The sequence below is a fragment of the Pseudomonas baetica genome, from assembly GCF_051216495.1.
In the GTDB taxonomy this organism is placed as follows: domain Bacteria; phylum Pseudomonadota; class Gammaproteobacteria; order Pseudomonadales; family Pseudomonadaceae; genus Aquipseudomonas; species Aquipseudomonas baetica_B.
This window is the reverse complement of record NZ_JBPKAM010000021.1, coordinates 1-57,671: the sequence shown is the minus strand read 5'-3', so window position 1 is coordinate 57,671 and position 57,671 is coordinate 1. Positions and strand designations below refer to the sequence as shown.

49 protein-coding genes, 1 tRNA gene and 1 pseudogene (1 of these 51 running past the window's edge) are annotated in these 57,671 nt (G+C 59.0%); 27 read left to right on the top strand and 24 right to left on the bottom strand.

The genetic code is table 11. The features are described from left to right. Positions 1–564 carry the 3' portion of a cAMP-activated global transcriptional regulator CRP gene (gene crp, locus ACSFE6_RS10585; RefSeq protein ID WP_435427546.1) on the top strand. The gene continues 81 nt to the left of window position 1, outside the view, so the window shows 564 of its 645 coding nt (coding positions 82–645); its start codon lies off the left edge, out of view; it ends in the stop codon at positions 562–564. A 10-nt stretch (positions 565–574) separates the two neighbouring features. Here the strand turns inward: crp and ACSFE6_RS10580 are convergent, their stop codons facing one another. From ACSFE6_RS10580 to ACSFE6_RS10515, 14 genes are all read right to left on the bottom strand, one after another. After that, complete coding sequence (locus ACSFE6_RS10580; RefSeq protein WP_435427545.1) at positions 575–1,276, bottom strand: lipoate--protein ligase family protein; 702 nt, start codon at positions 1,274–1,276, stop codon at positions 575–577. A 131-nt stretch (positions 1,277–1,407) separates the two neighbouring features. Beyond that, complete coding sequence (trpC, locus tag ACSFE6_RS10575) at positions 1,408–2,244, bottom strand: indole-3-glycerol phosphate synthase TrpC (protein WP_435427544.1); 837 nt, start codon at positions 2,242–2,244, stop codon at positions 1,408–1,410. Then, the gene (gene trpD, locus ACSFE6_RS10570) at positions 2,241–3,290 is read right to left on the bottom strand and encodes an anthranilate phosphoribosyltransferase (protein WP_435427543.1); all 1,050 of its coding nucleotides are present in this window, start codon (positions 3,288–3,290) and stop codon (positions 2,241–2,243) included. Before trpD ends, trpC begins: the two co-directional genes overlap by 4 nt. A 9-nt stretch (positions 3,291–3,299) precedes the next feature. Beyond that, positions 3,300–3,893 carry an aminodeoxychorismate/anthranilate synthase component II gene (locus ACSFE6_RS10565; protein WP_435427542.1) on the bottom strand — a complete coding sequence of 198 codons (594 nt, stop codon included), beginning with the start codon at positions 3,891–3,893 and terminating at the stop codon, positions 3,300–3,302. Between the two features lie 113 nt (positions 3,894–4,006). Beyond that, on the bottom strand, positions 4,007–5,488 hold the full coding sequence (gene trpE / locus ACSFE6_RS10560) for an anthranilate synthase component I (protein ID WP_435427541.1): 1,482 nt from the start codon (positions 5,486–5,488) through the stop codon (positions 4,007–4,009). A 70-nt stretch (positions 5,489–5,558) separates the two neighbouring features. Beyond that, positions 5,559–6,377 (bottom strand): phosphoglycolate phosphatase, encoded by an 819-nt coding sequence (locus tag ACSFE6_RS10555; protein ID WP_435427540.1) that lies wholly within the window; start codon positions 6,375–6,377, stop codon positions 5,559–5,561. Next, complete coding sequence (gene rpe / locus ACSFE6_RS10550; protein ID WP_435427539.1) at positions 6,374–7,048, bottom strand: ribulose-phosphate 3-epimerase; 675 nt, start codon at positions 7,046–7,048, stop codon at positions 6,374–6,376. Before rpe ends, ACSFE6_RS10555 begins: the two co-directional genes overlap by 4 nt. Before the next feature lie 91 nt (positions 7,049–7,139). Beyond that, entirely contained in the window at positions 7,140–8,288 is a 1,149-nt protein-coding gene (locus tag ACSFE6_RS10545; RefSeq protein WP_435427538.1) for an iron-containing alcohol dehydrogenase, read from the bottom strand. 222 nt (positions 8,289–8,510) lie between these two features. Next, complete coding sequence (locus ACSFE6_RS10540; RefSeq protein WP_435427537.1) at positions 8,511–9,335, bottom strand: ABC transporter permease; 825 nt, start codon at positions 9,333–9,335, stop codon at positions 8,511–8,513. A gap of 12 nt (positions 9,336–9,347) precedes the next feature. Next, positions 9,348–10,595, bottom strand: coding sequence for an ABC transporter permease (locus ACSFE6_RS10535; RefSeq protein ID WP_435427536.1), 1,248 nt, complete (start codon positions 10,593–10,595; stop codon positions 9,348–9,350). Between the two features lie 193 nt (positions 10,596–10,788). Further along, positions 10,789–11,832 (bottom strand): ABC transporter substrate-binding protein, encoded by a 1,044-nt coding sequence (locus tag ACSFE6_RS10530; RefSeq protein WP_008061579.1) that lies wholly within the window; start codon positions 11,830–11,832, stop codon positions 10,789–10,791. Between the two features lie 48 nt (positions 11,833–11,880). Further along, positions 11,881–13,005: an ABC transporter ATP-binding protein gene (locus ACSFE6_RS10525; RefSeq protein ID WP_435427535.1), complete on the bottom strand. Its 1,125-nt coding sequence runs from the start codon at positions 13,003–13,005 to the stop codon at positions 11,881–11,883. A gap of 346 nt (positions 13,006–13,351) precedes the next feature. Next, positions 13,352–13,981, bottom strand: coding sequence for a response regulator (locus ACSFE6_RS10520; protein ID WP_435427534.1), 630 nt, complete (start codon positions 13,979–13,981; stop codon positions 13,352–13,354). 140 nt (positions 13,982–14,121) lie between these two features. Next, positions 14,122–16,515, bottom strand: a complete 2,394-nt coding sequence (locus tag ACSFE6_RS10515; protein WP_435427533.1) for a PAS domain-containing sensor histidine kinase — start codon at positions 16,513–16,515, stop codon at positions 14,122–14,124. 73 nt (positions 16,516–16,588) lie between these two features. Between ACSFE6_RS10515 and ACSFE6_RS10510 the strand changes: the two genes are divergently transcribed. Further along, positions 16,589–17,593, top strand: coding sequence for an alpha/beta hydrolase family protein (locus ACSFE6_RS10510; protein ID WP_435427532.1), 1,005 nt, complete (start codon positions 16,589–16,591; stop codon positions 17,591–17,593). A 123-nt stretch (positions 17,594–17,716) separates the two neighbouring features. Here ACSFE6_RS10510 and ACSFE6_RS10505 read toward each other — a convergent pair whose 3' ends face one another. Genes ACSFE6_RS10505 through ACSFE6_RS10495 form a run of 3 tightly spaced genes read right to left on the bottom strand, consistent with a single transcriptional unit; the run spans position 17,717 to position 20,173 of the window. Beyond that, a complete protein-coding gene (locus ACSFE6_RS10505; RefSeq protein ID WP_435427531.1) occupies positions 17,717–18,484 on the bottom strand; it encodes a TerB family tellurite resistance protein in 768 nt (255 codons plus the stop codon). Between the two features lies 1 nt (position 18,485). Next, complete coding sequence (gene murU / locus ACSFE6_RS10500; RefSeq protein WP_435427530.1) at positions 18,486–19,157, bottom strand: N-acetylmuramate alpha-1-phosphate uridylyltransferase MurU; 672 nt, start codon at positions 19,155–19,157, stop codon at positions 18,486–18,488. Next, complete coding sequence (locus tag ACSFE6_RS10495) at positions 19,154–20,173, bottom strand: aminoglycoside phosphotransferase family protein (protein WP_435427529.1); 1,020 nt, start codon at positions 20,171–20,173, stop codon at positions 19,154–19,156. Before ACSFE6_RS10495 ends, murU begins: the two co-directional genes overlap by 4 nt. A gap of 130 nt (positions 20,174–20,303) precedes the next feature. Here ACSFE6_RS10495 and ACSFE6_RS10490 point away from each other — a divergent pair, with 130 nt between their 5' ends. The 11 genes from ACSFE6_RS10490 (at position 20,304) to ACSFE6_RS10440 (ending at position 34,428) form a co-directional block, all read left to right on the top strand. After that, positions 20,304–23,102, top strand: a complete 2,799-nt coding sequence (locus ACSFE6_RS10490; protein WP_435427528.1) for an LPS-assembly protein LptD — start codon at positions 20,304–20,306, stop codon at positions 23,100–23,102. Next, on the top strand, positions 23,083–24,399 hold the full coding sequence (surA, locus tag ACSFE6_RS10485) for a peptidylprolyl isomerase SurA (protein ID WP_435427527.1): 1,317 nt from the start codon (positions 23,083–23,085) through the stop codon (positions 24,397–24,399). Before ACSFE6_RS10490 ends, surA begins: the two co-directional genes overlap by 20 nt. Then, positions 24,396–25,385: a 4-hydroxythreonine-4-phosphate dehydrogenase PdxA gene (gene pdxA / locus ACSFE6_RS10480; protein ID WP_435427526.1), complete on the top strand. Its 990-nt coding sequence runs from the start codon at positions 24,396–24,398 to the stop codon at positions 25,383–25,385. Before surA ends, pdxA begins: the two co-directional genes overlap by 4 nt. After that, the gene (rsmA, locus tag ACSFE6_RS10475; protein ID WP_435427525.1) at positions 25,382–26,200 is read left to right on the top strand and encodes a 16S rRNA (adenine(1518)-N(6)/adenine(1519)-N(6))-dimethyltransferase RsmA; all 819 of its coding nucleotides are present in this window, start codon (positions 25,382–25,384) and stop codon (positions 26,198–26,200) included. The genes pdxA and rsmA overlap by 4 nt, the downstream gene beginning before the upstream one ends. A gap of 121 nt (positions 26,201–26,321) precedes the next feature. Next, positions 26,322–26,702, top strand: a complete 381-nt coding sequence (apaG, locus tag ACSFE6_RS10470; protein WP_435427524.1) for a Co2+/Mg2+ efflux protein ApaG — start codon at positions 26,322–26,324, stop codon at positions 26,700–26,702. Then, positions 26,702–27,586 carry a symmetrical bis(5'-nucleosyl)-tetraphosphatase gene (locus ACSFE6_RS10465; protein WP_435427523.1) on the top strand — a complete coding sequence of 295 codons (885 nt, stop codon included), beginning with the start codon at positions 26,702–26,704 and terminating at the stop codon, positions 27,584–27,586. The genes apaG and ACSFE6_RS10465 overlap by 1 nt, the downstream gene beginning before the upstream one ends. Positions 27,587–27,619: 33 nt before the next feature. Continuing rightward, positions 27,620–27,949, top strand: a complete 330-nt coding sequence (glpE, locus tag ACSFE6_RS10460; RefSeq protein ID WP_435427522.1) for a thiosulfate sulfurtransferase GlpE — start codon at positions 27,620–27,622, stop codon at positions 27,947–27,949. Between the two features lie 296 nt (positions 27,950–28,245). Next, positions 28,246–30,168 (top strand): PrkA family serine protein kinase, encoded by a 1,923-nt coding sequence (locus tag ACSFE6_RS10455; protein WP_435427521.1) that lies wholly within the window; start codon positions 28,246–28,248, stop codon positions 30,166–30,168. Positions 30,169–30,305: 137 nt separating this feature from the next. Next, positions 30,306–31,577 carry a YeaH/YhbH family protein gene (locus ACSFE6_RS10450; protein ID WP_435427520.1) on the top strand — a complete coding sequence of 424 codons (1,272 nt, stop codon included), beginning with the start codon at positions 30,306–30,308 and terminating at the stop codon, positions 31,575–31,577. Further along, a complete protein-coding gene (locus tag ACSFE6_RS10445) occupies positions 31,574–33,136 on the top strand; it encodes a SpoVR family protein (protein WP_435427519.1) in 1,563 nt (520 codons plus the stop codon). The genes ACSFE6_RS10450 and ACSFE6_RS10445 overlap by 4 nt, the downstream gene beginning before the upstream one ends. A gap of 62 nt (positions 33,137–33,198) precedes the next feature. Next, positions 33,199–34,428, top strand: a complete 1,230-nt coding sequence (locus tag ACSFE6_RS10440) for a multifunctional CCA addition/repair protein (protein WP_435427518.1) — start codon at positions 33,199–33,201, stop codon at positions 34,426–34,428. Positions 34,429–34,502: 74 nt separating this feature from the next. Here ACSFE6_RS10440 and folK read toward each other — a convergent pair whose 3' ends face one another. Further along, positions 34,503–35,021 (bottom strand): 2-amino-4-hydroxy-6-hydroxymethyldihydropteridine diphosphokinase, encoded by a 519-nt coding sequence (gene folK, locus ACSFE6_RS10435; protein WP_435427517.1) that lies wholly within the window; start codon positions 35,019–35,021, stop codon positions 34,503–34,505. Continuing rightward, positions 35,012–35,368 (bottom strand): dihydroneopterin aldolase, encoded by a 357-nt coding sequence (gene folB, locus ACSFE6_RS10430; protein ID WP_056726637.1) that lies wholly within the window; start codon positions 35,366–35,368, stop codon positions 35,012–35,014. Before folB ends, folK begins: the two co-directional genes overlap by 10 nt. Positions 35,369–35,442: 74 nt before the next feature. Here folB and plsY point away from each other — a divergent pair, with 74 nt between their 5' ends. Next, the gene (gene plsY / locus ACSFE6_RS10425) at positions 35,443–36,012 is read left to right on the top strand and encodes a glycerol-3-phosphate 1-O-acyltransferase PlsY (protein WP_435427516.1); all 570 of its coding nucleotides are present in this window, start codon (positions 35,443–35,445) and stop codon (positions 36,010–36,012) included. Between the two features lie 23 nt (positions 36,013–36,035). Here the strand turns inward: plsY and tsaD are convergent, their stop codons facing one another. Then, positions 36,036–37,061 (bottom strand): tRNA (adenosine(37)-N6)-threonylcarbamoyltransferase complex transferase subunit TsaD, encoded by a 1,026-nt coding sequence (gene tsaD / locus ACSFE6_RS10420; protein WP_435427515.1) that lies wholly within the window; start codon positions 37,059–37,061, stop codon positions 36,036–36,038. 199 nt (positions 37,062–37,260) lie between these two features. Here tsaD and rpsU point away from each other — a divergent pair, with 199 nt between their 5' ends. From rpsU to ACSFE6_RS10395, 5 genes are all read left to right on the top strand, one after another. Next, entirely contained in the window at positions 37,261–37,476 is a 216-nt protein-coding gene (rpsU, locus tag ACSFE6_RS10415) for a 30S ribosomal protein S21 (protein WP_002551877.1), read from the top strand. A 484-nt stretch (positions 37,477–37,960) separates the two neighbouring features. Beyond that, the gene (dnaG, locus tag ACSFE6_RS10410; RefSeq protein ID WP_435427514.1) at positions 37,961–39,931 is read left to right on the top strand and encodes a DNA primase; all 1,971 of its coding nucleotides are present in this window, start codon (positions 37,961–37,963) and stop codon (positions 39,929–39,931) included. Between the two features lie 67 nt (positions 39,932–39,998). Further along, complete coding sequence (gene rpoD / locus ACSFE6_RS10405; RefSeq protein ID WP_435427513.1) at positions 39,999–41,846, top strand: RNA polymerase sigma factor RpoD; 1,848 nt, start codon at positions 39,999–40,001, stop codon at positions 41,844–41,846. Between the two features lie 120 nt (positions 41,847–41,966). After that, entirely contained in the window at positions 41,967–45,713 is a 3,747-nt protein-coding gene (locus ACSFE6_RS10400) for a bifunctional diguanylate cyclase/phosphodiesterase (RefSeq protein WP_435427512.1), read from the top strand. A gap of 14 nt (positions 45,714–45,727) precedes the next feature. Beyond that, positions 45,728–45,804, top strand: a tRNA-Ile gene (locus tag ACSFE6_RS10395). Between the two features lie 44 nt (positions 45,805–45,848). Here ACSFE6_RS10395 and ACSFE6_RS10390 read toward each other — a convergent pair. Next, positions 45,849–46,154, bottom strand: a complete 306-nt coding sequence (locus tag ACSFE6_RS10390) for an XRE family transcriptional regulator (RefSeq protein ID WP_435427557.1) — start codon at positions 46,152–46,154, stop codon at positions 45,849–45,851. Then, complete coding sequence (locus tag ACSFE6_RS10385; protein ID WP_435427511.1) at positions 46,147–46,512, bottom strand: type II toxin-antitoxin system RelE/ParE family toxin; 366 nt, start codon at positions 46,510–46,512, stop codon at positions 46,147–46,149. Before ACSFE6_RS10385 ends, ACSFE6_RS10390 begins: the two co-directional genes overlap by 8 nt. A gap of 202 nt (positions 46,513–46,714) precedes the next feature. Between ACSFE6_RS10385 and ACSFE6_RS10380 the strand changes: the two are divergent. After that, positions 46,715–46,804 (top strand): annotated as a pseudogene (locus ACSFE6_RS10380) (DUF3077 domain-containing protein); the annotation flags it as partial. Positions 46,805–46,904: 100 nt separating this feature from the next. On the opposite strand, the gene ACSFE6_RS10375 reads toward ACSFE6_RS10380, so the two are convergent. Then, positions 46,905–47,525, bottom strand: coding sequence for a peptidase M41 (locus ACSFE6_RS10375; RefSeq protein ID WP_435427556.1), 621 nt, complete (start codon positions 47,523–47,525; stop codon positions 46,905–46,907). A 106-nt stretch (positions 47,526–47,631) separates the two neighbouring features. Then, complete coding sequence (locus ACSFE6_RS10370; RefSeq protein ID WP_435427510.1) at positions 47,632–49,986, bottom strand: glucose/quinate/shikimate family membrane-bound PQQ-dependent dehydrogenase; 2,355 nt, start codon at positions 49,984–49,986, stop codon at positions 47,632–47,634. A gap of 176 nt (positions 49,987–50,162) precedes the next feature. On the opposite strand from ACSFE6_RS10370, the gene ACSFE6_RS10365 reads away from it, so the two are divergent. The 7 genes from ACSFE6_RS10365 to pqqC all read left to right on the top strand — a co-directional run. After that, positions 50,163–50,624 carry an Lrp/AsnC family transcriptional regulator gene (locus ACSFE6_RS10365; protein WP_053162983.1) on the top strand — a complete coding sequence of 154 codons (462 nt, stop codon included), beginning with the start codon at positions 50,163–50,165 and terminating at the stop codon, positions 50,622–50,624. A gap of 267 nt (positions 50,625–50,891) precedes the next feature. Beyond that, complete coding sequence (locus ACSFE6_RS10360) at positions 50,892–52,574, top strand: flavin monoamine oxidase family protein (RefSeq protein WP_433737454.1); 1,683 nt, start codon at positions 50,892–50,894, stop codon at positions 52,572–52,574. A gap of 12 nt (positions 52,575–52,586) precedes the next feature. Then, positions 52,587–53,381, top strand: coding sequence for a carbon-nitrogen hydrolase family protein (locus tag ACSFE6_RS10355; RefSeq protein WP_435427509.1), 795 nt, complete (start codon positions 52,587–52,589; stop codon positions 53,379–53,381). Positions 53,382–53,419: 38 nt separating this feature from the next. Further along, entirely contained in the window at positions 53,420–55,840 is a 2,421-nt protein-coding gene (gene pqqF / locus ACSFE6_RS10350) for a pyrroloquinoline quinone biosynthesis protein PqqF (RefSeq protein WP_435427508.1), read from the top strand. A gap of 155 nt (positions 55,841–55,995) precedes the next feature. After that, on the top strand, positions 55,996–56,070 hold the full coding sequence (gene pqqA, locus ACSFE6_RS10345) for a pyrroloquinoline quinone precursor peptide PqqA (protein ID WP_003444522.1): 75 nt from the start codon (positions 55,996–55,998) through the stop codon (positions 56,068–56,070). A gap of 99 nt (positions 56,071–56,169) precedes the next feature. After that, entirely contained in the window at positions 56,170–57,081 is a 912-nt protein-coding gene (gene pqqB, locus ACSFE6_RS10340; protein ID WP_435427507.1) for a pyrroloquinoline quinone biosynthesis protein PqqB, read from the top strand. 112 nt (positions 57,082–57,193) lie between these two features. After that, positions 57,194–57,671 (top strand): pyrroloquinoline-quinone synthase PqqC (gene pqqC / locus ACSFE6_RS10335; protein ID WP_435427506.1); only part of this gene is annotated, 478 nt, incomplete at its 3' end.

The window sequence follows — 57,671 nt, the reverse complement described above, 5'->3', positions numbered from 1 at the left end:
AAGAGCAACATTATTTGCGCCGGCGATCGTTCGGAAACGCTGTTCTTCATCATCAAAGGTTCGGTCACCATCCTCATCGAAGATGATGACGGCCGGGAAATGATCATCGCCTACCTGAACGCCGGGGACTTTTTCGGTGAACTGGGTCTGTTTGAACAGGCAGGCCTTGAGCAGGAGCGCAGCGCCTGGGTGCGCGCCAAGGCCGAATGCGAAGTCGCGGAAATCAGCTACGCAAAATTCCGTGAACTGTCGCAGCAGGATCCAGACATCCTTTACGTGTTAAGCGGACAAATCGCACAACGCCTGCGCAATACCACCCGCAAGGTCGGCGACCTGGCATTCTTTGATGTGACCGGTCGCGTCGCCCGCTGCCAGCTGGAACTGTGCAAGCAGCCCGACGCAATGACTCATCCTGACGGCATGCAGATCAAGGTGACCCGCCAGGAAATCGGGCGGATTGTCGGGTGCTCGCGGGAGATGGTCGGTCGCGTGCTCAAGGACCTGGAGGAACGCAACCTGGTGGACGTCAAAGGCAAGACCATGGTGGTCTTCGGTACACGCTAACCTTGAAAATTCAAGCGTCGAACATCTGCGCCAGCATTTGCCTGTAGAGTTCCTCAAGACGCACCAGCGCATTGGGTGCCGTGAACTTCTCATGCAGGGCGATGTGGCTTTCGGCTCGCACTCGCTGCTCCAAACCACACGCTTCGTTAAAACGATTGACCGCAGCGACCATCGATTCGCGCTCGTTATCCAACAGCATTGCACCGTGCACCAGCCCTACCGGACGCTGACCGCCCTGACTCTGGCGCCAGCGCTGGGCGGTGCCGACCATCTTGCGCCCATCCAGATTGACGTTGAAGCGGCCATCGCAGAACGCACCTTCGATTTCGCCAAGCGACGAAGTGCCCCCCAACTCGTCCAGCAACTGACAGATCGGATCGCACAGACGCCGATATCCGGACTCGATGCGGTTCAGATCACCTTCGCTGCGCGGTGGGGCGTAAACCAGAGCGATATTGATCGTCGAGGCGGATTGCGGCACCGGCTCTCCACCGGTTTCGCGCAACAGCACGGGCCAACCGGCTGCCGCGGAGACCTCACAGGCGTGCTCGAATTCGGGAAGTCGATTCAAACGCCTTGGCATGACCAGCGCCCGATCGCTCGGTTGCCAAAACAGCAGACCGAACTCAGCGGGGCCGGCACAGACCGAGGCCAACAAGTCCTGTTCGGCTTGCAGACCGGCTTCGATGGTCAAGGAGAGAAGTGAGGTCATAAGCTATTCCGTAGGACTTGAAGTCTGTGGTGCATCTTATGCTGTCTTCGCGAGCAGGCTCGCTCTCACAGTAGTGCGTGTATCGCCGATCTAATGTGGGAGCGAGCCTGCTCGCGAAGGGATCGACTCAATCAGTCGAGCGTAGAACCACTCACTGGAACACCACGCTCTGGAAAGAACAGACGCTGCAACTCGGTACCCGGGCTTTCGGCACGCATGAAAGCCTCACCGACCAGGAACGCGTAGACCTCGCTGATTTCCATCAATTCAACATCGGCACGATTGAGAATGCCGCTCTCGGTAATCACCAGACGATCGCGCGGGATACGCGGCAACAGGTCCAGGGTAGTTTCCAGACTGACATCGAACGTATGCAGGTTACGGTTGTTGATACCTACCAATGGCGTGTCGAGGGTTTTCAAGGCCCGCTCCAGCTCGTCGCCATCATGGACTTCCACCAACACATCGAGACCGACGCCTTTGGCTACCGATGCCAGCTCGGCCATTTTCACGTCATCCAGGGCGGAGACGATCAACAGCACGCAGTCGGCGCCCAAGGCACGGGCTTCGACGATCTGGTACGGATCAATCATGAAGTCCTTGCGGATCACCGGCAGTTTGCAAGCCGCGCGGGCCTGTTGCAGATACGCGTCGCCCCCCTGGAAGTAATCGATGTCGGTCAGTACCGACAGGCAGGTCGCGCCACCCTTCTCGTAGCTTTTGGCGATGTCGGCAGGCACGAAGTTCTCGCGGATCACGCCTTTGCTCGGCGATGCTTTCTTGATCTCGGCAATGACTGCCGGTTGTTTCAGTTTGGCCTGAGCCAGCAATGCCTGTGCAAATCCACGGGGTGTATCGGCCGCCTTGGCCAGGTTTTCCTGCTCCGCAAGGCTTACACGAGCGCTACGCTCGGCAACTTCCTCAACCTTGCGCGCCAGAATCTTTTCCAGAACCGTCGGTACACTCATCCCTCATTCTCCACTTTGAATACCGCGGTAAACGCACCCAGTTCTTCGAGCTTTTCCCGAGCGAGACCGGTGTGCAGGGCATCGTGCGCAAGCTCTACGCCCTGTTTCAAACTGCTGGCCAGGTCAGCGGCATACAGCGCTGCCCCGGCGTTGAGCACAATCATTTCAGCCGCTTTCTGGCCGTTCTCGGTTTTACGCTTGCCCAGCGCATCACGGATCAGCGCCAGCGAAGCATCCGGGCCTTCGACCGACAGGCCATGCAGGCTCTGGCTCTTCATGCCCAGATCTTCTGGTTCGACCCAGTACTCGGTGATCTGGTCATTTTTGAGTTCAGCAACAAAGGTAGGCGCCGCCAGGCTGAATTCGTCCAGACCGTCCTTCGAATGCACCACCAGCACATGCTTGCTGCCCAGACGCTGTAATACTTCGGCCAATGGCCGGCATAACGCATGGGTGAACACGCCCACCACCTGGTGTTTCACACCGGCCGGATTCGTAAGCGGGCCGAGCATGTTGAACAAGGTGCGCAAGCCAAGATCCTTGCGCGGGCCGGCGGCATACTTCATGGCTTTGTGATGGGTTTGGGCAAACATAAAGCCGATGCCGACGTTATCGATGCAGCGCGCCACTTGAACCGGCGTCAGGTTCAGATAGATGCCGGCCGCTTCGAGTAAATCGGCACTGCCGCTCTTGCCCGACACCGCACGGTTGCCATGCTTGGCTACGGTGCAACCGGCCGCAGCCACGACAAAAGCGGAAGCAGTCGACACGTTGAAAATATTGGCTCCGTCACCGCCGGTGCCGACCACATCGACCACGCCGTCGAGGGTCTTGAGCTCGACCTGGTCCGCCAACTCACGCATGACCGACACGGCGCCGACGATTTCATCGATGCTTTCGCTCTTCATCCGCATGGCCATCATGAACGCGCCAATCTGCGCATCCGTGCATTGCCCGGTCATGATTTCACGCATCACATCGCGCATTTCTTCGGTGCTGAGGTCGAGATGATCGACGATACGGCTCAGGGCTGTCTTGATATTCATGATTAGTCCTTAGCGCGTGCCGCCGGTTTGTTTGAGGAAGTTGGCGAACAGTTCGTGGCCCTGCTCGGTCAGGATCGACTCAGGGTGGAACTGCACGCCCTCGATGTTCAGGGTTTTGTGGCGCAGGCCCATGATCTCATCGACCGAACCGTCTTCGAACTGGGTCCAGGCGGTCAGCTCCAGGCAGTCGGGCAGAGTTTCGCGCTTTACGATCAATGAATGATAGCGGGTAACTGTCAGCGGATTATTCAGGCCGGCGAAGACACCCTTGTGTTCATGGAACACCGGGCTGGTCTTGCCGTGCATGACTTGCCGGGCACGGACGACATCACCGCCAAAGGCCTGGCCGATGGACTGATGGCCCAGGCACACACCGAGAATCGGCAGTTTGCCGCCGAAGTGTTTGATCACGTCAATCGAAACACCGGCCTCGGTCGGGGTGCAAGGACCAGGGGAAACGACGATGCGCTCAGGGTTGAGAGCTTCGATTTCGGCAACGGTCAATTCATCGTTGCGCACGACTTTGACCTGGGAGCCCAGCTCACCAAGGTATTGCACAACGTTGTAGGTAAAAGAGTCGTAGTTATCGATCATCAGCAACATGGCGTTAAGAACCTCTTGAATTCACTGACTTCTAATGCAGCCTTCGAATGAATACCCCGTTGCGGCCTGCGCTTGATCGGTCAAGGCGGCCGGCAGACGGGTCAGTTCATGGCTCAGCCTTGTGGAGTTTGTTCAGCCAGGGCAACGGCGCGGAACATCGCGCGGCGCTTGTTCAGGGTTTCTTCCCATTCCAGCGCCGGGACCGAATCGGCGACGATGCCGCCACCGGCCTGCACATGCAGCTCGCCGTTCTTGATCACCGCCGTGCGGATCGCAATGGCGGTGTCCATGTTGCCGTTCCAGGCGAAGTAGCCGACGGCGCCGCCGTAGACACCGCGCTTGACCGGCTCCAGTTCATCGATGATTTCCATCGCACGAATTTTCGGCGCGCCGGACAGGGTCCCCGCCGGCAGAATCGCCCGCAGCGCATCCATCGCCGTCAAGCCGGCCTTCAATTGGCCAGTGACGTTGGACACGATGTGCATCACATTGGAATAACGCTCGATGACCATTTTTTCGGTGAGTTTCACCGAACCGACTTCCGACACTCGACCGGTGTCGTTGCGGCCCAGGTCAATCAGCATCAAATGCTCGGCGATTTCCTTGTCGTCCGAGAGCAGATCTTTTTCCAGCGCCAGGTCAGCCTCTTCGTTGGCCCCGCGCGGGCGAGTGCCGGCAATCGGGCGCACGGTGATCAGGTTGTCTTCGACCCGCACCAGCACTTCCGGTGAACTGCCGACGACATGGAAATCGCCGAAGTTGAAGAAGTACATGTACGGCGTCGGGTTGAAGCAACGCAGCGCGCGGTACAGATCGATCGGTGCCGCCTTGAAGTCGATCGACATGCGCTGGGACGGCACAACCTGCATGCAGTCACCGGCCAGGATGTACTCCTTGATGGTGTCGACGGCTTTTTCGTAATCGTCCTGGGTAAAACTGGAGCGGAACACCGGATCGGCCGCTTGCTGCTTGCTGAAATCCAGGCCACGGCGCGGCGTGATCGGCTGACGGAGCTTTTCCAGCAGCTCTTCCAGGCGCGCGCGGCCTTGCTCGAAGGCGTCTTCCTGGGCCGGGTCAGCCAGGACGATCGCGTGCATCTTGCCGGCCAGGTTGTCGAACACCACTACGGCGTCGGAGACCATCAGCAGAATGTCCGGCACGCCCAGCGGATCCGGGTTCGGGCACTTGCCCAGGCGCTTCTCCACGTAACGCACGCAGTCGTAACCGAAGTAGCCCACCAGGCCACCGTTGAAGCGCGGCAGGCCGGCGATGGTCGGCACGTTATAGCGGGCCTTGAAGGCTTCAACGAAGGCCAGCGGATCTTCGACGTCATGGCTTTCGGTTTCGACGCCATCAACGGTCACGCTGACGTGATGATCATGGACACGCAGCACGGTGCGGCACGGCAGGCCGATGATCGAATAGCGACCCCATTTTTCGCCGCCCTGCACCGACTCCAGCAGGTAGGAGTTGGGCTCGTCGGCCAGTTTCAGGTAGATCGACAGCGGTGTGTCGAAGTCGGCCAGGGTTTCGCAGGCAAGCGGGATGCGGTTGTAGCCGGCAGCGGCCAAACGCAGGAATTCTTCGCGGATCATGATGTGCCTCGTGGCTTGAGGGTCTAACAGTCAGGTATGCAAACGCGCCGGATGACCGGCCAGGAAAAAGTCAGGCGCGCCAACGCCAGCGGGCCAGGGCCTTGATGACTTTCATCCAGAGTTTGCGAGTGACCACCACGATGGAATTTCCAGGAGGGGATTGAGGAGCGTCGGGCAACGTTATCTCAGCGGCCTGATCCAGGCAACCGGGAATTAGCTTGCGCAGATCGTCGATCACCAGCGATGGCGACTCCTCGGCGATTGGACGGCCATGGTTATAGCCATAGCTCAGGGCCACGCACTTGACTCCTGCCGCTTTCGCCGCCAGCACATCGCTACGCGAATCGCCAACGAACAAGGATTGCGACGCCGGAATGTTGGTCATTTTCATCACGAAAAACAGCGCGGCCGGGTCCGGTTTTTTCTGTGGCAAGGTGTCACCGCCGATGATCAGGCGGAAATAACGGCCGATTTTCATCTGATCCAGCAGCGGCGCGACGAAGCGCTCCGGCTTGTTGGTGATCAGTGCCATCTCGACGCCCTGCTTCTGCAGCCATTTCAGGGTGTCGCGCACGCCGGGGTAGACCACGGTCAGCTCATGGCTTTCGCCGTAAGCCTGCATGAAAATCTCCAGTGCACTTTCGGCCTCGGCGTCATCGACCGCCGAATGGTCGAGACCACCGGCCAGCGCACGACGGACCAGCACCGGCGCACCATTGCCAACCCACTCGCGAACCGCCGCGATACCGGCCGGGGCACGCCCGAGTTTGAGCAGCATGTTATCCACAGCCGCCGCAAGGTCCGGAACCGAGTCGATCAACGTGCCATCCAGATCGAACATCACCAACCTTGGCAGACGTCCCGGGAACAACTGCTCGAAACCACTCATGAGCGAGCCAGTGCCAGTTCGGAACGCATTTTCTCGATCACTTCCTGGTAGTCCGGGGCATTGAAAATTGCCGAGCCGGCGACAAAGGTGTCGGCGCCCGCAGCGGCGATTTCACGAATGTTGTTCGCATTCACGCCGCCGTCGATCTCCAGGCGAATGTCGCGACCGGAAGCGTCGATCAAGGCTCGCGCTTCGCGCAGCTTGTCGAGGGTGCCGGGAATGAACTTCTGCCCGCCGAAGCCCGGGTTGACGCTCATCAGCAGAATCATGTCGACCTTGTCCATCACGTACTTGAGCACATCCAACGGAGTCGCCGGGTTGAACACCAGGCCCGACTTGCAACCACCTTCGCGGATCAATTGCAGGGAGCGGTCGATGTGTTGGGTGGCTTCCGGGTGGAAGGTGATGTAGGTCGCGCCGGCTTCGATGAAGTCACCCACGATGCGGTCCACCGGGCTGACCATCAGGTGCGCATCGATCGGCGCTGTCACGCCGTACTTGCGCAGCGCCGAACACACCATCGGGCCGATGGTCAGGTTTGGCACGTAGTGGTTGTCCATGACATCGAAGTGCACGAAGTCGGCGCCAGCGGCCAGGACGTTGTCCACTTCCTCACCCAGGCGGGCGAAGTCTGCGGAGAGAATTGACGGAGCAATTACGAAGGGCTGCATGACGGACCTTTTCTGAGCTAAATCACGATGGCGCGCATTGTATACCTCATGCTTTGAAGCGCGCACCGTGACCGCGATGATTGGGCTGTGCCTAGTAAGCCGCGCGATAGATTTTCTCGATATCGACAGCACTGAGTTTGCGCGGATTATTGCGCATCAGACGCTCGATCCCCGCGGCTTCCGTGGCCATGGCCGGAATGGCGTCCTCGGGAACCCCGAAACTGCGCAACCCTGATGGGATCTCCACCGCGGCGCACAGCGCGCTCATGGCCTCCACGCCTTTGTCGGCCGCCTCATTGGCACTTAGATGAGCGGTCTTCACTCCCATGGCCTCGGCAATATCCTGCATGCGTTCGACACACGCCATCTTGTTCCAGGTCATGACATAGGGCAGCAACAAGGCATTGCTCACGCCATGGGCGATGTTGAAGCGTCCGCCCAATGGATACGCCAGCGCATGCACCGCACCGACGCCAGCATTGCCAAACGCCATGCCGGCCATCAGGCTGGCAGTGGCCATGTCTTCGCGGGCCTGCAGGTTAGACGGATTGGCGTAGGCTTTGGGCAAGGCCTTGGCGATCAGCTTGATCGCTCCGATGGCCAGCGCGTCGGTAATCGGCGACGCATTGACCGACAGATAGGATTCGATGGCATGCACCAGCGCATCGACGCCACTGGCGGCGGTGACACTGCGCGGGCAGGTCAGGGTCATTTGTGGGCTGACCAGCGCAACATCCGGCAACAGGTAGTCGCTGACGATCCCCTTCTTCAATAGCGCGACCTTGTCGGAGAGGATCGCCACGTTGGTCACTTCGGAACCGGTGCCGGCAGTGGTTGGAATCGCGATCAGCGGCGGGCCTTTGCGCGGCACTTGTTCCACGCCGAACAAGTCCTCCAGTGCGCCGTGGTATCCGGCATAGGCGGCTACGCTCTTGGCGATATCGATGGCACTGCCGCCACCCAGACCGATCAACCCATCGTGACCACCCTCGCGGTAAACCCGCATGCAATCTTCGACGATGGCAATTTCCGGGTCAGGCTGTACTCGATCGAAGATTTCAAAAGGTCGGTCCCCCAACTGTGCCAGCGCCAGCTCTACCGTTCCGGACTTGACCAGGGCGGCATCGGTGACGATCAGCGGGTTGTCGATGTCAAGCCGCGTCATTTCCGCCGACAGTTGCTCGATGGCCCCTGCGCCGGTGATCAGTTTGTGAGCGATTTTGAAAGAGGAAAGACCCATGTGCGCAGCCTCTTATAGATGTGGGAGCTGGGCACAATAGTAGCTGGGGATTTCGGGTTGGTTGGTATTCAGGTCGTGAATGATCACGGTTTACGGGAATACCAAAAAACACTGTAGGAGCGAGCTTGCTCGCGATGAACCAGAGAGCGACGCGGGCATTCAGAAGGCACGCGTTATCGTTGGCGACCATCGCGAGCAAGCTCGCTCCTACAGGGGATCGTGTCAAACTTGAGCGGTACGCAGTTTTTCGCTACGCCCGCGCAGCCACTCCAGGGTCAGCAGCAGGATCACAGAGAACGCGATCAGTAGCGTCGCGGCGGCGGCGATGGTCGGGCTGAGGTTTTCGCGGATACCGCTGAACATCTGCCGTGGCAGCGTCGCTTGCTCAGGACCGGCGAGGAACAGTGTCACTACCACTTCGTCGAACGAGGTGGCGAAAGCGAACAGTGCACCGGAAATCACACCGGGTGCGATCAACGGTAATGTCACACGACGGAACGCCACCAGTGGCGAGGCACCCAGGCTCGCAGCGGCACGCACCAGATTCTGGTTAAAGCCCTGCAAGGTCGCCGACACCGTGATGATCACGAACGGCACACCCAACACAGCGTGCACCACGATCAGCGAGAAGAAACTGTTGCCCAGGCCCAGCGGCGCGAAGAACAGATAACTGGCCACACCGATGATGACTACCGGCACCACCATCGGTGAAATGACCAGGGCCATCACCAGCGCCTTGCCCGGGAAGTCGCCACGGGTCAGGCCAATCGCGGCCAGCGTTCCGAACACCATGGCCAACACCGTGGCCGCCGGGGCGACGATGATGCTGTTCTTCAGTGCCCGCATCCACTCCGCCGACGCGAAGAAGTCGTGGTACCACTGCAGCGAGAAGCCCTGCATCGGGTACACCAGAAAGCTGCCGGCGTTGAACGACAACGGAATGATGACCAGCACCGGCAGGATCAGGAACAGCAAAATCAGGCCGCAGAGAATCCGCAAGCTGTAGAACCACACCCGTTCGATGGGCGACATATAAGGACTCAGCATTTCATTCTCCCCTTAGCTCAGGCGCAGGCGACTCGCGCCCACCAGCCAGCTGTAAATCAGATAAAGCACCACGGTTGCCAGGAGCAGCAGCCCGCCGAGTGCGGTCGCCATACCCCAGTTGATACTGGTGTTGGTGTAGAAAGCGACGAAGTAGCTGACCATCTGATCGTTCGGGCTACCCAGCAACGCCGGGGTGATGTAGTAGCCGATGGCGAGGATGAACACCAACAGGCAACCGGCGCCGACACCGGCATAGGTTTGCGGGAAGTACACCCGCCAGAAGCTGGCAAATGGATGACAGCCCAGGGAAATCGCTGCACGCATATAGGTTGGCGAGATGCCTTTCATCACGCTGTAGATCGGCAGGATCATGAACGGCAGCAGGATGTGCACCATGGAGATGTAGACACCGATGCGGTTGAACACCAGCTCCACCGGTTTATCGATGATGCCCATGGCCATCAGGCCGCTGTTGATCAAACCACCCGATTGCAGCAAGACGATCCACGCTGCGACTCGCACCAGGATCGATGTCCAGAACGGCAGCAGCACCAGAATCATCAGCAGGTTGCTCTGCCGCGACGGCAGGTTCGCCAATAGGTAAGCCAATGGATAGGCCAGCACCAGGCAGATCACGGTGATGATCAGGCCCATCCAGAAGGTACGGGCAAAAATGTCGAGATAGATGGCTTGGTCGGGGGTAGCCGGCGCCAGTTCACCGAGGTCATCGATGCGGTGATCGACGGCGGCCAGCAGGTAATACGGGGTGATGCTGCTGGTGTTGCGACGTACGGCTTGCCAGTAGGCCGGGTCGCCCCAGCGCTCGTCGAGGCCTTCCAGTGCTTCTTTATAAGAGGCCGGTTCTGCGGTGAACGGCAAGGCGCGGGCGGTTTTGGTCAGCAGGCTGCGGTAGCCGGCCAGCTCCATGTTCAAGCGTTTGGACAGGTCGCCCAAGGTCTGGTTTTTGCGGGCCTCGGCGAGGTCTTCGCTGGCCGCCTTGTAAACCGGTTCAGCGGGCAGGCCACGGCCGTCCCAACTGGCGATGGCCGCCACGGTGCGCGGCATGCCACCGACCACTTCCGGGTTGCCGACGCTTTTGTAGAGTAGCGCCGCGATTGGCACCAGGAACACCAGCAAAAGAAACAGCACCAACGGCGCGATCAACGCCTGGGCCTTCCAGCGGTTGACCCGCTCGGCATGCTTGAGCCGTTGCTTCAAGGTGGGGTCGGTGCCCGCGTTCACGGGAACGGCGATAGCCATGGCGTACTCCGGAAATCTTTGATCAATCGATAATGTGGGAGAGCTTGTGTGGCGAGCGAGCTTGCTCGCGCTGGGCTGCGAAGCGGCCCCAAAATTCTGTTGCCCGTAGCCAATTTTGTGAGTGCTACGCACTCAAGCGGGAGCAAGCTCCCTCGCCACAAAAGCTCGCCCCACAGGAGGGCGAGCCCTCTATTTATTTCGCAGCCCAGGAATTGAAGCGCTGCTCCAGTTGCTCGCCGTTATCAGCCCAGAAGCTGACGTCGATCTGCACCTGGTTGGCGATGTTTTCCGGGGTGGTCGGCATGTCTTTCAGGACATCCTTGGCCAACAACGGTACGGCTTGGGTGTTAGCCGGACCGTAGGCGATGTTTTCCGAGTAGGTTTTCTGCTGCTGTGGTTGCACCGAGAAAGCGATGAACTTCTTCGCCGCGTCAGCCCGTGCCTTGTCCAGACCTTTTGGAATGGCCCATGCGTCAAAGTCGTAGATGCCGCCGTTCCATACCACTTTCAGGTTGCTTTCTTTTTGCACGGCAGCGATTCGGCCGTTGTAGGCCGAGCTCATGACCACGTCACCCGAGGCCAGGTATTGCGGTGGTTGTGCACCGGCTTCCCACCACTGGATGTTTGGCTTGAGTTCGTCGAGTTTCTTGAATGCGCGATCCTGACCGTCCTTGCCGGCCAGCACTTTGTAGACGTCCTTCGGCGCAACACCGTCGGCCATCAGCGCGAATTCCAGGGTGTACTTGGCGCCTTTACGCAGGCCGCGCTTGCCCGGGAACTGCTTGGTATCCCAGAAGTCCGCCCAGCTGGTTGGTGCGGTTTTCAGCTTGTCGGCGTTGTAGGCCAACACGGTCGACCACACGAAGAAGCCCACGCCGCAAGGCTGGATAGCGCCCTTTACGTAGTCTTCGGTCTTGCCGAACAAAGCAGGGTCCAACTGCTCGAACATGTCTTCGTCGCAGCCACGGGACAGTTCCGGCGATTCAACTTCTACCAGATCCCAGGACACGCTCTTGGTGTCGACCATGGCTTTGACCTTGGCCATCTCACCGTTGTACTCGCCCGCCACGATCTTGCCGTTGCCCGCTGCTTCCCACGGTGCGTAGAAGGCTTTGACCTGCGCTGCCTTGTTCGCCCCGCCAAAGGACACCACGGTCAGGTCGGGGCCTGCGGCCATCGCGCTCGCTGCCCCCATCATGCCCAGTGCCAGAGCGGTGAATTTCAGGGATCTCAACATTTATTGTTCTCTCCACGTGCAGGGTTGGTGTTGGTATTACCGGGGCGATCAGTTCGCCTCTAGAATCGGGTCGAGCGCGCGAACGTGCTCGACCTGCCAGCCAAGCGGAACCACGTCGCCGACCGCGAGCGCGGGATCGAGCTCGGCAATCGGTTGTTTCACGAAGAAGTCGGTCTTGCCACAGACTTCCAGGCGAACCCGGACGTGGTCGCCCAGATAGATGAATTCCTCTACCCGTCCCGAGAAGCGATTGCTGCAAGACTCGCTGGAACCGTTGAGGCTCACGCGCTCCGGACGAATGGACAAGGTCACCGGCTCGCCGGTCTTACCGACATTCACGGCCAGTGCTTCAACTTTTTCACCACGGCCCAGCTCGACAATGCAGCGGTCGCCGGTCTGACTGTGCAAGCGGCCATTGAGTCGGTTGTTTTCGCCGATAAAGTTGGCGACGAAGGTGTTTTTCGGCTCTTCGTAGAGGGTGCGTGGTGGTGCGATCTGCTGGATCTCGCCTTGATGGAATACCGCCACGCGGTCGGACATGGTCAGGGCTTCGCCCTGGTCGTGGGTCACGTAAACCACGGTCACGCCCAAGCGCTGGTGCAGGTGCTTGATTTCCATCTGCATGTGTTCACGCAGTTGCTTGTCGAGTGCGCCGAGCGGTTCGTCCATCAGCACCAGTTGCGGCTCGAACACCAAGGCACGGGCCAGTGCCACACGCTGCTGCTGGCCACCGGACAATTGTGCCGGGTAACGCTGCGCAAAAGCATCGAGCTGCACCATGCTCAGCACGCGCTTGACCTTGTCGCTGACGTCACTCTTGTTCATACCGCGTACGGTCAGCGGGAACGCCAGGTTCTCAGCGACCGTCATGTGCGGAAACAACGCATAGTTCTGGAACACCATGCCGATGTCGCGCTTGTGCGGCGGCACGTTGTTGATGGCACGCCCGGCCAGCAGGATTTCGCCCGCGGTCGGTGTTTCGAAACCGGCGAGCATCATCAGGCTGGTGGTCTTGCCGGAGCCGGACGGCCCGAGCAAGGTGAGGAATTCGCCTTTGCGAATTTCCAGGTTGAGGTCTTTGACGATCAGGTTCTCGCCGTCGTAGCTCTTCTGCACTCCACGAAAGCTGACCAGTACATCATTGGCCCCTGCGCTTGAATCGACCTGGCTCATACCCACACCTTTGTTGTTGATGACTGCTGTGGACTAAGCCTAGTGGACGCTGGAACCTGCGCAAATCGGGACGCAGGAGAGAATCGCCTCAGCCGGATGGAAGGTTGGGGGTAGGGATTGCCCTACAAGGATGGCGCGTTTGGACAAACGCAGTGGGCAGTTTTCAGCTGCAAGCGACAAGTTAAGGCAAAAGCAGTATCGAGGTGTGTCGTAAATGGATAAGTCCCCCCTACTGTAGGAGCGAGCTTGCTCGCGATGGTCGTCAACGCTAACGCGGGAAACCTGATCCCCCGAGATATTCTCGAGTTCATCGCGAGCGAGCTCGCTCCTACAGGGAGACCGGATATCAGAGGAGCTTGTGCTCCATCGCATATTTCACCAGCTCGGCCAGCGAGGTGATATTGAGTTTCTGCATCAATCGCGCCTTATGGGTGCTGATGGTTTTGCTGCTCAACGCCAGTTGCTGGGCGATGTCATTGACGTTGGCGCCCTGGGCCAGGCGCTCGAACACCGAAAACTCCCGCTCGGAGAGCAACGAATGCAACGGTCGCGAATCGGTCAGGCCGACTTCGAAGACCATGCGGTCGGCCAGTTCCGGATCGATATAACGCCCGCCTGCCGCGACCCGGCGGATAGCCGTCAGCAGCAGCGCCGGATCGCTGTCTTTGGTTGCGTAACCGGCTGCGCCGACTTTCAACGCCCGCGCCGCCATCTGCGCTTCATCGTGCATCGACAACACCAGGATCACTGGCGGGTTGTTCAGTGCGCGAATCCGTGGAATCGCCTCCAGGCCGTTAACGCCCGGCATGGAGATATCAAGCAACACCACTTCGCAGGGCACATGCCGTAGGGTCTCAAGCAACTGCTCGCCATTGCTCGCCTCCCCCACCACCTGCAAGTCCTTGGCCAGGCCGATCAATTGCTTGATGCCTTCGCGGACGATGGTGTGGTCTTCGGCTACCAGTACACGAATCACGTTATTCTCCAGATTCAAGATCTTTCGCGAGCAGGCTCGCTCCCACAGAGTTTTGTGTCGCTGCACAAATATTTTTCATACCCGGATCATTGTGGGAGTGAGCCTGCTCGCGAAGGCGTCAGACTAGGCGATATAACTTCTCAGCCCCTATCCAAAGGCACTCGCACGATCAACGTCGTGCCCTCACCCGGCTCACTCTCAAGCGATAACTGCCCACCCATGATCAACACCCGCTCACGCATGCCAACCAATCCGAAGGATGCCGGTCTTTCGGTTGCAGCGATAAATCCTACGCCATCATCGCTGACCGTCAGACACAACTCGTCGCCTTCTCGGGTTAGCGTCAGCTCCACAGTATGCGCCTGGGCGTGACGCATGACATTGGTCAGTGCCTCCTGAAGGATTCGGAACAGACCGATCGCCTTGGCGTCGCTGAGCACTGGTAAATTGTCCGGCACCTGAACCAGACACGGGATCTGCGTACGCGCTTCGAAACGACGAGCCTGCCATTCGATGGCCGAGGCGATGCCAGCGTCGAGAATCGGTGGCCGCAGCGCCGTCGCCACATCACGCACCAGCTGGAACAATTGAGCGATCAAGCGCTTCATGCTGTTCAAGCGTTCGTGCAGACCGGGGTCGAGCTGCGCATAGGCCAGTTCACACATGGACGTTTCCAGCTTGAGCACGGTCAGCATCTGACCCAGCTCGTCGTGTACCTCCCGGGCAATACGGGCCTTTTCCTCTTCGCGCACGCTCTCCAGGTGTGCAGACAATTCCCGCAACTGCTCCCGGGAGCTGGCCAGTTCCAACTCGATGCGCTTGCTTTCGCTGATGTCCCAGACAATGCCGTCCCAAACGAAGGCACCGTCCTCCAGTTGCCGGGTAATCGCCTTGATTTCCGCCCAGCGTTGTTCACCTTGGCGCGTGAGAATCCGACCTTGCCAAGACCAGTCGCTGTCGGTGTCCAGCGCATGGTCCTGGGTCTGGTGATAACTGGCCTTGTCGTCCGGATGCACCAGGCTGCGCAGGCCTTTGTCGCGATGGGCCAGGGTGGCCGGCGAATAACCCACCAGACTCTCGCTGCCTTCACTGATGTAGGCAAAATCGATCTGGCCTGTCACCGGCGCCCGCTCCAGCCGAAAGACCAGCCCGGGAACGTTCGCCGCGATCCCCTGCAACCGCGCTTCACTTTCCTGCAAGGCGGCCAGGGCACGACGACGCTCGGTCACGTCGGTCAGGTAGACCACCAGGTACTCGCCATCTCGAAAGCGCAGAAAGCTCAGCGAAACATCCGTCGGCAGGATGCTGCCGTCAGCCCGTAGACAATTGGTTTCGAAGCTTTGCGGTGATTCGTCGCTGGCCCTGGCACGCTTCCACAGGTTCAACCAGCGATCCATGTGCAGGCCGGGTTCGAAGTCGATCAATGGCCGGTCGATGATCCCGTCTGGCGGATACCCCAGCATGGTCTCGGCTGCGCGATTGGCATAGCGCACGTGACTGTCCCAGTTGACCCACAGGATGCCGACGGTGCTTTGATCGATGGAAAACTGGGTGAGCCGCAGGGCTTCTTCACTGGCAGCGCGCAAGGCAATGTCGTCCTGCGCCGCGGCCAATCGCAATTCAAGGCTGTGCTGCTGGCGGCGCTGCCATAGCACGATGGCCATGCTGCTCAGCGCCAGCACCAATAACAGCAGGCAGAGGTTTTGCCAGAAACCCGGCGACTCGGTAAGCCGGGGATACTTGGGTTGCAACCATTGATTGTGCAGTGCTTCAAGGTCCTTGGCCGGGATCGCCCGCAATGCACTTTCGACGATGCCGGCCAATTCCGGCTTGTCGCGACGGGTAGCGACCCGCAGCAACTGCGGCAAGCCGATGTCACCCACCACCACCAACCCGGCGAATTCCGGTTCGATGGACAGACGCCCCAATTGTGCCTCATCGACCACCGCGTAACCGGCTTGCTGGCTCAACAACAATTGCAGTGCCTGCCGCTCGACCGGAACGCCCTGAAGGTTCAGGTGCGGATAGTTGCCACGCAGGTAATCCGCTGTGGCACTGGGCATGCGCACGGCGACGCGGGTCTGGCTGTCGAGTTTTTCCAACTCCACCGTGCCGGTGCTTTTCTGGTCGCTGACCACCAGTTGCGGCACCCGCATGTAAGGATCGGAAAACTGCCAAAGACGCAAGCCACCGGGGGTTTGGGTCAACCCCGGGGCAATGTCGATTTCGCCTGCGCGGGCCGCCGCCTCCAATTGCTCAAGGTCGGGAAAGTTACGCCAGCTCAGCTCGACGTTCAGCGTCCTGGCCAGCCGTTTCATCAGTTCGACATTGACCCCGGATAGACGCTGCAGGCGACGATCGTACTGTGCGTAGGGCGCTTGCAGGACCAACCCTACCCGTAATTCGTCCTGCTGCGCCAACCACTGCTGTTGCTTGGGCGACAAGACGGCAATATGCGCAGGGGGCACAGCCGCCCAGCCCATCAAGGGAAACCACAAGCAGCCGATAACCCACAGGCAGCGAAAACGCATCATCGAACTCTCACACCCTGACAAAAACTGATCAACCCATTAGGCTGCCGGAATAAATTCTGGCCTGGAATATCCGATGCCCCCTGTCTACCGCCTGGCACTGCCAGCATTGTGCCTGTCGCTGATTCTGCCATGTGCTTTTTCCGTCGAGGCTGCCGATCCGGCGCCTGCCGCCACGCCTGATGCCACGCAAACGCCCGCCGAAGAAAAACCGGTCGAGCGACAACCGCTGCCTGAGCGTAGTCAGGAAGAAGCGACAGCACTCGAGCGAAAAATTCCTGCCCAGGAGCAGCAGCAACTGCAAGCCGGCAGCGATACGTTCCTGGCCTTGTGGATACCGGCCAATACTGCCGATCCCAAAGGTGCGGTGATTATCATCCCGGGCGCCGGCGAAACCGTTGACTGGCCGCAAGCAATCGGCCCGTTGCGGCGCAATCTGCCCAACGCACAATGGAGCAGCCTGAGTATCACCTTGCCGGACTTGCAAAGCGATGTCATTGCGCCACGTACCGTGGAAGTGCCGCCAACGCCCAAAACACCGGAAGCCGGCAGCAAGGACTCGACCACCGCGGCCCCTATCGAGCAGGTTGCCGGCGGTGAAGCCGAAGTGACTGACAAACCCGCCGCCGAAACCAGCGAAGAACAGTCAAAAGCCGATGCCGAGCGGATCTTCGCCCGTATCGACGCCGCCATTGCGTTCGCCGAACAGCAAAGTGCTCGTAGCATTGTCGTGTTGGGGCATGGCACTGGAGCATATTGGGCCGCGCGCTATCTGAGCGAGAAGCAGCCATCGCAAGTGGAGAGGCTTGTCATGGTGGCGGCCCAGACACCCGCCCAGGCAAAACCTGTGCTGGACGAACTCGCACCGAACCTGAAGCTGCCCACCGCAGACCTCTTCTATATGGACAAGCCGCAGGATCGCAACGCGGCACTGGCCCGCCTGCAAGCCAGCAAGCGCTTGAAGAGCTCGGCATTCAGCCAGGTGTCACTCAAGGCCTTGCCGGGTGATGCCAAGGCGCAGCAGGAACAGTTGGTTCGCCGGGTGCGGGGCTGGCTGAATCCGCAGAATGCGACAGATTGACGGACCGAGTCGCCCCATTCGCGAGCAGGCTCGCTCCCAAGCTTGATCTTCAGTGTTCGAAAATCCAGTGTGGGAGCGAGCCTGCTCGCGAAGACGGAAGCACCAACAACACCTCTTCGCCGGTTATCGAAAATCCCGCCGCTGGCGAATCAACGTGTAGGCATTGTGCAGTTCCCGCGTCTTCTCGGTCGCTTCGCGCACCTGCGAGGCGGTCGCCCCGCTTCCCGCAATTTTGTCCGGATGATGGCGACTGAGCAGACGCCGATAGGCCCGTTTGATCTGCGCCGGCTCACTGGTGGCCGACACGCCCAATAGTCGCATAGCCTCCTGGTAGCTCACGGCGCTACTGACCTGTGGACGTTTGTGCGGCTCATATTCCGTCGCCAGCGCCTGCACCTGGTGCGGCGTCCAGCCCAACCATTTGCCCCACTGGGCAATGAGCTCACGCTCACTGCTGCCAGCCCGGCCATCCGCCCAAACCATCCGCCAACAGGCGCGCAACACCCCTTCGGCCGCATGGGGTTGAGCGCTCAACCGGCGCAGGTAACCGCGCAACCGATCATTGCCTGACTTGCCACGATTGAACGCGGCAATTGCCCGACGCCGGGCAAACTCGTTCAATTCCAGCGAGTGCATTTCCTGTCGCGCCTGCTGAATGTGACCTTCCACGACCCGCCCATCACACTTGGCCAAACGCCCCAGCAACACGAACAACAATTCATCGTTGCGCAGCACGGGGCGACCGCCAAGTTTTTCACGCAGATGCGCCCAACTTTGCAAGTGCAGGCGCCGATCCAGCGCCTGCCCCAACAAGGCACCTAGCATGGCCCCCGGAATGCTGGCAATGGCAAAGCCCGCTCCGGCTCCGATCAGAGTCCCTGGCCACAACATGTCAGCGTCTCGCTTCGATCAGAGCTTCAGCTTCGGCCAAACGCTCATGGGTGCCGACATCGACCCAATGGCCATTCAAACGCTCGCCGGACACCTGCCCTTTGGCCATCGCGGCACGCAGCAGCGGCGCCAGTTTGAATGCCCCGGCAGAACAACCTTCGAAAAGCTGCGGATGCAGTACCGCGATCCCGCTGTACGTCAGAGTGGCAGCGCCCAATTGACCGTCGTGGACATGCCCGTCGATCAGCTGAAAATCTCCGGCCGGGTGATGGACCGGATTATTGGCCAGCACCAGATGAGCAAGGCCGATGATGGGCTGATGCAACACACTGAAGTCGTAATCGGTCCAGATATCGCCATTGACCACGACGAAGGCCTCATCGCCCAGCAACGGCAACGCACGGAAAATCCCGCCGCCTGTTTCAAGTGGCTCCCCCTCCGGTGAATACTGGATGCTGACGCCATAGCGCGATCCATCGCCCAGATAGTCTTCGATCTGCTGGCCGAGCCATGCATGATTGATCACGATCTCGGTAAAACCGGCTGCGGCCAGCGCACGCAGGTGGTACTCGATCAGCGGCACCCCACCTGCGCGAACCAGCGGTTTTGGCGTGGTCAGGGTCAACGGACGCATACGCTCGCCTTTGCCTGCCGCCAGGATCATCGCCTTCATGCCTTCACCCCGGCACGCAGGCTGGCCAGCAATACATCCAGCTCGGCCAGCTCAGGCCGACGCGCGATCACTGCTTCTATATAGGCAAAGAAACGTGGCACATCGCTCAGGTAGCGCGGTTTGCCATCGCGATGACAGATACGGGCAAAGATCCCGATCACCTTCAGGTGACGCTGCACACCCATCAGGTCGCTGGCGCGCAGGAAGTCTTCGAATGCCGGTTGCACCGGAATATTCAGCGCAGTCGCCTGCTGCCAGTAGCTTTCCAGCCAACCGCGCACGCGCTCTTCAGGCCAGCTGAGGAAAGCATCCTTGAACAGGCAGGTCACGTCGTAGGTGACAGGACCATAAACAGCATCCTGGAAATCCAGAACACCGGGATTCGGCTCGCTGAGCATCAGGTTGCGCGGCATGTAGTCGCGGTGAACCAGAACTTTCGGCTGGGCCAGGGCGCTGTCGATGAGCAGATCACTGACCTGCTGCCAGAGCGCTTGCTGCGCCGCATCGAATTCGATGCCCAGCTCACGCTTCACGTACCACTCCGGGAACAACTCCAGCTCGCGACGCAGCAGCGCCACGTCATAACTTGGCAGCGGCGCAACCATCGGCAACTGCTGGAAAGCCAGCAGCGCTTGCAGCGCATCGTTGAATAATTGGTCGGCGTTTTCGCCGTCGATCACGTCCAGATACGTCTTGTTGCCCAGGTCATTGAGCAAAAGAAAGCCGCGTTCGAGATCTTCGGCATAAATTTTCGGCACATTTATTCCGGATTTCGCCAGTAAAAAAGCGATATCCACGAAGGGTTTGCAGTTTTCCTGGGGCGGCGGCGCATCCATCACGATGAAACTTTTACCGGCGCCCTCCCAACGGAAATAACGCCGGAAACTCGCGTCACTGCTGGCCGCGGTCAACGTGGCCGGGGGTACGGTACCCCAGTTCCGTTCTTTAAAAAGGATCGCCAATTGTTCATCGAGCCAAACTTTAAGGTGTTGCAAACGTACATCTTGGTCAGGCATTGCAAGGGTCTCCGACGGCGCTAGCCGTCAAGCGGGTCATGCTTTATTATCCAGCATCTTTTTCAGACCATCGAGAGGCGTGCGGCCCACACCGCGGGCAGATGGCACGCAGGAAGCCCGGACTAATAAGATGGCATTGAAATCCCCCGCGTTTCGTAAAAAATTTCCGTTGTTGGTAACCGGCAGTCTGCTGGCCTTGCAACCTCTAGCCACTTCCTTCGTGGTCGCCGCGGAACAGTATGACTGCTCAGTCTCTGCTTCGGGTGGCTGGGACTGTGCGCCTAAACAACCGGCGGCAGCCATGCCTCCACGTCCGGTCCATGACGGTAGTGCCGTCAGCGCAGCCGGCGAGGCCGCGGCGCAGGATGGTACCCGCGAAGAAACCGGCACCAAGACTACCCTCGTTACCGAAGCGAAAGGTCGCGGCCTGAAGTCGCGTAGCGAAGACTACAGTCACCTCGACTGGGTTCCCCGCGAACAGCTCACAGCGGCACAACTTGCCGAAACCGGTCCTTATTGCTCTGGTTCCTATATCGAACCGACTCGTCCTGGCATGAATGACAAGACGAGTAAAAGTGACGCACCTACCTTTATCGGCGCGAAAGCCTCCCGCTATAACTCCGAAGATCAGGTCGGCACGCTGGCCGGCGATGTCGTCTTGCGCCAAGGCAGCATGCAGGTCGAGTCTGACGAGGCAAGCCTGTACCAGGCCGAGAGCCGTGCCGAACTGAATGGTGACGTGCGCATTCGCGACAACGGCGCGCTGATCGTGGGCGACCACGCTGATGTGCAACTCGACACCGGTGAAGCCAAGGTCGACAACGCCGAATACGTGATGCACAAATCCCGTATCCGCGGTAACGCGCTGTACGCCAAACGTGCCGAGAACGCCATCATCCGCCTCAAGGATGGTACGTACACCACGTGCGAACCGAACAGCAACGCCTGGCAGCTCAAGGGCAACAACATCACCCTGAACCCGGCCACCGGCTTCGGTACCGCAACCAACGTGACACTGCGGGTCAAGGACATTCCGGTCCTGTACACGCCGTACATTTATTTCCCAATCGACGACCGTCGTCAGTCCGGTTTCCTGCCGCCAACCATCGGCAGTGGCAGCGATACGGGCTTCCTGCTCGTTACGCCGTACTACTTCAACCTGGCGCCGAACTACGATGCCACGCTGTACCCGCGCTACATGAGCAAGCGCGGCCTGTTGATGGAAGGCGAGTTCCGCTACCTGACCAAGTCCAGCGAAGGTCAGTTCGGCGCCGCGTACCTCAACGACGAAGATGACGATCGCAAGCTGCAGAGCGACTACGAAAAAACCCGCTACATGTACAACTGGCAGCACAAGGGTGGCCTCGACTCCCGCGTCTTCACGCAAGTCGACTACACCAAAATCAGCGATCCGTACTACTTCCAGGATTTGCAGACCGACCAGATCGGCGTGAAAAGCTCCGACTATGTGAACCAGCAAGGCTCGGTCAGCTATCGCGGCGACAGCTATGTCGCGCGAATCAATGCCCAGGCCTATCAACTGGCGACCGTGTCGAACATCACGCCGTACGACCGTTTGCCACAGATCACCCTCAACGGTGCACTGCCGGATCGTCCGGGTGGCTTTAATTTCACCTATGACACTGAGCTCGTACGATTCGACCGAGACCTGCAAAACGGTAACTTCACCGATGAAGACGGCAACGTAGAGCCGCGTCTCGACACCAACGTTCAGGGTCTGGCCCGGGCCAATGGCGATCGTCTCAACCTTGCGCCAGCGGTCAGCTATCCAATGGAAGCCAGCTATGGCTTCCTGACGCCAAAGCTCAAGTACCAGTACACGCAGTACCAACTGGATCTGGACAGCATCGGTAAAAGCCAGGTTGCCGCGCAGACCGCAGAACAGGACCGGCTCAACGGCACATTCGACAGCAACCAGAATCGTGGCGTCCCGATCGCCAGCATCGACAGTGGCCTGTATTTCGACCGCAACACCCAATGGTTCGGCAAGAACTATCGCCAGACCCTTGAGCCTCGCCTGTTCTATCTCTACGTACCCGAGAAGGACCAGGAAGACATTCCGGTCTTCGATACCAGCGAATACACCTTCAACTATGCGTCGCTGTTCCGCGACAACCGTTTCTCCGGTTCCGACCGTGTCGGCGACGAGAACAAGCTGTCGCTGGGCGTGACCAGCCGCTGGATCGAAGAGAACGGCTTCGAGCGTCAACGCGTTAGCGTCGGCCAGGCTTTGTACTTCAAGGACCGTAAAGTCCAACTACCAGGTATTAACTTCGAAGATCGCGACGACGCCAAGTCTGATGTTTCACCTTACGCACTTGAATACGAATACCGTTGGAACCGTGATTGGCGCACCACTGCCGATTACAACTGGGACCCGGACAGCCGCAGCCCTCGCTCCGGCAGCGCGATGTTCCACTACCAGCCTGAGGACAATCCGAACAAAGTCATCAACGCCGGTTATCGCTATCGCAATGACCAGGTCCGCTATGACCAGAACACCGGTAAATGGCAAGTGGGTGGCGGTGACTACGGCGTTCCAGGCCAACCTGGCTACGTGAAGGATTACTACAAGATCGAACAGCACGACTTCTCGGTGATCTGGCCGATCGTGCCGCAATGGAACGCCATCAGCCGCTGGCAGTACGACTACAACCGCAACCGTACGCTGGAAGCCTTCGGTGGCTTCGAGTACGACAACTGCTGCTGGAAACTGCGCCTGATCAACCGTTACTGGGTTTCCTATGACGAATTCAGTCAGGAAGCACCGGAAAACGAAAAAGGCGACCATGGCATCTTCCTCCAAATTGTTCTGAAGGGACTCGGCGGCCTCACCGGCGCCAAGGTAGAGAGCTTCCTCGACAAAGGCATCCAAGGTTATCGTGAACGTGAAGACCAAGCTTTCTGATTGTCTGCGCCCGCTGTTGCTGGGCGCGCTGTTCCTGGGTACCGCGGCCAACGCCGCGGTACAGTCCATCGACAAAGTGGTGGCCATCGTCGACAACGACGTGGTCATGCAGAGCCAACTGGACCAGCGCGTTCACGAAGTTCAACAAACCATCGCCAAGCGCGGCTCCGCCGTGCCGCCGGCCAGCGTACTGGAGCAGCAGGTGCTTGAGCGCCTGATCGTCGAGAACCTGCAACTGCAGATCGGTGAACGCTCCGGGATCCGCATCACCGATGAAGAGCTGAACCAGGCTGTCGGCACCATCGCCCAGCGCAATAACATGTCGGTTGAGCAGTTCCGCGCCGCCCTGACTCGCGACGGCCTGTCTTACGACGACGCTCGCGATCAGATCCGTCGCGAAATGGTCATCAGCCGTGTGCGCCAGCGCCGTGTGGCCGAGCGTATCCAGGTCTCCGAACAGGAAGTGAAAAACTTCCTGGCCTCCGACCTGGGCAAGATGCAATTGTCCGAAGAGTTCCGCCTGGCCAACATCCTGATTCCTACACCGGAAAGCGCTAACTCCGACGCGATTCAGAATGCTGCCAAACAGGCCGATGCGGTTTACCAGCAGCTCAAGCAAGGCGCTGACTTCGGTCAGTTGGCTATCGCCAAATCCGCCAGCGAAACGGCACTGGAAGGTGGTGACATGGGCTGGCGTAAAGCCGCTCAACTGCCCCCACCGTTCGATCGCCTGCTCAGCACCATGGCTGTCGGCGATATCACTCAGCCGATGCGCACCCCGGGCGGCTTCATCATTCTGAAGATCACCGACAAGCGTGGCGGTGGGGCTCAGGTACGTGATGAAGTTCATGTTCGACACATCCTGGTCAAACCGAGCCCGATCCGCGACGAAGCAAAAACCAAGGCCCTGGCTGAGTCGCTCTACAGCCGTATCGAAGCCGGAGAAGACTTCGGCGAACTGGCAAAAAGCTACTCGGAAGATCCTGGTTCTGCCCTTAACGGTGGCGACCTGAACTGGATCGACCCTAATGCGCTGGTACCAGAGTTCCGTGAAGTGATGGCCAAGACCCCGCAGGGTCAGCTGTCCAAGCCATTCCAGACTCAATATGGCTGGCACGTCCTGGAAGTCCTTGGCCGCCGCGCCACCGACAGCACCGAACAAGCCCGCGAGCAGCAAGCCATGACCGTACTGCGTAACCGCAAATACGACGAAGAGCTGCAAACCTGGCTGCGTCAGATCCGTGACGAAGCGTACGTAGAAATCAAACTCCCTGGCGCCGACCAGGCAGCGCAGTGAAGCCCAAACGTTTCGCGCTGACACCCGGTGAACCGGCCGGCATAGGTCCCGACCTATGCCTGCTGCTCGCCTCGCAAGCCCAGCCGCACCCCCTGATTGCCATTACCAGTCGTGACCTGCTCGTTGAGCGGGCCGCGCAATTGGGGGTGGCTGTCGACTTGCTGCCGGTCACGCCGGACAACTGGCCAGACACCCCCGCACCTGCCAATAGCCTGTATGTCTGGGATACACCACTGCCCGCCAAAGTCGTTGCCGGGCAACTGGACAAGGCCAATGCCGCTTTCGTTCTGGAAACCCTGACCCGCGCCGGCCAGGGCTGTCTGGACGGGCATTTTGCAGGGATGATCACCGCCCCGGTGCACAAGGGCGTAATCAACGAATCCGGGATCGCCTTCTCCGGGCACACGGAGTTTCTCGCCGACCTGACCCATACAGCACAAGTGGTAATGATGCTCGCCACTCGAGGACTGCGCGTGGCACTGGTCACGACCCACCTGCCCCTGCGCGAAATTGCCGATGCAATCACCCCGGAGCGCCTGGAAAGAGTCACACGCATCCTGCATAGCGACCTGAAAGAAAAATTCGGCATCGCCCAGCCACGCATCCTGGTGTGCGGGCTCAACCCCCATGCCGGTGAAGGCGGACATCTGGGCCATGAAGAAATCGATATCATCGAACCCACATTAGAGCGCCTGCGCAGCGAAGGCATGGACCTGCGTGGCCCCCTGCCCGCCGACACTCTGTTTACCCCCAAATATCTGGAGCACTGCGACGCAGTGCTGGCGATGTACCACGACCAGGGCCTGCCTGTGCTGAAATACAAAGGTTTCGGCGCAGCCGTCAACGTGACCCTCGGCTTGCCGATCATCCGCACGTCCGTCGACCATGGCACCGCCCTGGATTTGGCCGGCAGCGGCAAGATCGATACCGGCAGCCTGCAGGTCGCCCTGGAAACCGCCTACCAGATGGCCGAGACCCGTTTATGACCGAGCAATACCAACACAAGGCGCGCAAGCGCTTTGGCCAGAACTTTCTGCACGACGCTGGAGTGATCGACCGCATCCTGCGTTCCATCCACGCCAAACCCGAAGACCGAATGCTGGAAATCGGCCCGGGCCAGGGCGCACTGACTCAGGGCTTGCTCAATAGCGGCGCCCAACTCGACGTAGTGGAACTGGACAAGGACCTGGTCCCGATCCTCAACCAGCAGTTCGCAGGCAGGAGCAACTTCAACCTGCACCAGGGTGATGCGCTGAAGTTCGACTTCAACACCCTGAACGCCGCACCCAAGAGCCTGCGTGTCGTCGGTAACCTGCCGTACAACATCTCTACGCCACTGATTTTCCACCTGCTGCACAACGCCCACCTGATTCGCGACATGCACTTCATGCTGCAAAAGGAAGTGGTTGAACGCCTGGCGGCGGGACCTGGGGGCGGTGACTGGGGACGGCTGTCGATCATGGTTCAGTACCATTGCCGGGTTGAACACCTGTTCAACGTTGGCCCGGGAGCGTTCAACCCGCCACCGAAAGTCGATTCGGCCATCGTGCGCCTGGTGCCTCACGCCGTGCTGCCGCACCCAGCCAAGGACCACCGCTTGCTGGAGCGCGTCGTACGCGAAGCGTTCAACCAGCGCCGTAAAACCCTGCGCAATACGCTCAAATTGCTGCTGAGCAACGCCGAAATCGAAGCCGCCGGTGTCGATGGCAGCCTGCGCCCAGAGCAACTCGATCTGGCCGCTTTCGTGCGCCTGGCGGACAAACTCAGCGAGCAGTCCCAGCAAAAGCCTGCGGACGCCTGAAGGACCTGACGTTATCGGGTAGGACACCAACGCCCATGTCTGGTTTACTACCCGATACTTGGCCTAGACTGAACTCCATCAGCTACGCCCCGCGTCCCGCTTCGTTTTTAAGGCCTCTTGCATGTCCGATCCTCGCTATCAGGTCGACGTCAGCGTCGTCACTCACTATCTGGCAGAACAATCGCAACCCGAACAAGACCGCTTTGCCTTTGCCTACACCATCACCGTGAAAAACAATGGCCTGCTACCGGCCAAGCTGTTGTCCCGGCACTGGGTGATCACCGATGGCGACGGACATGTCGAAGAGGTTCGCGGTGCAGGCGTGGTTGGCCAGCAGCCGTTGATCGAGGCCGGCAGGAGCCACACCTACAGCAGCGGCACGGTCATGACCACCAAAGTGGGCACCATGCAAGGCAGTTATCAGATGATTGCCGAGGACGGTAAGCAATTCGATGCCATCATCGCTCCGTTCCGCCTGGCGGTGCCCGGAGCCTTGCACTGATGGCAACGTATGCCGTCGGTGATCTGCAGGGCTGCCTGGAAGCGCTGCAGTGCCTGCTCAAGCAGGTCGCGTTCGACCCGGCAAAGGATCGCCTGTGGCTGGTCGGCGACCTGGTCAACCGTGGTCCGCAGTCGCTCGATACCCTGCGCTTCCTTTACAGCATCCGTGAATCGCTGGTTTGCGTGCTTGGCAACCACGACCTGCATTTGCTGGCCGCCGGACAGAACATAGAACGCCTGAAGAAAGCCGACACCCTGCGTGAAATCATCGACGCACCGGATCGCGCCGAGCTGCTGGACTGGCTACGCCAGCAAAAACTCATGCATTACGACGAACAACGCAATGTGGCACTCGTGCATGCCGGCATTCCACCACAATGGTCGCTTCGCAAAGCCCTGAAGTGTGCCGCCGAGGTTGAGAAAGCCCTACGCGACGACAACCTGTTTCCGCCCTACCTCGATGGCATGTACGGCAACGATCCGGCGAAATGGGACAACGATCTCAAAGGCGTGACTCGTCTGCGGGTGATCACCAACTATTTCACCCGGATGCGTTTCTGTACGGCTGAAGGCAAGCTTGACCTAAAGAGCAAGGAAGGCCTCGACAGCGCTCCACCGGGTTACAAACCCTGGTTCCTGCACAAGGAACGCAAGGCCAAGGACCTGAAGATCATCTTTGGTCACTGGGCCGCACTGGAAGGCAAAGTCCTTGAGCCGGGCATCTCGGCCCTCGACACCGGTTGTGTCTGGGGTGGCGCCCTGACGCTGATGAACGTCGACAGCGGCGAACGCTTATCCTGCAAATGCGATGAGCATGGCCACGCTGCCAAACCACCGGTCACCCCACCCATTTCCGAACCATCGTCAGCCAGCGCCCCGCGCTAGACTGCGCTTTCAGCCGAGCCACAGGAGCCCGCCATGAGCGAATTCAAACGTATTCCCCCGGAACAGGCCCAGGCCCTGCGCGAGCAAGGTGCCGTGGTGGTCGATATCCGCGACCCGCAAACCTATGCCTCGCTGCACATCGCCGGCTCGAAGCATCTGGACAACCACTCCATTTCTGATTTCATCCGTAATGCTGATCTCGATGCGCCACTGGTGGTGGTCTGCTACCACGGCAACTCCAGCCAGAGCGCAGCCGCCTACCTGATCAGCCAGGGCTTCTCCGACGTTTACAGCATGGATGGTGGTTTTGAGCTGTGGCGTACGACTTATCCCTCGGAAACAGCGCAAGGCTCTTCCGAATAATTTTTTTGTAACACGCAAGCCCCGGCTTGCGCGGGCTAGCGCGGTGGCAGACGAACGGTCTGCCACAACTAATTACGTATCCAGCCTTTACCTCCCGAATTCCCAACTATCCTTAAGCGCAGGCCATCCAAAACAGGGGAGAGCCGGTACACCGGCGCGCGGATCATCGGGAGTAGCTTTCGAAGCAATTGGCTTTGGAAGAGTTCTGGGGGGTAAACAGCGACCGCCTGTTCGGTTGCTGCCAGCATCGACTGAGTGATCCGGCGTCGGCTCCACGTATCGAGCGAGGTGACGTCATGAGTATCTTTAGCCACTTCCAACAACGTTTCGAGTCCACACGCCAGGAAGAGCTCACGCTGCAAGAGTATCTGGAACTGTGCAAAAAGGACCGTAGCGCCTACGTTTCCGCCGCCGAGCGTTTGCTCCTGGCCATCGGTGAACCGGAGCTGCTCGACACCTCGACCAACTCGAGACTGTCGCGAATATTCTCCAACAAAGTGATTCGCCGCTATCCGGCCTTTGAAGACTTCCACGGGATGGAAGAATGCATCGACCAGATCGTGTCGTATTTCCGCCATGCCGCTCAAGGCCTGGAAGAGAAGAAGCAGATCCTCTACCTGCTCGGTCCCGTCGGTGGTGGTAAATCGTCCCTGGCCGAAAAACTGAAGCAATTGATGGAAAAGGTGCCCTTCTATGCGATCAAGGGCTCGCCGGTTTTCGAATCGCCTCTGGGCCTGTTCAACGCCACTGAAGATGGCGCAATCCTCGAGGAAGATTTCGGCATTCCACGGCGCTACCTCAACACCATCATGTCGCCATGGGCAACCAAACGCCTGGCCGAATTCGGCGGAGACATCAGCCAGTTCCGCGTGGTGAAACTCTACCCATCGATCCTCAATCAGATCGCCGTGGCCAAAACCGAGCCGGGAGATGAAAACAACCAGGACATCTCGGCACTGGTAGGCAAGGTTGATATCCGCAAACTGGAAGAATATCCGCAGAACGACGCCGACGCCTACAGCTACTCGGGCGCACTGTGCCGGGCCAACCAAGGCCTGATGGAATTCGTCGAGATGTTCAAGGCACCGATCAAGGTGCTGCACCCATTGCTGACCGCCACCCAGGAAGGCAACTACAACAGTACCGAAGGTTTGGGGGCGATTCCTTTTACCGGGATCCTGCTGGCCCACTCCAACGAGTCGGAATGGCATACCTTCCGCAACAACAAGAACAACGAAGCGTTCATCGACCGTATCTACATCGTCAAAGTGCCGTACTGCCTGCGGGTCAGCGACGAAGTGAAGATCTACGACAAGCTGCTGTTCAACAGCTCGCTGGCCAAAGCCCATTGCGCACCCGATACCTTGAAAATGCTGGCCCAGTTCACTGTGCTTTCTCGCCTGAAAGAGCCGGAGAACTCCAACATCTACTCCAAGATGCGCGTGTATGACGGCGAAAACCTCAAGGACACCGATCCGAAGGCCAAGTCGATCCAGGAATACCGCGACAATGCGGGTGTCGACGAAGGCATGAACGGTCTGTCGACCCGCTTCGCATTCAAGATCCTGTCGAAGGTTTTCAACTTCGATCCTCATGAAATTGCTGCCAACCCGGTGCATTTGCTCTACGTGCTCGAACAACAGATCGAACAGGAACAGTTCCAGGCCGAGACCCGCGAGCGCTACCTGCGCTACCTCAAGGAATACCTGGCACCGCGTTATATCGAATTCATCGGCAAGGAAATCCAGACCGCCTACCTCGAGTCTTACAGCGAGTACGGCCAGAACATCTTCGATCGCTATGTGCTGTACGCCGACTTCTGGATCCAGGACCAGGAATACCGCGACCCGGAAACCGGCGAAATCCTCAACCGCGTGGCACTGAACGAGGAACTGGAGAAAATCGAAAAACCGGCCGGCATCAGCAATCCGAAGGATTTCCGCAACGAAATCGTCAACTTCGTGCTGCGCGCCCGCGCCAATAACAACGGCAAGAACCCGACCTGGCTCAGCTACGAAAAATTGCGGGTGGTCATCGAGAAAAAAATGTTCTCCAACACCGAGGACCTGCTGCCGGTCATCAGTTTCAACGCCAAGGCCAGCAAAGAAGACCAGCAAAAACACAACGACTTCGTCACACGGATGGTCGAGCGGGGCTACACCGACAAACAGGTACGACTGCTGTCCGAGTGGTATCTGCGGGTCAGAAAATCACAGTAAGGCAGCGGCAAGCGGCAAGCTACAAGCCTCAAGCACACCGTACGGGCGCTTGAGGCTGTTGGTGGCTTCTGTTTGCTTTGAAAGCTTCGAGCTTGTAGCTTGAAGCTTGTAACTTGTAGCTGCCCGGAGGGCTCCCTATGAGCTATGTGATCGACCGACGTCTCAATGGCAAGAACAAGAGCACGGTAAACCGCCAGCGGTTTCTGCGGCGTTATCGTGATCACATCAAGAAGGCCGTAGAAGAGGCGGTCAGCCGGCGCTCCATTACCGACATGGAACACGGCGAGCAAATCAGCATTCCCGGCCGCGACATAGATGAGCCGGTGCTTCACCACGGCCGCGGGGGAAAACAAACCGTCGTTCACCCCGGCAACAAGGAATTCACCAGCGGTGAACATATTGCCCGCCCACCGGGAGGTGGCGGCGGCAGAGGGCCTGGCAAAGCCGGCAATACTGGCGAAGGGATGGACGAATTCGTCTTCCAGATCACTCAGGAAGAGTTCCTCGAGTTCATGTTCGAGGATCTTGAGCTGCCCAATCTGGTCAAGCGTAACCTGACCGGCACCGACACCTTCAAAACCGTTCGCGCCGGGATCAGCAACGAAGGTAACCCGTCGAGGATCAACATCATCCGCACCCTGCGCTCCGCCCATGCACGGCGAATTGCGCTCTCGGGCAGCAGTCGCGCGAAACTGCGAGAAGCCAAGGAAGAACTCCTGCGATTGAGACAGGAAGAACCCGATAATTTCGGCGATATCCAGGCACTTGAAGCAGAAATCGAAAAACTCAGCGCGCGTATTCACCGCGTGCCGTTTCTCGATACGTTCGACCTCAAGTACAACCTGCTGATCAAACAACCCAACCCGAGCTCGAAGGCGGTGATGTTCTGCCTGATGGACGTATCCGGCTCAATGACCCAGGCAACCAAGGATATTGCCAAGCGCTTCTTTATCCTGCTGTACCTGTTCCTCAAACGTAACTACGACAAGATCGACGTCGTGTTCATCCGCCACCATACCAGCGCACGCGAGGTGGATGAGGAAGAATTCTTCTACTCCCGCGAAACCGGTGGGACCATCGTGTCCAGTGCCTTGAAACTGATGCAGGAGATCATGGCCGAGCGCTATCCGGCCAACGAGTGGAATATCTACGCCGCCCAGGCATCCGACGGTGACAACTGGAACGATGACTCGCCGATTTGCCGCGACATCCTGATCAACCAGATCATGCCGTTCGTGCAGTACTACACTTACGTTGAGATAACCCCGCGCGAACATCAGGCCCTGTGGTTCGAGTACGAGCGCATCGCCGAAGCCTTTTCTGACACCTTTGCCCAGCAACAACTGGTCTCGGCCGGAGATATCTATCCGGTCTTCCGTGAACTCTTCCAGCGCAGGTTAGTGACATGACCGCCAAAGAGCTGAAGCGCCAACCCATTTCCACCGGTTCAGAGTGGACGTTCGAGCTGATCCAGGCCTACGACCGTGAAATCAGTCGGCTCGCGGCCCGCTATGCGCTCGACACTTATCCCAACCAGATAGAAGTGATCACCGCTGAACAGATGATGGACGCCTATGCCTCAGTCGGCATGCCATTGGGTTATCACCACTGGTCCTATGGCAAACACTTTCTCAGCACCGAAAAATCCTACAGCCGCGGCCAGATGGGCCTGGCCTACGAGATCGTCATCAACTCGGACCCATGCATCGCCTACCTGATGGAAGAGAACACCATCTGCATGCAAGCGCTGGTCGTGGCGCATGCGTGCTACGGCCACAACAGTTTTTTCAAGGGTAATTACCTGTTCCGAACCTGGACCGACGCCAGCTCAATCATCGATTACCTGGTGTTCGCCAAGCAGTACATCATGCAGTGCGAAGAACGCCACGGCATCGATGCGGTCGAGGACCTGCTCGACTCCTGCCACGCACTCATGAACTACGGCGTCGACCGCTACAAACGGCCATATCCGATTTCCGCCGAAGAAGAACGTCGCCGGCAGAAGGACCGGGAAGAGCACCTGCAGAAACAGATCAATGATTTGTGGCGGACCATTCCAAAAGGCGCGGACAAGTACAGCGACAAGGACAATGCGCGCTTCCCCGCCGAACCCCAGGAAAACATCCTCTACTTCATCGAAAAACACGCACCGCTACTGGAGCCGTGGCAGCGGGAAATCGTGCGGATCGTGCGCAAGATCGCCCAGTATTTTTATCCACAACGCCAGACTCAGGTGATGAACGAAGGTTGGGCCACCTTCTGGCACTACACATTGATGAACGACCTGTATGACGAAGGCCTCGTCACCGACGGCTTCATGATGGAGTTCCTGACCTCCCATACCAGCGTGGTCTTTCAGCCTGGGTTCGACAGCCCTTATTACAGTGGAATCAACCCTTACACCCTAGGGTTTGCCATGTACCGCGATATCCGCCGCATGTGCGAGGAGCCAACAGAAGAAGATCGCCGCTGGTTTCCGGAAATTGCCGGCTCCGACTGGCTGTCGACCATTAAATTCGCCATGAGCAGTTTCAAGGATGAAAGCTTCATCCTGCAGTACCTGTCGCCCAAGGTCATCCGCGACCTGAAACTGTTCAGCATTCTCGATGACGACCAAAAGGACGATCTGCTGGTTCCGGCGATTCACGACGAGGGCGGCTACCGAATCATCCGTGAAACCCTGGCTGCGCAATACAACCTCGGTAATCGCGAGCCCAACATACAGATCTACAGTATCGACCGGCGTGGTGACCGGTCCCTGACCCTGCGCCATCAGCAACACGACCGCAAACCGCTGGGAGACTCCACCGAAGAAGTGCTCAAGCACCTGCACCGCCTCTGGGGCTTCGACATTCACCTGGAGACCCTGCAAGGTGATCAGGTGATGAAAACCCATCATGTTCCGCCCAGAAGCGAGCATAGTGAAGGCGATTACGGTCGACTGGACTTGGCCGTCATCCATCTTTGATCCAGCTGAACCTCCGAAAGCTCGACGCAACGGTTATCCTGTCGAGCTAACGGAGGTTTTTTATGCGGATCTATAAAGTTGGCGGTGCTGTACGCGATCGCCTGCTGGGTATTCCTGTCACCGACATCGATCGGGTCGTGGTCGGCGCCACTACCGAAGAAATGCTGGCCCAAGGCTTTCGCCCGGTAGGCGCGGACTTCCCAGTGTTCCTTCATCCCAAAACCGGGGAGGAGTACGCACTTGCCCGGACCGAGCGCAAGAGCGGACGCGGTTACGGCGGTTTCACCTTTCACGCCAGCCCCGAGGTAACCCTTGAGGAAGACCTGATCCGCCGTGATCTGACGATCAATGCCATGGCCGAGGACGATCAACAGAACCTGACCGACCCTTACCACGGTCAACGAGATATTGAAGATCGCGTACTTCGCCACGTTTCCCCCGCATTCGCCGAAGATCCACTCAGGGTTCTGCGTGTAGCCCGTTTTGCTGCGCGTTATGCCGAACTCGGTTTCACCGTCGCCCAGGAAACGCTGGCGTTGATGCGCCAACTCAGTGGATCAGGCGAACTTGAAGCATTGACCGCTGAACGCAGCTGGAAAGAAATCTCCCGCGCACTGATGGAAAACCAACCTCAGGTGTTCATCGAAGTGCTGCGCGCGTGCGGCGCGCTGAAGGTGTTGATGCCGGAAATCGACGCGCTGTTCGGTGTACCGCAACCAGAAGCTCATCACCCGGAAATCGATACAGGCGCTCACACCCTGAGCGTACTGGAGCAAGCCGCGCAACATAAGCAACCGCTGACCGTGCGCTGGGCCTGCCTGCTGCATGACCTTGGCAAAGGGCTGACGCCGGAAGAGGAATGGCCACGGCACATCGCCCACGAGTTCAAGGGGCTTAAGCTGATCAAAGCGGTCAACGAACGCTTCAAGGCGCCAAGGGATTGCCAGGAACTGGCACTGCTGGTGGGCGAATACCACACCCACGGCCATCGTGCTCTGGAATTGAAGCCATCAACCCTGCTGGAATTGCTCCATAGCTTCGACGTTTACCGCCGACCGCAGCGGTTCGAGGAATTCATCGCGGCCTGCGAGATGGACGCTCGTGGACGCAAAGGGTTGGAGCAACGAAGTTATCCACAAGCAGATTATTTGCGCGGAGCGGCAAAGGCGGCGCGAAGCGTGTCGGTTCAGCCGCTGCTGGAGAAAGGGTTCCAAGGGCCGGAGCTGGGTGAAGCGATCAAGCGTGAACGGCTCAAGGCTTTGAAGGCCTACAAAGAGGCGGCTTCTGTCTGAAAAGCTTCGCGAGCAGGCTCGCTCCCACAAGTGTTGTGCCGCCCCTGTGGGAGCGAGCCTGCTCGCGAATAGCCTTACAACAAATCCGAAGGTGTCAACTGCTCCCCGCGCCATTCAAACGCCACCGGTGCCAACACCTGATCAATCTGCGACTCACGCCACAAAGTCGCAAAGCTTTTGCCTACACCTGGATGCACCCGATCCGGTGCGATCAGCGATAACGGCCACAGCACAAAGGCATTCTTCAGGATTTCGGCTCGCGGCAGAACCAAGCCATCGAAATTGCCTGCCAGATCGCCAAATAACAGCACATCGATATCAAGCGGCAATCCCTTGCGGTCCGGCGCATAGCGGCCATTGTCGGCCTCAATGAATTTCAGCCGGCGATCGAGCTCCATCAGTGGCAAATCGGTAAAGGCCGACACCACGAAATTGAAGAACGGCCCGCTCTTGATGCCCACCGGCTGACTTTCGAAGACCGGTGAACATTGGATATCCACCAAAAATCCCGCCAAGGCATCCAGGCCGGCTTTTAAATGGGATTCGCGCTCGATATTGCTACCGAGCCCGAGATACACCTGAGTCAGCGACATCCGCGCTCGATCTCCACGCCCACGCCACCGATCGCGGCAGGAACCGCGCCTGGCTTAGTCAGCTTGAGACGCATCCAGGTGATCTTGAACTCGCTCATCAACACTTCAACCAATCGCTCGGCAAAGGTCTCGACCAGTTGGAATTGCGCCTGCTCGGCAAAAGCCTGGATGCGCGACGAAACGCTCGCGTAATCGAGGGCCAAGGTCAGGTCGTCACCAGCGGCAGCCGGGCGATTATCCCAGGCGAAACTCAGATCAAGACGCAAGCACTGTCGGATGCCTCGCTCCCAGTCGTAGGCACCGATCACGGTGTCGACTTCCAGGCCCTCGATAAACACTCTGTCCAAGCACTTTTCTCCGCTACACGACAAGGGCGCATTGCGCCGTTAGAATCAGGGCGTCCTCGCCCGGAATAGTTAGCATGTTTTGGTTATTGGCGATCCTCGCCTACCTGCTCGGCTCTCTGTCCTTTGCCATTTTGCTCAGCCGCCTGACCGGTAATCCCGATCCGCGATCGAGCGGCTCTGGCAATGCCGGCGCCACCAACATGTTGCGCCTGGCCGGCAAGAAACTCGCCATCCTGACGTTGCTCGGTGACCTTTGCAAAGGCCTGCTGCCCGTGCTGATCGCCGGTGTTGTCGGCCTTTCGCTGCAGGATCAGGCCTGGATTGGCGTCTGCGCCGTCATCGGTCACCTGTTCCCGCTGTACTTCCGCTTTCGTGGTGGCAAGGGTGTCGCCACTGCCGCCGGAATGTTGCTGGGCCTGTACCCACCAGCAGCACTGCTGGCGGTCTGCGCCTGGCTACTGACGTTCTATCTGACCCGTACCAGCTCGCTGGCCGCCCTGATCGCCACACCGCTGACCCTGCCGCTACTGGCTTGGCAGGAGCCGGCAGCACTGCTCCCCATGAGCGCACTCACAGGATTGATCGTCTGGCGCCATCGCGGCAATTTACGCGACCTGTTCGCCGGGCGCGAACGGCATTTTTAGATGCCGGACATGAGCGCCACTCATTACAACGCCGACAACTGTTCCATTGGCCAGCGGGCTTGCACGCTGATCGCCAGGCTTTCCTGCTGACCGGCCTGCAAACGCTGGCAGCCGGCGAACGCGATCATCGCGCCGTTATCCGTACAGAACTGTGGCCGAGCGTAGAAAACATTGCCTTTCATATCGCCAAGCATCTTTTCCAGGGAAATGCGCAATGCCTTGTTGGCACTCACGCCCCCGGCGATCACCAGACTCTTCATGCCGGCGGCCTTAAGGGCACGCTTGCACTTGATGGTCAAAGTCTCCACCACGGCCTGCTGGAACGCCAGAGCGATGTCGCAACGGGCTTGCTCACTGTCGTCCCCGGCGCTCACGCACTGTTGCCAGGTGTTCAACGCAAAGGTTTTCAGGCCACTGAAACTGAAGTCCAGACCAGGGCGATCGCACATCGGACGCGGGAAGACGAAACGTCCTGCGACGCCTTGGTCCGCCAAGCGAGCGATTTCCGGGCCGCCCGGATAGTTGAGCCCCATCATCTTGGCCGTCTTGTCGAAAGCTTCACCTGCGGCGTCGTCCAGGGTCTCGCCCAACAGCGTGTACTGACCTATGCCGTCAACCTGCACAAGCTGCGTGTGACCACCGGACACCAACAAAGCGACGAACGGAAATTCCGGTGGTTGCGCCTCCAGCATGGGTGCCAGCAAGTGACCTTCCATATGATGCACACCCAGCGCCGGAATCCCCCAGGCAAAGGCCAGTGCCTGGGCACAGGAAGCGCCCACCAGCAATGCCCCTACCAAGCCGGGACCGGCGGTATAGGCAATGGCGTCGATCTCCGTCGGCACACAGTCCGCTTCGGCCAACACCTGACGAATCAAGGGCAGCATACGCTTGACGTGATCGCGCGAAGCCAGCTCGGGCACCACGCCACCATAGGCACGATGCAGGTCGATCTGACTGAACAGCGCATCGGCCAGCAGGCCGCGCTCACTGTCGTAAAGTGCGACGCCGGTTTCGTCGCAAGAGGTTTCTAATCCCAGTACTAGCATGGGTTTGCGCCTTGTTTAGGCTGAATTCGAAGGCGCGCATAATAGTCGTCGCGTGATGCCCCGACCAGCGGTTTTCGATCAGAGGCTTTGCATTCCGAGCGATGAGGGGTTAACATCCGCAACCCTTAAAAACCGACGTCTTCAAGTGCTCTTTTGCCGCGAGGATGTTGACCCCGGTAATGAATGAAGGTAGCTCTGGATGCCAGCCGTCAAAGTAAAAGAGAACGAACCCTTCGACGTAGCTCTGCGTCGTTTCAAGCGCTCCTGCGAAAAAGCCGGTGTACTGGCTGAAGTTCGTAGCCGCGAATTTTACGAGAAGCCAACTTCTGAGCGTAAGCGCAAAGCAGCTGCTGCTGTTAAGCGTCACGCCAAGAAAGTTCAGCGCGAACAGCGCCGCGCCGTTCGTCTGTACTAATACACAGACGATCGTAGCAAGCTTCTGCCAAGCCCGGCCCTCAGCCGGGCTTATGGCATTTGCGTAAAACGCTTGATGCTTCACTGTCAAAGCCGCAGATGCGACCGAGACAAATCTGCTTCACCGCGTCAGACCTGGCTCTTTTGCCAGCGGTGCACGTCTTTTCTGACGAGCCTTTCAAGGCTACTGACGAGCACACCCACTGATTCCTCTCACGACGATCAGCCCAAGGCACCGCTTGCGTGCCGCATGATGAGCTATCCGAGACCCTTGACGGGCCGCAGCCGGATTCAGCGCAACACTTTCAAATGATCGAATACTGATTGGCATTAACGTCAGTGGATTTTCGGCAGATACACTTCCCGATAACGATAACGCAGACGACACTGGTCGAGCCGCACAGCTTGCGCGCCTCAGACAATGACCCGCATTCGTCCGCCCGTCGTTATTACGGACCCCTTTCAGCGCAGATGACGAGAACGCCATGGCCGGGCTAATTCCCCAGAGCTTCATTGACGACCTTCTGAACCGCACCGACATCGTCGACGTGGTCAGCTCGCGCCTGCAACTGAAAAAGGCCGGCAAGAACCACACCGCCTGCTGCCCGTTTCACAAAGAGAAAACCCCGTCCTTCAGCGTCAGCCCCGACAAACAGTTCTACTACTGCTTCGGCTGCGGCGCCGGCGGAAATGCCCTCGGCTTCATCATGGACCACGACAACCTGGACTTCCCCCAGGCTGTCGAAGAATTGGCCAAAGCCGCCGGCATGGAAATCCCCCGCGAAGAAAGCGGCCGGCCGCACAAACCACGGCAACCGACCGACTCGCCGCTGTACCCATTACTTACGGCCGCCGCCGATTTCTACCGCCAGGCGCTGAAAAGCCACCCGGCGCGCAAAGCCGCCGTGGATTACCTGAAGGGTCGCGGGCTGACCGGAGAAATCGCCCGGGATTTCGGCCTCGGCTTTGCACCACCCGGTTGGGACAACCTGTTCAAGCACTTGAGCAGCGATACCTTGCAACAAAAAGCCATGATCGATGCCGGCCTGCTGATCGAAAACGCCGAAACCGGCAAGCGCTACGATCGCTTCCGCGACCGAGTGATGTTCCCGATCCGCGACAGCCGCGGGCGTATCATTGCCTTTGGCGGCCGGGTGCTGGGTGACGACAAGCCGAAGTACCTGAACTCGCCGGAAACCCCGGTATTCCATAAGGGCCAGGAGCTCTATGGCCTGTATGAAGCACGCAAGAACAACCGTAACCTCGACGAAATCATTGTCGTCGAGGGTTACATGGACGTTATTGCCCTGGCCCAGCAAGGCCTGCGCAATGCCGTCGCAACCCTGGGTACGGCCACCAGCGAAGAACACTTGAAACGACTGTTTCGTGTAGTGCCAAGCGTCCTCTTTTGCTTCGACGGCGACCAGGCGGGTCGCAATGCAGCCTGGAGAGCCCTGGAGGCAACCCTGTCGAGCCTGCAGGACGGCCGCCGTGCGCGATTCCTGTTCCTGCCTGAAGGCGAAGACCCGGACACCCTCATTCGCTCCGAAGGCACCGACGCCTTCCGCGCACGAATCAATCAACATGCACAACCGCTGGCAGACTACTTCTTCCAGCAGCTGACCGAAGAAGCCGACCCGCGATCACTGGAAGGCAAGGCTCACATGGCCACCCTCGCTGCGCCGTTGATCGACAAGGTACCGGGCGCCAACCTGCGCACCCTGATGCGCCAGCGCCTGCTGGAAATCACGGGATTGAGCGGCGAAGCGGTCAGCCAACTGGTGCATAGCGCACCGCAGGACGCACCGCCACCCTATGACCCAGGCATGGATTACGACGCCATGCCGGACTACTCCGACTTCCACCAGCCTCAGGAGGCCTTCACGCCCCAGCAGGAGTGGACACCGAAGAAACCCGGCACCGGCGGCAAGAAATGGGACAAGAAGCCCTGGAGCAAAAACGGCAAGCGCGGCGATCGCGATGAATCCTATACCCCTCGCACGCCAGTGGCAGTAGAAGCCCCGACGCTTATTGCATTGCGCACGCTTATCCACCACCCGCAACTGGCCGGCAAGGTTGAGAGCGCTGATCATTTTGCAAACGAAAGCAATACATACGCTCAGGTGCTAATCGCCTTGATCGAGGCCGTGCAGAAAAATCCTAGGCTAAACTCTATTCAGTTGATGGCCCGTTGGCACGGCACAGAGCAAGGACGCCTCTTGAAAGCACTCGCGGAAAAGGAGTGGCTAATTGACGGCGATAACCTTGAACAGCAGTTTTTAGACACCATTACTAGATTATCCGCGGGTCAGCATACGCAAACCCTCGATGAACTCATCAAGAAAGCAAGGCAGCCGGGATTATCGGCTGAAGAGCAAATTCAGATAGCGAAACAGATGCGCGAGCTCTTAAAACAGAATGTTTCCGCATCAAACCCGACCTCAACTGGCGCGTGAGGTCATAGCTCAGGTATAATCCTCGGCTTGTTTTTTGCCCGCCAAGACCTTCAGTGGATAGGGTGTTATGTCCGGAAAAGCGCAACAGCAGTCTCGTATTATTGAGTTGATCAAACTGGGTCGTGAGCAGAAATATCTGACTTACGCCGAGGTCAACGACCACCTGCCCGAGGATATTTCAGATCCAGAGCAGGTGGAAGACATCATCCGCATGATTAACGACATGGGGATCCCCGTACACGAGAGTGCTCCGGATGCGGACGCCCTTATGTTGGCCGACGCCGATACCGACGAGGCCGCTGCGGAAGAAGCAGCCGCTGCGTTGGCAGCGGTGGAGACCGATATCGGTCGCACCACTGACCCAGTGCGCATGTACATGCGCGAAATGGGTACGGTCGAGCTTCTGACTCGTGAAGGCGAAATCGAAATCGCCAAGCGTATCGAGGAAGGCATCCGTGAAGTGATGAGCGCAATTGCGCACTTCCCTGGCACGGTCGAGCACATTCTCTCGGAATACACTCGCGTCACCACCGAAGGTGGCCGCCTGTCCGACGTCCTGAGCGGCTACATCGACCCGGACGATGGCATTGCGCCACCTGCGGCAGAAGTACCGCCGCCGATCGACGAGAAAGCCGCAAAAGCGGATGACGACTCCGACGACGAAGACGGCGAAGCCTCGGAAGACGAAGAGGAAGCCGAAAGCGGTCCGGATCCGATCATCGCTGCACAGCGTTTTGGCGCTGTGGCCGATCAGATGGAAATCACTCGCAAGGCCCTGAAAAAGCACGGTCGCCACAACAAGGCAGCGATTGCCGAGCTGTTGGCACTGGCCGACTTGTTCATGCCGATCAAACTGGTGCCGAAGCAATTCGAAGGCTTGGTCGAGCGTGTTCGCAGTGCCTTGGATCGTCTGCGTCAGCAAGAGCGGGCAATCATGCAGCTCTGCGTTCGTGATGCGCGCATGCCGCGCGCCGATTTCCTGCGTCAGTTCCCGAACAATGAAATCGACGAAAGCTGGTCCGACGCACTGGCCAAAGGCAAAAGCAAATACGCTGAAGCCATCGGTCGCGTGCAACCGGACATCATTCGTTGCCAGCAGAAGCTGATCGCGCTGGAAACCGAAACCGGTTTGACCATCGCCGAAATCAAGGACATCAACCGTCGCATGTCGATCGGTGAGGCCAAGGCCCGCCGCGCGAAGAAAGAGATGGTTGAAGCGAACTTGCGTCTGGTGATCTCCATCGCCAAGAAGTACACCAACCGTGGCCTGCAATTCCTCGACCTGATCCAGGAAGGCAACATCGGTCTGATGAAAGCGGTAGACAAGTTCGAATACCGTCGTGGTTACAAGTTCTCGACTTATGCCACCTGGTGGATCCGTCAGGCGATCACTCGCTCGATCGCCGACCAGGCCCGCACTATCCGTATTCCGGTGCACATGATCGAGACGATCAACAAGCTCAACCGTATTTCCCGCCAGATGCTGCAGGAAATGGGTCGTGAACCGACGCCGGAAGAGCTGGGCGAACGCATGGAAATGCCTGAGGACAAGATCCGCAAGGTATTGAAGATTGCTAAAGAGCCGATCTCCATGGAAACCCCGATCGGTGATGACGAAGACTCCCACCTGGGCGACTTCATCGAAGACTCGACCATGCAGTCGCCAATCGATGTTGCTACCGTTGAGAGCCTTAAAGAAGCGACTCGCGAAGTGCTGTCCGGCCTCACTGCCCGTGAAGCCAAGGTACTGCGCATGCGCTTCGGTATCGACATGAATACCGACCACACCCTCGAGGAGGTTGGTAAGCAGTTCGACGTGACCCGTGAACGGATTCGTCAGATCGAAGCCAAGGCACTGCGCAAGCTGCGCCACCCGACGAGAAGCGAGCATTTGCGCTCCTTCCTCGACGAGTAATCACATAACCCCCGGCCCGTGCCGGGGGTTTTGTTTTATGCAGATTTAATCCCCCTGCCCCCCTTCCCCCGATTTGCCCGTCTACACTCGAAACATTCCCCGAGCCATAACGAGACCGTTATGCCCAGACTGCCGACCGTGCTTTTTTTGCTGTCGCTGATGACCTGGACCGCAACGGCTGGCGCGCTGACTCTAACCGACGAAGAACGTAGCTGGCTTGCGGCCCACCCGGACTTGCGCCTGGGCGTCGATGCGTCCTGGCCCCCCTTTGAGTTTCGTGACGATCAAGGCCGTTACCAGGGCCTTGCAGCAGACTATATCGACCTGATTCGTCAACGATTGGCGATCAAACTCACCCCTATCGAACCGGTCAGTTGGTCGGTGGTGCTGGAGCAGGCCAAACAAGGCAAGCTGGACCTGTTGCCGGGCATCATGTCGACCCCGGAACGCCAGGCCTACCTGTCGTTTACCCGTCCCTATCTGGACTTTCCAATTGTCATCCTGGCCCATGTCGGCGGCCCCCAACCACGCAAAATCCAGGACCTGTACGGGCTGAAAATCGCCGTAGTGGAAAACTACGCCCCCCATGAGCTGCTACGCACCCACAATCCCGATTTGAACCTGGTGGCCATGCCCAACGTCAGCTCGGCGCTGCAAGCACTGGCGACCGACGAGGTGGATGCAGTCGTCGGTGACCTGGCCTCTAGCGTCTGGAGCCTGCGTCAGCTCAAACTGGACGGGCTGTACGTCAGTGGCGAAACCCCCTACCGCTATCAATTAGCCATGGGTGTACCGCGAGATAATAAGATGCTGGTTGGCATCCTGGACAAGGTTCTGGCGGACATGACCCCGGCGGAAATCAGCGCCATTCAGGAGCATTGGGTCGGCAACGTCCTCGATCACCGGACTTTCTGGTCCGATCTGCTGGTCTATGGCCTGCCGGGGTTACTGCTGCTGATTACTGTGCTGGCCGGGGTGATCCGGGTCAATCGCCGCTTGAGTTCCGAAATTGCCCGCCGGGTAGACCTGGAGCAGGAACTGCGCAGCAGCGAATATCACTATCGCGGGCTGGTGGAGAGTCTGTCGGCCATCGCCTGGGAAGCGCGGATCAGTGATTTCACCTACAGCTACGTCTCGCCCCACGCCGAGGATCTGCTTGGATACCCCCTGTCGCATTGGCTGATTCCGGGGTTCTGGCGCAACATCATTCACCCCGCCGACCTCACCCGCGCACAAAATTTTTGCGATCACGAAGTCTTGGCCGGACGCGATCACAGCCTCGATTATCGGGTCATCACCGCCGACGGGCGTTGCTTGTGGGTTCGCGACATCGTCAGTCTGATCGAACATGGCCATGAACCGGTAATGCGCGGGCTGATGATCGACATCAGCGAAACCAAGCGTACCGAAGAAGCGCTGCGACTGTCGGAACAAAAATTCGCTTCAGTGTTCCAGCAATGCCCGGACATTCTGGTCATCGCACGGCTCTGCGACGGCTGCTTGCTGGAGGTCAACGAAGCGTTCGAAGAGCAGATCGGCCTCAAGGCCGAAGACGTCATCGGCCAGACCGCCACCGACCTCAACATCTGGGGCATTCCAGGCGTGGGACCTGGCTTGTTGCAGCGCCTGCAGGCCGGCAGCATCCGTAACCTGGAGATGCCCTTTCGCCGCAGCAATGGCCAGGTGTTCACCGGCCTGATCTCAGCCGAACCCTTCGATCTCGATACCACCCCGGCGTTGGTTGTGGTGGTGCGCGACATCACTCAGCTAAAAGAAACCCAGCAACAGCTGCAAACCTCAGAAGAGAAATTCGCCAAGGCCTTCCACGCCTCTCCGGACGGCCTGTTGCTGTCACGCCAGAGCGATGGCTTGCTGTTGGAGGTGAACGAGGGCTTCAGCCGCATCACCGGATTCAACAGCGCCATGTCAGTGGATCGTTCGGCCCTGGACCTGGGGATCTGGGTCAATCTCAATGAACGTAAACAAATGCTCGACCTGCTGCACCGTGATGGCTTCGTCCGTGATTTCAGTTGCCATATTCGTCGTAGCGACGGGCAGATCCGGCTCTGCGAGGTCTCCAGTCGTCCGCTGCCGATTGGCGATGAAGACTGCATGCTGACCATCGCCCGGGACATCACCGAACGCCACCTGATGCAGGAAAAACTGCAACAGGCCGCCACGGTGTTCGAGAGCACCGCCGAGGGCGTATTGATCACCGATACCCAGCAGCACATCAGTGCCGTTAACCGTGCGTTCACCGAAATTACCGGTTACAGCGAAAGCGAAGCCTTGGGCCACACACCCCGCCTGCTCGCTTCGGGCCTGCATGACAGCGCGTTCTACGCCGCCATGTGGCATCAATTGACCGCCGAAGGGCACTGGCAGGGCGAGATATCCAACCGGCGCAAGAATGGCGAGCTTTACCCGAGCTGGCTGACCATCAGCGCGGTGCGCAACCGGGACAAGTTCATCACTCACTTTGTGGCCGTTTTCGCTGACATATCCAGCCTCAAGCACGCCCAGGCCAAACTCGACTATCAAGCCCACCACGACCCACTGACCGGGCTGCCCAACCGCACGCTGTTCGAAAGCCGCTTGCAGAACGCACTCAACAGCCAAAGAGAAAACGGTGGCCAAGGTGCCGTGCTGTTCCTCGATCTGGATCGCTTCAAGCACATCAATGACAGCCTGGGTCACCCGGTCGGCGACCTGCTGCTCAAGGGCATTGCCCTGCGCCTCAAGGAACAATTGCGCGACATCGATACCGTGGCGCGCCTGGGCGGCGACGAATTCATCATCTTGTTGCCCGGTCTGCAGCAACCCAGCGATGCCGACAACATCGCCACCAAGCTGCTCAACTGTTTCACCGCACCGTTCCAGGCCGGCGAGCACGAGTTCTTCATCAGCTCCAGCATCGGCACCAGCCTTTATCCACAGGACGGCTGCGACGTCGCCACGCTGATCAAGAACGCTGACGCAGCGATGTACCGTTCCAAAGCCAAAGGCCGTAACCGGGTCGAAAGCTATACCTGCGACCTCACCGCGCAAGCCAGTGAGCGGATAGCGCTGGAGCATGAACTGCGACGCGCCATCGAGCGCAATGAACTGCACCTCTACTACCAACCGAAGATCAGCCTCGACGACTATCGCCTGGTCGGTGCCGAAGCACTGATTCGCTGGCGCCATCCGACCTTTGGCGACGTGCCACCGGAGCACTTCATTTCCCTGGCCGAAGAAAACGGCATGATCCTGCAAATCGGCGATTGGGTGCTGGAGACCGCCTGCCGGCAACTACATGAGTGGAGCAAAACCTATGTGGGCCTTGGCCCGCTGTCGGTCAACCTCGCGGGCGCTCAACTGCGTCAACCGAATCTGCTCGGGCGCATCGAACAACTGCTCAAGGACTACCGCCTCAAACCCGGGCTCCTGCAACTGGAAATCACCGAAAACTTCATCATGAGCCAGGCCGAAGAAGCCTTAACCGTGCTGCATCAACTCAAGCAACTGGGCGTGCAACTGGCGATCGACGATTTCGGTACGGGCTATTCATCCCTGAGTTACCTCAAACGCCTGCCGCTGGACATCCTAAAAATCGACCAGTCGTTCGTACGCGGCTTACCGGACGATCCCCACGACGCCGCCATCGTGCGCGCCATCATCGCGCTCGGGCGCAGCATGCAATTCACCGTGATTGCCGAAGGCGTCGAAACCCAGGCACAGCAGCAATTCCTGGCCTTCGAAGGTTGTGAACAGATCCAGGGCTACATCGTCAGCCTGCCACTGCCCCCCGACGAATTCGCCGCGACGTTTCTTCGTACAGCCGTAATGGATTATTCGGATAGCACAGCCGCGAAACCGTCGTTATAATCCGCGACCTACTGGGGCCTATAGCTCAGTTGGTTAGAGCAGAGGACTCATAATCCTTTGGTCCACGGTTCAAGTCCGTGTGGGCCCACCAAACAAGAAAGCCGCGCATTGCGCGGCTTTTTCGTGTCTGACTGTTCAGTTGGCAAAGTTCTCGATCTTCACCTGTCCCTCGGGGAAGGTGGCGATGATTTCCAATTCACCACCCATGGCGCGGATGTAGTTACGCAGCGTGCTGATGTACATGTCAGTGCGGCGCTCCATCTTGGAGATTGCCGCCTGATTGACATGAAGTGTCTTGGCCAAACTGTCCTGACTCAATGCCTGAGCCTGGCGCAGCTCGTGCAGCGGCATTTCCGCTCGCAGTTTTCGATGCAGATCGTCGACACGCGCTTGAGACTCGGGAGAGCGCCGTGCCACCAAGTCAGCAAATTTTTTAGCCATCGTCATTGCCCTCTTTCTTCAATGCTTCCAAATGCTCTTCGTACAGACGCTCGGCTAGCGGTACATATTCCAGATACCAACGATCCTGGCCGGATTTGTCACCCCCGATCAGCAGAATCGCGCAGCGTCTTGGGTCAAATGCATACAAAACCCGGTAAGGCCTTCCCGAATGCTGCACCCGCAACTCACGAAGGCTTCCATGTCGCGAGCCCTTGATATCGCTGGTATAGGGAAAACCCAAGTGCGGCCCATCATCACCCAGCAACATAACCGTGGCCTGGACCGAGTCCTGTTCAGCGTCATTGAGGCGATTCCACCAGCCTTCAAACTCATCGGTATATTCAACGTCCCATTTCATACAAATATGCCACCGAAGGAATATAACCTCAAAGGAATAAATGTATGAGCCCAGTGGGCGTCCGGCCAGTGCGTTTTCCTCGGTAATTGTGAACGATGATTTCCGGCAGAGGGTTTACCCATTCCCCCATTGCCTGACACGCAAGTGTGACGACGCAGCTATGCCCATGAGTAAGATGGCGCACCGCATTTGATTGTGTTTAAACGCCTGGGCCGTGCACTATCTGGCGACGATGAGCAAAGCGGTAATCGATGATGTGGTGAAAGTGCTGACACGCAGGCCAATCAGTTAAAAAGCCTGTAGGAGCGAGCTTGCTCGCGAAAAACCAAAGGCCTGCGCGGGGTATCAGGATTACGCGTCATCGTTCACGACCTTCGCGAGCGAGCTCGCTCCTACAGGGGAGATAACCGCTCAAGCACTCCACGCGTCAATACGACCTCATAGGTGCCCACCGAACTACCCCATTGCTCCACGAGCGCCATGCGGTCTACGAGTGCGGCCCCCAATCCGGTAATGATCTCGGCATAAGCGTCGACGATCTGCTGTGCGCGTAACCACAGACGATCATGGATCACTGTCAGCTCGGCCGTGATGCAGTCTGATGAAGCCGGACCCGTATCGGGGTAGGTGATGTTGCGCAACAGTTGCCGCAGCTCCCTGATTTTTGCGTCATCCTTTTCCGCCCCAAACGCGCCGTTGAGGATGGCGGCCGCTTTCGATTGATCGACGCGTTTTTCGCGGGACTGGGCGCAAGGTAACGTCTGCGCCATGGCGCCCGCATAGAGCACCATGATCCGGGCTTCCAGGTACGCCGTCATCGCTGGCAGCGATGTAATCGAGCGCGCCAGTGTGATGCTGGCACCCCCTTTATGCCTCAGGTCCATGGACACGCTCAGGGTCACGTCGCCCGTTCCAAAACCCAGCGCTCGAGCGACGACGTAGTGCCCCATTTCGTGATTAGCGATTTGCAGGGCATGGTCCCGTACAGCGGGTGGCATTCTCTTCACGTCCATCACGCTGGATCTCCCGTTCACCTACGAGTGACTGTAGCTTTACTGAAAATTCACACAGAAAAAAGCCGCGCAATTGCGCGGCTTTTTCTTACCTATTTTTCAGACCTTACTTGGGCAACGCATAGGCAATCACATAGTCCCCACGATCCGTCGACTGACGCGCACCGCCCACCGTCAGCAGAATGTACTGCTTGCCGGTTTTCGGCGAGATGTAGGTCATCGGGCCAGACTGGCTGCCTACCGGCAGGCGCGATTTCCAGATTTCGTTGCCGTTGCCGGTATCGAAGGCGCGTAGGTAGAAGTCCTGGGTGCCGGCGAAGAACAGCAGGCCCGACTGAGTGGCGAGGGATGCGCCGAGGGTCGGCATGCCGATCGGAATCGGCAAGTGCATGCGGATGCCCAGCGGGCCGGTGTCTTGAACCGTGCCGACCGGGACTTGCCACATCAGTTTGTGGGTCTTGAGGTCGATGGCCGACATGGTGCCGAACGGTGGCTTCTGGCACGGAATGCCGACCGCCGAGAGGAAGCGTTCGCGCATCGCGCCGAACGGCGTGCCTTCCTGCGGAACCACGCCCATTTCGATGCCGCTGGCCCCGGCGCCGATCTTGTCGCGCGGGATCATGTAATTGGCCAGGCCCAGGCGCATGTCGTTGACGAACATGTAGTTGCTGTTCGGATCAACCGAGACGCTGCCCCAGTTCATGCCACCCAAAGAGCCCGGGAACTGCAGGGCGCGGTCCATGCCCGGCGGCGTGTAGACGCCTTCGTGGCGCATGCCTTTGAACTGGATGCGGCACATCAACTGGTCAAATGGCGTGGCGCCCCACATGTCGGACTCGGTCAGGGTCTTATTGCCGATCGACGGCATGTCTACCGAGAATGGCTGGGTCGGCGAGTAGCGTTCGCCGGGCACACTACCTTGCGGCACTGGACGCTCTTCAACCCGCGCGATGGGCACGCCGGTTTCGCGGTTGAGCAGAAAGATCTCGCCCTGTTTGGTGACTTGCGCCAACGCAGGCTGCAGGCCGCCCTTGTCATCCGGCACGTCGTACAGCAGCGGTTGCGCCGGCAAGTCGAAGTCCCACAGGTCGTGGTGAGTGGTCTGGAAGTGCCAGCGCACCTGACCGGTCTTCACATCGAGCGCGACGATGGATGAGCTCCACTTGTCATCGAACTCGGTGCGCTGACCGCCGAAGAAGTCTGGAGTGGCGTTACCGGTCGGCAGGTAGACCAGACCGAGCTTGGCGTCATAGGACATGGCCGACCAAACGTTCGGCGTACCACGGGTGTAGGTCTCTCCGGCCGGTGGACGTTTGGTGGTGTTCGGGTTACCTGGATCCCACGCCCACACCAGCTCACCACTGCGCACGTCGTAGGCTCGGACCACGCCTGGCGGTTCGCCGGTGGAATAGTTATCGGCCACACGACCGCCGACGATCACTACGTTGCCGGCGACCAACGGGGTCGAGGTCTGCTGGTAGTAACCGGGCTTCACTTCGCCCATGTCGGTGGTCAGGTCAACAGTGCCCTGGTTGCCGAAGTCCTCACAAGGCTTGCCGGTCTCGGCATTGATGGCGATCAGGCGCGCATCGCCTGTCGGCAGAAAAAGACGTTTCGCACAGGCTATAGGCTGATTGTCCGAAGACACAGCAGTCTCGGAGTAGCCCAGGCCACGGCAGCGCTGCCAGTTAGGCGCGGTGCCTTGCGGGTCGAACTTCCAGCGCTGGGCGCCGGTATCGGCGTCGAGGGCGAAGACTTTGCCATAAGCAGTGCAGGTGTAAACCGTGTCACCGATTTGCAGCGGGGTGTTCTGATCTTCAGCACCCGCTCCGGTGCTTTGCGGGATATCACCGGTGCGGAAGGTCCAGGCCACCTGCAACTTGTCGATATTGCCCTTGTTGATCTGGTCCAGCGCGGCAAAGCGATTGCCGGCGGTGGTGTTGCCCCAGTGCGCCCAATCTTTCTGCTCGGTACCGGGTGTAACCGGTGTAACCGCAGGTTCGCTGGAGGCCTTGACCACGTGGGTCGGCACGAACATGTAGGCCATCGTGGCGACAACGCCGACGCCGAGAACGCCAGCCAGACCGTAGGCGCCACGTCCCGTCGTCGCACCCGAAGCGCGTACCAATGTCGGGTAGATCAACGCGACGACCAGGCCGATCACGGCAAACGTCAGCACGCGTGAAACCAGCGGCCAGTATTCGAAACCGGCGTCCCACACCGCCCAGATCGCCGTCACGATCAGCGCCAGGCCATACAGCCACGCGCCCAGCGGTTTGCGGCGAGCGATCATAAGGCCGGAGACCAGCATTGCCAGGCCCATCAGCAGGAAATACCAACTGCCACCCAGCGTGATCAGATAGCCACCGCCGCCCACCAGGCCAAGCCCGATCAGTGCAATCAGGACACCCAGCCCCGCCAGCAACCATTTGCTGCCGGCGGCAGCCCCAGAATTATTCATGTCGGAAAATTTCCCCATTTGTGACAAGGGCGGAATAATGTACTACCTAGTTACTTATGGCAATTTGTCGCAGGCAAAAATGGCATGAACGGTACTGAGGCTAGATCAAGGATTCACTGTGCGGGATGTGCCTGTAACATGCAGGACCATTGTTCCGTGCCGCTGGAGACACTCCTTTGCCTGACACTCGCCCGCCCGTTCTTGACGAAATCGACCGCCAGTTGATTGCCGCCCTGCAGATCAACGCCCGCGAGAGCGTGGCCATGCTCGCCCGGCAGTTGGGCATTGCTCGCACCACCGTGACGTCGCGCCTGGCACGGCTGGAGAAAGCCAAAGTGATCACCGGTTATGGCGTTCGACTGGGCCAGCGGCTGGTAGATGGTGGATTGCAGGCGTACGTGGGGATCACCGTGCAGCCGCGCTCCGGCAAGGAAGTATTGCGCCGACTGAGTGCCATGGCGCAGGTGCAGCAGCTATGCGCGGTGAGTGGCGAATTTGATTATGTGGCGTGGTTGCGCACCGATTCGCCGGAGCAACTGGATCAACTGCTGGATCAGATCGGCAGTGTGGATGGGGTGGAGAAGACCACGACGTCGATCATCTTGAGCAGCAAGATTGATCGGGGGCAGCCGGTTTGAACGCAGCCACTGTCGGAGCGAGCCTGCTCGCGAATGCGGTGCATCAGTCAGCACCATGCAAACTGACACTCCCTCTTCGCGAGCAGACTCGCTCCCACAAAGAGCATCATTGTCAGTTTGAATAACTAGTTCGTCATATTGATCTATTCAACTGCAAAACGACGACATTTTGCGTCTTATTAACGTGCTCTACGCTCTCTAGAATGGCTCGCATCTTTTCCTATACTCAGACGCGCCCCCCGCGTCCGGTCGCCAGTAAGGTCAGCCATGAACAAGAACAATCGCCACCCTGCAGACGGTAAGAAACCAGTCACCATTTTCGGTCCGGACTTTCCTTTCGCCTTCGACGACTGGATCGAGCATCCGGCAGGCCTGGGCAGCATTCCCGAGCACCATCACGGTGCCGAAGTGGCGATTGTCGGTGCCGGTATCGCAGGGCTGGTGGCGGCATACGAACTGATGAAGCTTGGCCTCAAGCCAGTGGTCTATGAGGCCTCGAAGCTGGGCGGCCGTCTGCGCTCCCAGGCGTTCAACGGCACTGATGGCATCGTCGCCGAGTTGGGCGGCATGCGCTTTCCGGTGTCGTCCACCGCGTTCTATCACTACGTCGACAAGCTGGGTCTTGAGACCAAGCCCTTCCCCAACCCGCTGACACCTGCCTCCGGCAGCACTGTCATCGATCTGGAAGGCAAAACCCATTACGCACAGAAACTGGCGGATCTTCCTGCACTGTTCCAGGAAGTGGCTGACGCCTGGGCCGACGCCCTGGAAGCCGGTTCGCAGTTCTCCGATATCCAACAAGCGATTCGCGACCGCGATGTACCGCGCCTCAAAGAGCTGTGGAACACCCTCGTGCCACTGTGGGACGACCGCACCTTCTATGACTTCGTCGCCACCTCCAAAGCCTTCGCCAAACTGTCGTTCCATCATCGCGAAGTATTTGGCCAGGTCGGTTTCGGCACCGGCGGCTGGGACTCGGACTTCCCCAACTCGATGTTGGAAATCTTCCGTGTGGTGATGACCAACTGCGACGACCACCAGCATCTGGTGGTCGGCGGCGTGGAACAGGTGCCACAAGGTATCTGGCGCCATGTACCGGAACGCTGTGTGCACTGGCCACAAGGCACCAGCCTTAAGTCGTTGCACAGCGGTGCTCCACGCTCCGGGGTAAAGAAAATCGCTCACGCTCCGGGTGGCCGATTTGCCGTCACCGACAACAACGGCGACACCCGCGAATACGCTGCGGTACTGACCACCTGCCAGAGCTGGCTGCTGACCACCCAGATCGAATGTGAAGAAACCCTGTTCTCGCAGAAGATGTGGATGGCGCTGGACCGTACCCGTTACATGCAGTCGTCGAAAACCTTCGTGATGGTCGACCGCCCGTTCTGGAAGGACAAGGACCCGGAAACCGGCCGCGACCTGATGAGCATGACCCTCACCGATCGCCTGACCCGTGGCACTTACCTGTTCGATAACGGCGACGACAAGCCAGGGGTGATTTGCCTGTCGTACTCGTGGATGAGCGACGCGCTGAAAATGCTCCCGCACCCGGTGGAAAAACGCGTGAAACTGGCGCTGGATGCGCTGAAGAAGATCTACCCGAAAGTCGATATCGCCGCACGAATCATCGGCGATCCGATCACCGTGTCCTGGGAAGCCGATCCGCACTTCCTCGGTGCCTTCAAAGGCGCCCTGCCCGGCCATTACCGCTACAACCAGCGCATGTATGCACACTTCATGCAGGACGACATGCCGCCAGAGCAACGCGGGATTTTCATCGCCGGCGACGACGTTTCCTGGACACCGGCCTGGGTCGAAGGCGCGGTGCAGACTTCGCTCAATGCGGTGTGGGGCATCATGAAGCATTTCGGCGGCGCGACACATAAAGAGAACCCGGGCCCGGGTGATGTGTTCAAAGAGATAGGCCCTATCGCCCTGCCCGAGTAAGAGGAATCCCTGATGCGCGTAGCCCTTTACCAATGTCCACCGCTGCCTCTGGATGTCGCCGGCAACCTGCAACGCCTGCAGCAGCTTGTGCTGGAGGCGAAAGGCGCCGATTTGCTGGTGCTACCGGAGATGTTCCTGACCGGTTACAACATCGGCGTCGATGCCGTCGGTGTGCTGGCGGAGGTGCACAACGGTGAGTCGGCACAACAGGTTGCGCGCATTGCACGGGCCGCCGGGATCGCCATTTTGTATGGCTATCCCGAACGTACCGAGGACGGGCAGATCTACAACGCCGTGCAGCTGATCGACGCCCAGGGCGAGCGCGTCTGCAACTACCGCAAGACCCACCTGTTCGGTGATCTGGACCGCTCGATGTTCAGCCCTGGGACCAACGAATTCCCAGTCATTGAACTCAACGGCTGGAAGCTCGGATTCCTGATCTGCTACGACCTGGAGTTTCCGGAGAATGCTCGCCGTCTGGCCATCGAAGGCGCCGAGCTGATTCTGGTGCCGACGGCGAACATGATTCCCTTTGATTTCATCGCCGATGTCACGGTTCGCGCCCGCGCCTTCGAAAACCAGTGCTACGTGGCCTACGCCAACTACTGTGGACGAGAAGGCGATATCCACTATTGCGGCCAGAGCAGCATCGCCGCACCGGATGGCAGCCGCATTGCCCAGGCCGGCCTCGATGAAGCACTGATTGTCGGCGAGCTGGATCGTCAATTGATGGTCGACTCCCGCGCCGCCAATCGCTATCTCCTCGACCGCCGCCCCGAACTTTACGGCGCGCTCAACAAGCGCTAATCCGCTAGCATTGGCACTTCACTGTTCTGGAAGTGCCCATGCCTGCGCCGAATCCCTCCCGCCCCCACACCGAAACCCTGGCCAACGGCCTGCGGGTGACACTGCGCCACGCGCCTGATTTGAAGCGCGCCGCAGCGGCGTTGCGTGTCGCTGCCGGCAGCCATGACGTACCGCTGGCCTGGCCGGGAATGGCGCACTTCCTTGAACACCTGCTGTTTCTGGCGACCGAGCGTTTTCCTGCGGGCCAAGGCCTGATGGCCTACGTCCAAAGTCATGGCGGCCAGGTGAATGCGCGGACCAACGAACGCACCACTGATTACTTTTTCGAGCTGCCCTCTCAGGCCTTCGCCGGTGGATTGGAGCGCCTGTCAGACATGCTCGCCCATCCGCGCATGAGTCCGCAGGATCAGCTGAAAGAACGGGAAGTGCTGCACGCAGAGTTTGTCGCCTGGTCGCAAGATGCGACGGCCCAACAGCATGTGGCGCTATTCGGTGGGCTTTGCGAACATCATCCTCTGCGGGGCTTTCATGCGGGTAACCGTGACAGCCTTCCGGTTGAACAACCCGAATTCCAGCAAGCGCTGAAGGACTTCCATCAACGGTATTATCAAACCGGACAGATGACCTTGAGCCTGGCGGGTCCTCAGCCGCTCGAAGAATTGAAAATGCTGGCCCAAGCGTTTGGAGATGCCATCCCCGAGGGCAAAGCGGCCCCGCAACAAACGCCCGCACCACTGATGGACTCATCTGAAAACAGTTATCAACAGGTGAACGAGCGTCGGTTGGATCTGTTGTTCGCGTTCAAAGCGTTACCCGATTCATCCCCTGAAGCCTTGGCGTTCCTGTGCCATTGGCTGAACACCGCAAAACCCGGTGGACTGCTGACCGAGTTGAAAAATCATGGTTGGATCGACAGCCTGAAAGCGGCGCCGTTGTACCAGTTCGTCGGGCAGGCCTTGCTGCACATAGCGTTCAATTTGAAAACCAACGTCTCGCCAGTAGCGATCCGAGAACAGTTACTGGATTGGCTGGGCTTCTTCGCCCAGCAAGACTGGAGCGAACTGCGCGATGAGTACGCCACCCTGCGCCAGCGTCAACAGCAAGTCAGCGGCGCACTACAACGGGCGAAACTGGACAGCGAACAATATGAAACCGGGCTATCCGAGCAAGGCGTGACAGCCCTCAAGGACATCCTTCAACAAATCGGTGCTGTGGATAACTTCACCGGTCAATGGCAACTGCCGGCACCCAATCCGTTTTTGCGGTCTGAAGCACCTGCGCCCAACGCCGGATTGATTCGTGGCCAGACCAGTGCCCACCGTGGCCTGCGCACCTTTGCCCAGGACCGCTCACGCAGCCGCCGCGAACGCTCACCGATGCAATTCAGCCAGGCATTGCCGGATAACACCGCCGAAGGGGCGGTTTACCTGCGCTGGCGCCTCGAAGCGACACCCGCAAAGCACCTGCAATCGAGCCTCGAAAACCCTCTGCAGTCGCTGCAGGAAGAGGCGCGTCAGGCCGGTGTGGATTTTTCCTTCAGCGCATCGGGCAACGAATGGCTGCTGAAAATGACCGGTCTGCAAGAACCCATGCCCACGGTACTGGAGCATGTGCTGAAAGCACTGGCTAACCCGGATGTGAGTGGCACTCAAGATGAATCGGCGCCCATGCCGATTCGGCAGTTGCTCAAGGCATTGCCCGGTCACTGCCTTGAACCCACCGCGGACTCGGATGACTTGCCGCAACTCTGGTCGAGTGCCCGCTGGGATGGCCTCGCTATTGGCCTGTCGGCTCAAACCCAAGCGGCCATGGGCCTGGCCTTGAGCCGTATCCCCGGCACCCCGGACAACCAGCTGACCCCAACGCCATCGATCCACCCGCAGCATCTCTGGCATACGCTCGATACGGGTTCCAACGAACACGCATTGCTGCTGTTCTGCCCAACGGCCTCGACGGACATCGCCGACGAAGCCGCATGGCGTCTTCTGGCTCATATCTGTCAGACGCCGTTCTACCAACGCCTGCGCGTCGATCTGCAACTTGGCTACGCGGTATTCAGTGCCCTGCGTCAGTTGCACGGGCAAACCGGCCTGCTGTTCGGCGTGCAATCCCCGAGCGTCGCACCACCGGGCCTGCTGCAACACATCGAGCATTTTTTGAGCGAGTTGCCGGAATTGATCCAGAGCACCGATGACGCCGAATTCGTTACCTTGCGCCAAACATTGGCCGATCAATTTTCCGTTGAAGCATTGCCCCACGTTCAAGCAACGGAGTTGCTCTGGCAGGGCAAGTTGGCCAACCGCTCGTCGGATTATCTGCTGCGGCTACCCGAGGCGATTCTTTCCATCGATCGACCTGCACTCATCACTGCCGCCCTGCGCCTGATTCAAGCCGAAGGCGGTTGGCGCTGCCTGTCCAGCGGGACGTGCCCTGGCGCGCCTTGGCAAGTGGCAAAATGATCATTACCGGGGCTGCAATTAACTTTCTCGAACATTTGCAGCCAATTCTTGTGAAATTTTAAGTAACATAGCTACCTAACTATCTGAACATCTCCCCTCGGAGGTGGACTATATGTATAGGTCTCACCTGTCCCATCACCTTAAGGAACGCTCCCATGGCCTGGACCAAACCTGCTTACACCGACCTGCGCATCGGCTTTGAAGTCACCATGTACTTCGCCAGCCGTTAATCCCTGCCTTGGCAGACTTGCAGTACAACGCCTCGTTAACCCGAGGCGTTTTATTTTCAGCGTTACTTTTATTTTCCGTGTTGCAATGATGGAGCCCCCATGTTCGTCCAGATTCTAGGTTCCGCCGCTGGCGGCGGTTTCCCTCAGTGGAACTGCAACTGCGTGAACTGCGCAGGTTTTCGCGACGGCAGCCTGCGGGCCCAGGCGCGGACCCAGTCGTCCATCGCGATTTCCGATGACGGCGTGAACTGGGTGCTGTGCAACACCTCCCCCGACATCCGTGCCCAGCTCCAGAGCTTCGCCCCCATGCAACCGGGCCGCGCCCTGCGTGATACCGGCATCGCGGCGATCATCCTGATGGACAGCCAGATCGACCACACCACCGGCCTGCTCATGTTGCGCGAAGGTTGCCCGCATCAGGTCTGGTGTACCGACATGGTCCATGAAGACCTGAGCACTGGCTTCCCGCTGTTCACCATGCTGACCCACTGGAACGGCGGCCTGAACTGGAACCGCATCGAGCTGGACCAGAGCTTCACCATCCCGGCCTGTCCGAACCTGCGCTTCACTCCGCTGCCCTTGCGCAGCGCCGCGCCGCCCTACTCGCCGCACCGCTTCGACCCGCACCCGGGCGACAATATCGGCCTGATTGTCGAGGACGTGAACACCGGCGGTAAACTGTTCTACGCACCAGGCTTGGGCAAGGTCGATGCACCATTGCTGGAGATCATGGCCGGCAGCGATTGCCTGCTGGTGGATGGCACACTGTGGGACGACGACGAAATGCAGCGCCGTGGCGTTGGCACCCGTACCGGTCGGGAGATGGGCCACCTGGCGCAGAACGGCCCCGGCGGCATGCTCGAAGTGCTTGAGCAACTGCCGCAGCAGCGCAAGGTGCTTATCCACATCAACAACACCAACCCGATTCTCGATGAGGATTCGCCGGAGCGGGCAGAGCTGGAGCGGCGCAATGTTGAAGTGGCGTATGACGGCATGAGTATCGTGCTGTAGCGGATGGCCCCTTCGCGAGCAGGCTCGCTCCCACATTGGAATGCGATCCCCTGCTCGAGAAAGGGCCTGCACAGACACCAAAGAATCCACCGGATATACCCGGAGAGCAGCAATGACCGACACCCCGCTATCCCCCACCGAATTCGAAGCCGCCCTGCGCGCCAAGGGTGCCTACTACCACATCCACCACCCGTACCACGTGACGATGTACGAAGGTCGCGCCACCCGCGAACAGATCCAGGGCTGGGTCGCCAACCGCTTTTACTACCAGGTGAACATCCCGCTCAAGGACGCCGCCATCCTGGCGAACTGCCCGGATCGCGAGATTCGCCGCGAGTGGATTCAGCGTCTGCTGGACCACGACGGCGCTCCCGGCGAAGACGGCGGCATTGAAGCCTGGCTGCGCCTGGGCCAGGCGGTCGGTCTCGACCCGGACCAACTGCGCTCCCAGGAACTGGTATTACCCGGCGTGCGCTTCGCCGTGGACGCCTACGTCAACTTCGCCCGCCGCGCCAGTTGGCAGGAAGCCGCCAGCAGCTCGTTGACCGAACTGTTCGCACCGCAGATCCACCAGTCGCGCCTGGACAGTT

Bases quoted from the DNA above. Each gene is read 5' to 3' on its own strand.
- ACSFE6_RS10580 (WP_435427545.1), bottom strand. From the start codon at position 1,276: ATGACCTCACTTCTCTCCTTGACCATCGAAGCCGGTCTGCAAGCCGAA.
- rpsU (WP_002551877.1), top strand. From the start codon at position 37,261: ATGCCAGCCGTCAAAGTAAAAGAGAACGAACCCTTCGACGTAGCTCTG.
- rsmA (WP_435427525.1), top strand. From the start codon at position 25,382: ATGACCGAGCAATACCAACACAAGGCGCGCAAGCGCTTTGGCCAGAAC.
- ACSFE6_RS10535 (WP_435427536.1), bottom strand. From the start codon at position 10,595: ATGGCTATCGCCGTTCCCGTGAACGCGGGCACCGACCCCACCTTGAAG.
- pqqB (WP_435427507.1), top strand. From the start codon at position 56,170: ATGTTCGTCCAGATTCTAGGTTCCGCCGCTGGCGGCGGTTTCCCTCAG.
- trpD (WP_435427543.1), bottom strand. From the start codon at position 3,290: ATGAATATCAAGACAGCCCTGAGCCGTATCGTCGATCATCTCGACCTC.
- apaG (WP_435427524.1), top strand. From the start codon at position 26,322: ATGTCCGATCCTCGCTATCAGGTCGACGTCAGCGTCGTCACTCACTAT.
- pqqF (WP_435427508.1), top strand. From the start codon at position 53,420: ATGCCTGCGCCGAATCCCTCCCGCCCCCACACCGAAACCCTGGCCAAC.
- ACSFE6_RS10455 (WP_435427521.1), top strand. From the start codon at position 28,246: ATGAGTATCTTTAGCCACTTCCAACAACGTTTCGAGTCCACACGCCAG.
- ACSFE6_RS10390 (WP_435427557.1), bottom strand. From the start codon at position 46,154: ATGGCTAAAAAATTTGCTGACTTGGTGGCACGGCGCTCTCCCGAGTCT.
- ACSFE6_RS10510 (WP_435427532.1), top strand. From the start codon at position 16,589: ATGCCCCCTGTCTACCGCCTGGCACTGCCAGCATTGTGCCTGTCGCTG.
- ACSFE6_RS10465 (WP_435427523.1), top strand. From the start codon at position 26,702: ATGGCAACGTATGCCGTCGGTGATCTGCAGGGCTGCCTGGAAGCGCTG.
- ACSFE6_RS10440 (WP_435427518.1), top strand. From the start codon at position 33,199: ATGCGGATCTATAAAGTTGGCGGTGCTGTACGCGATCGCCTGCTGGGT.
- trpE (WP_435427541.1), bottom strand. From the start codon at position 5,488: ATGATCCGCGAAGAATTCCTGCGTTTGGCCGCTGCCGGCTACAACCGC.
- ACSFE6_RS10505 (WP_435427531.1), bottom strand. From the start codon at position 18,484: ATGTTGTGGCCAGGGACTCTGATCGGAGCCGGAGCGGGCTTTGCCATT.
- tsaD (WP_435427515.1), bottom strand. From the start codon at position 37,061: ATGCTAGTACTGGGATTAGAAACCTCTTGCGACGAAACCGGCGTCGCA.
- glpE (WP_435427522.1), top strand. From the start codon at position 27,620: ATGAGCGAATTCAAACGTATTCCCCCGGAACAGGCCCAGGCCCTGCGC.
- ACSFE6_RS10515 (WP_435427533.1), bottom strand. From the start codon at position 16,515: ATGATGCGTTTTCGCTGCCTGTGGGTTATCGGCTGCTTGTGGTTTCCC.
- rpe (WP_435427539.1), bottom strand. From the start codon at position 7,048: ATGCAGCCCTTCGTAATTGCTCCGTCAATTCTCTCCGCAGACTTCGCC.
- ACSFE6_RS10360 (WP_433737454.1), top strand. From the start codon at position 50,892: ATGAACAAGAACAATCGCCACCCTGCAGACGGTAAGAAACCAGTCACC.
- ACSFE6_RS10370 (WP_435427510.1), bottom strand. From the start codon at position 49,986: ATGAATAATTCTGGGGCTGCCGCCGGCAGCAAATGGTTGCTGGCGGGG.
- dnaG (WP_435427514.1), top strand. From the start codon at position 37,961: ATGGCCGGGCTAATTCCCCAGAGCTTCATTGACGACCTTCTGAACCGC.
- folK (WP_435427517.1), bottom strand. From the start codon at position 35,021: ATGTCGCTGACTCAGGTGTATCTCGGGCTCGGTAGCAATATCGAGCGC.
- ACSFE6_RS10385 (WP_435427511.1), bottom strand. From the start codon at position 46,512: ATGAAATGGGACGTTGAATATACCGATGAGTTTGAAGGCTGGTGGAAT.
- rpoD (WP_435427513.1), top strand. From the start codon at position 39,999: ATGTCCGGAAAAGCGCAACAGCAGTCTCGTATTATTGAGTTGATCAAA.
- ACSFE6_RS10525 (WP_435427535.1), bottom strand. From the start codon at position 13,005: ATGAGCCAGGTCGATTCAAGCGCAGGGGCCAATGATGTACTGGTCAGC.
- ACSFE6_RS10555 (WP_435427540.1), bottom strand. From the start codon at position 6,377: ATGAGTGGTTTCGAGCAGTTGTTCCCGGGACGTCTGCCAAGGTTGGTG.
- trpC (WP_435427544.1), bottom strand. From the start codon at position 2,244: ATGAGTGTACCGACGGTTCTGGAAAAGATTCTGGCGCGCAAGGTTGAG.
- murU (WP_435427530.1), bottom strand. From the start codon at position 19,157: ATGAAGGCGATGATCCTGGCGGCAGGCAAAGGCGAGCGTATGCGTCCG.
- ACSFE6_RS10490 (WP_435427528.1), top strand. From the start codon at position 20,304: ATGGCATTGAAATCCCCCGCGTTTCGTAAAAAATTTCCGTTGTTGGTA.
- ACSFE6_RS10375 (WP_435427556.1), bottom strand. From the start codon at position 47,525: ATGGACGTGAAGAGAATGCCACCCGCTGTACGGGACCATGCCCTGCAA.
- plsY (WP_435427516.1), top strand. From the start codon at position 35,443: ATGTTTTGGTTATTGGCGATCCTCGCCTACCTGCTCGGCTCTCTGTCC.
- ACSFE6_RS10495 (WP_435427529.1), bottom strand. From the start codon at position 20,173: ATGCCTGACCAAGATGTACGTTTGCAACACCTTAAAGTTTGGCTCGAT.
- ACSFE6_RS10445 (WP_435427519.1), top strand. From the start codon at position 31,574: ATGACCGCCAAAGAGCTGAAGCGCCAACCCATTTCCACCGGTTCAGAG.
- ACSFE6_RS10545 (WP_435427538.1), bottom strand. From the start codon at position 8,288: ATGGGTCTTTCCTCTTTCAAAATCGCTCACAAACTGATCACCGGCGCA.
- ACSFE6_RS10400 (WP_435427512.1), top strand. From the start codon at position 41,967: ATGCCCAGACTGCCGACCGTGCTTTTTTTGCTGTCGCTGATGACCTGG.
- ACSFE6_RS10355 (WP_435427509.1), top strand. From the start codon at position 52,587: ATGCGCGTAGCCCTTTACCAATGTCCACCGCTGCCTCTGGATGTCGCC.
- ACSFE6_RS10450 (WP_435427520.1), top strand. From the start codon at position 30,306: ATGAGCTATGTGATCGACCGACGTCTCAATGGCAAGAACAAGAGCACG.
- ACSFE6_RS10530 (WP_008061579.1), bottom strand. From the start codon at position 11,832: ATGTTGAGATCCCTGAAATTCACCGCTCTGGCACTGGGCATGATGGGG.
- ACSFE6_RS10565 (WP_435427542.1), bottom strand. From the start codon at position 3,893: ATGTTGCTGATGATCGATAACTACGACTCTTTTACCTACAACGTTGTG.
- ACSFE6_RS10540 (WP_435427537.1), bottom strand. From the start codon at position 9,335: ATGCTGAGTCCTTATATGTCGCCCATCGAACGGGTGTGGTTCTACAGC.